The organism is Streptomyces sp. NPDC002209 (genome assembly GCF_042890265.1).
In the GTDB taxonomy this organism is placed as follows: Bacteria; Actinomycetota; Actinomycetes; order Streptomycetales; family Streptomycetaceae; genus Streptomyces.
Genome location: NZ_JBIARX010000032.1, coordinates 1 through 45,998 on the forward strand (window position 1 = coordinate 1; position 45,998 = coordinate 45,998).

General features: G+C 70.7%; 42 protein-coding genes and 1 pseudogene. 26 read left to right on the top strand and 17 right to left on the bottom strand.

Going from position 1 to position 45,998, the window contains the following annotated elements; all coding sequences use genetic code 11:
* Positions 1-497: 497 nt before the first annotated feature.
* The 11 genes from ACFYXK_RS33070 to ACFYXK_RS33120 form a co-directional block, all read right to left on the bottom strand.
* On the bottom strand, positions 498-1,397 hold the full coding sequence (locus ACFYXK_RS33070) for a GNAT family N-acetyltransferase (protein ID WP_389414510.1): 900 nt from the start codon (positions 1,395-1,397) through the stop codon (positions 498-500).
* A 69-nt stretch (positions 1,398-1,466) separates the two neighbouring features.
* Positions 1,467-2,621, bottom strand: coding sequence for an asparagine synthase-related protein (locus ACFYXK_RS33075; RefSeq protein WP_389414511.1), 1,155 nt, complete (start codon positions 2,619-2,621; stop codon positions 1,467-1,469).
* 179 nt (positions 2,622-2,800) lie between these two features.
* Entirely contained in the window at positions 2,801-2,953 is a 153-nt protein-coding gene (locus ACFYXK_RS33080; protein WP_389414512.1) for a hypothetical protein, read from the bottom strand.
* Between the two features lie 515 nt (positions 2,954-3,468).
* Entirely contained in the window at positions 3,469-4,131 is a 663-nt protein-coding gene (locus ACFYXK_RS33085; protein ID WP_389414513.1) for a hypothetical protein, read from the bottom strand.
* Positions 4,132-4,719: 588 nt separating this feature from the next.
* Positions 4,720-5,574: a hypothetical protein gene (locus tag ACFYXK_RS33090; protein ID WP_389414514.1), complete on the bottom strand. Its 855-nt coding sequence runs from the start codon at positions 5,572-5,574 to the stop codon at positions 4,720-4,722.
* Positions 5,561-5,914, bottom strand: a complete 354-nt coding sequence (locus ACFYXK_RS33095) for a hypothetical protein (protein ID WP_389414515.1) — start codon at positions 5,912-5,914, stop codon at positions 5,561-5,563. Before ACFYXK_RS33095 ends, ACFYXK_RS33090 begins: the two co-directional genes overlap by 14 nt.
* 70 nt (positions 5,915-5,984) lie before the next feature.
* Positions 5,985-6,992 carry an NAD(P)H-dependent glycerol-3-phosphate dehydrogenase gene (locus ACFYXK_RS33100; RefSeq protein ID WP_389414516.1) on the bottom strand — a complete coding sequence of 336 codons (1,008 nt, stop codon included), beginning with the start codon at positions 6,990-6,992 and terminating at the stop codon, positions 5,985-5,987.
* Positions 6,989-7,879, bottom strand: a complete 891-nt coding sequence (locus tag ACFYXK_RS33105) for a class I SAM-dependent methyltransferase (protein ID WP_389414517.1) — start codon at positions 7,877-7,879, stop codon at positions 6,989-6,991. Before ACFYXK_RS33105 ends, ACFYXK_RS33100 begins: the two co-directional genes overlap by 4 nt.
* A complete protein-coding gene (locus ACFYXK_RS33110; protein ID WP_389414518.1) occupies positions 7,876-9,018 on the bottom strand; it encodes a YcaO-like family protein in 1,143 nt (380 codons plus the stop codon). The genes ACFYXK_RS33105 and ACFYXK_RS33110 overlap by 4 nt, the downstream gene beginning before the upstream one ends.
* A complete protein-coding gene (locus tag ACFYXK_RS33115; protein WP_389414519.1) occupies positions 9,008-10,258 on the bottom strand; it encodes a TfuA-like protein in 1,251 nt (416 codons plus the stop codon). Before ACFYXK_RS33115 ends, ACFYXK_RS33110 begins: the two co-directional genes overlap by 11 nt.
* A 354-nt stretch (positions 10,259-10,612) precedes the next feature.
* Positions 10,613-10,846, bottom strand: coding sequence for a hypothetical protein (locus ACFYXK_RS33120; RefSeq protein WP_389414520.1), 234 nt, complete (start codon positions 10,844-10,846; stop codon positions 10,613-10,615).
* Positions 10,847-11,253: 407 nt separating this feature from the next.
* Here ACFYXK_RS33120 and ACFYXK_RS33125 point away from each other — a divergent pair, with 407 nt between their 5' ends.
* The 3 genes from ACFYXK_RS33125 (at position 11,254) to ACFYXK_RS33135 (ending at position 14,318) form a co-directional block, all read left to right on the top strand.
* Entirely contained in the window at positions 11,254-12,504 is a 1,251-nt protein-coding gene (locus tag ACFYXK_RS33125; protein ID WP_389414521.1) for a helix-turn-helix domain-containing protein, read from the top strand.
* Positions 12,505-12,529: 25 nt separating this feature from the next.
* Entirely contained in the window at positions 12,530-13,003 is a 474-nt protein-coding gene (locus tag ACFYXK_RS33130) for a hypothetical protein (protein ID WP_389414522.1), read from the top strand.
* 793 nt (positions 13,004-13,796) lie between these two features.
* Positions 13,797-14,318: a hypothetical protein gene (locus tag ACFYXK_RS33135; protein WP_389414523.1), complete on the top strand. Its 522-nt coding sequence runs from the start codon at positions 13,797-13,799 to the stop codon at positions 14,316-14,318.
* An 8-nt stretch (positions 14,319-14,326) separates the two neighbouring features.
* Here the strand turns inward: ACFYXK_RS33135 and ACFYXK_RS33140 are convergent, their stop codons facing one another.
* Positions 14,327-15,022 (bottom strand): hypothetical protein, encoded by a 696-nt coding sequence (locus ACFYXK_RS33140; RefSeq protein ID WP_389414524.1) that lies wholly within the window; start codon positions 15,020-15,022, stop codon positions 14,327-14,329.
* A gap of 13 nt (positions 15,023-15,035) precedes the next feature.
* Entirely contained in the window at positions 15,036-16,853 is a 1,818-nt protein-coding gene (locus ACFYXK_RS33145) for an Hsp70 family protein (protein WP_389414525.1), read from the bottom strand.
* Positions 16,854-17,441: 588 nt separating this feature from the next.
* Between ACFYXK_RS33145 and ACFYXK_RS33150 the strand changes: the two genes are divergently transcribed.
* The 21 genes from ACFYXK_RS33150 to ACFYXK_RS33250 all read left to right on the top strand — a co-directional run bounded on the left by ACFYXK_RS33150 (position 17,442) and on the right by ACFYXK_RS33250 (position 38,935).
* Complete coding sequence (locus ACFYXK_RS33150; RefSeq protein WP_389414526.1) at positions 17,442-17,909, top strand: hypothetical protein; 468 nt, start codon at positions 17,442-17,444, stop codon at positions 17,907-17,909.
* Positions 17,910-18,312: 403 nt separating this feature from the next.
* The gene (locus ACFYXK_RS33155) at positions 18,313-19,365 is read left to right on the top strand and encodes a conjugal transfer protein (protein WP_389414527.1); all 1,053 of its coding nucleotides are present in this window, start codon (positions 18,313-18,315) and stop codon (positions 19,363-19,365) included.
* Positions 19,362-19,676, top strand: a complete 315-nt coding sequence (locus ACFYXK_RS33160; protein WP_389414528.1) for a hypothetical protein — start codon at positions 19,362-19,364, stop codon at positions 19,674-19,676. Before ACFYXK_RS33155 ends, ACFYXK_RS33160 begins: the two co-directional genes overlap by 4 nt.
* On the top strand, positions 19,676-20,215 hold the full coding sequence (locus ACFYXK_RS33165) for a hypothetical protein (protein ID WP_389414529.1): 540 nt from the start codon (positions 19,676-19,678) through the stop codon (positions 20,213-20,215). Before ACFYXK_RS33160 ends, ACFYXK_RS33165 begins: the two co-directional genes overlap by 1 nt.
* Positions 20,215-22,803 (top strand): ATP-binding protein, encoded by a 2,589-nt coding sequence (locus ACFYXK_RS33170; protein WP_389414549.1) that lies wholly within the window; start codon positions 20,215-20,217, stop codon positions 22,801-22,803. The genes ACFYXK_RS33165 and ACFYXK_RS33170 overlap by 1 nt, the downstream gene beginning before the upstream one ends.
* Positions 22,800-23,141 carry a hypothetical protein gene (locus ACFYXK_RS33175; protein ID WP_389414530.1) on the top strand — a complete coding sequence of 114 codons (342 nt, stop codon included), beginning with the start codon at positions 22,800-22,802 and terminating at the stop codon, positions 23,139-23,141. Before ACFYXK_RS33170 ends, ACFYXK_RS33175 begins: the two co-directional genes overlap by 4 nt.
* Complete coding sequence (locus ACFYXK_RS33180; RefSeq protein WP_389414531.1) at positions 23,138-25,561, top strand: hypothetical protein; 2,424 nt, start codon at positions 23,138-23,140, stop codon at positions 25,559-25,561. Before ACFYXK_RS33175 ends, ACFYXK_RS33180 begins: the two co-directional genes overlap by 4 nt.
* A 113-nt stretch (positions 25,562-25,674) precedes the next feature.
* Positions 25,675-26,658, top strand: a complete 984-nt coding sequence (locus ACFYXK_RS33185) for an NlpC/P60 family protein (protein ID WP_389414532.1) — start codon at positions 25,675-25,677, stop codon at positions 26,656-26,658.
* A gap of 413 nt (positions 26,659-27,071) precedes the next feature.
* A complete protein-coding gene (locus ACFYXK_RS33190) occupies positions 27,072-27,278 on the top strand; it encodes a hypothetical protein (RefSeq protein ID WP_389414533.1) in 207 nt (68 codons plus the stop codon).
* A complete protein-coding gene (locus tag ACFYXK_RS33195; protein WP_389414534.1) occupies positions 27,263-29,836 on the top strand; it encodes an ATP/GTP-binding protein in 2,574 nt (857 codons plus the stop codon). The genes ACFYXK_RS33190 and ACFYXK_RS33195 overlap by 16 nt, the downstream gene beginning before the upstream one ends.
* The gene (locus ACFYXK_RS33200) at positions 29,833-30,762 is read left to right on the top strand and encodes a replication-relaxation family protein (RefSeq protein WP_389414535.1); all 930 of its coding nucleotides are present in this window, start codon (positions 29,833-29,835) and stop codon (positions 30,760-30,762) included. Before ACFYXK_RS33195 ends, ACFYXK_RS33200 begins: the two co-directional genes overlap by 4 nt.
* Positions 30,763-31,255: 493 nt before the next feature.
* Positions 31,256-31,855: a hypothetical protein gene (locus ACFYXK_RS33205; RefSeq protein ID WP_389414536.1), complete on the top strand. Its 600-nt coding sequence runs from the start codon at positions 31,256-31,258 to the stop codon at positions 31,853-31,855.
* 572 nt (positions 31,856-32,427) lie between these two features.
* Positions 32,428-32,730, top strand: a complete 303-nt coding sequence (locus tag ACFYXK_RS33210) for a hypothetical protein (protein ID WP_389414537.1) — start codon at positions 32,428-32,430, stop codon at positions 32,728-32,730.
* 64 nt (positions 32,731-32,794) lie between these two features.
* Complete coding sequence (locus tag ACFYXK_RS33215) at positions 32,795-33,520, top strand: SAF domain-containing protein (protein ID WP_389414538.1); 726 nt, start codon at positions 32,795-32,797, stop codon at positions 33,518-33,520.
* The gene (locus tag ACFYXK_RS33220) at positions 33,520-34,338 is read left to right on the top strand and encodes a hypothetical protein (RefSeq protein ID WP_389414539.1); all 819 of its coding nucleotides are present in this window, start codon (positions 33,520-33,522) and stop codon (positions 34,336-34,338) included. Before ACFYXK_RS33215 ends, ACFYXK_RS33220 begins: the two co-directional genes overlap by 1 nt.
* 22 nt (positions 34,339-34,360) lie before the next feature.
* Positions 34,361-35,896 carry a CpaF family protein gene (locus ACFYXK_RS33225; protein WP_389414550.1) on the top strand — a complete coding sequence of 512 codons (1,536 nt, stop codon included), beginning with the start codon at positions 34,361-34,363 and terminating at the stop codon, positions 35,894-35,896.
* Entirely contained in the window at positions 35,893-36,825 is a 933-nt protein-coding gene (locus ACFYXK_RS33230; protein ID WP_389414540.1) for a type II secretion system F family protein, read from the top strand. Before ACFYXK_RS33225 ends, ACFYXK_RS33230 begins: the two co-directional genes overlap by 4 nt.
* Entirely contained in the window at positions 36,822-37,715 is an 894-nt protein-coding gene (locus ACFYXK_RS33235; protein ID WP_389414541.1) for a type II secretion system F family protein, read from the top strand. The genes ACFYXK_RS33230 and ACFYXK_RS33235 overlap by 4 nt, the downstream gene beginning before the upstream one ends.
* 21 nt (positions 37,716-37,736) lie before the next feature.
* Complete coding sequence (locus ACFYXK_RS33240; protein WP_389414542.1) at positions 37,737-37,934, top strand: hypothetical protein; 198 nt, start codon at positions 37,737-37,739, stop codon at positions 37,932-37,934.
* Positions 37,935-38,018: 84 nt separating this feature from the next.
* A complete protein-coding gene (locus ACFYXK_RS33245; RefSeq protein ID WP_389414551.1) occupies positions 38,019-38,417 on the top strand; it encodes a TadE/TadG family type IV pilus assembly protein in 399 nt (132 codons plus the stop codon).
* Positions 38,414-38,935 (top strand): TadE/TadG family type IV pilus assembly protein, encoded by a 522-nt coding sequence (locus ACFYXK_RS33250; protein WP_389414543.1) that lies wholly within the window; start codon positions 38,414-38,416, stop codon positions 38,933-38,935. Before ACFYXK_RS33245 ends, ACFYXK_RS33250 begins: the two co-directional genes overlap by 4 nt.
* Before the next feature lie 20 nt (positions 38,936-38,955).
* On the opposite strand, the gene ACFYXK_RS33255 is transcribed toward ACFYXK_RS33250, so the two are convergent.
* Together ACFYXK_RS33255 and ACFYXK_RS33260 are read right to left on the bottom strand one after the other, a co-directional pair.
* Positions 38,956-39,291 (bottom strand): hypothetical protein, encoded by a 336-nt coding sequence (locus tag ACFYXK_RS33255; protein ID WP_389414544.1) that lies wholly within the window; start codon positions 39,289-39,291, stop codon positions 38,956-38,958.
* A gap of 36 nt (positions 39,292-39,327) precedes the next feature.
* Positions 39,328-39,861 carry a DUF4262 domain-containing protein gene (locus tag ACFYXK_RS33260; protein ID WP_389414545.1) on the bottom strand — a complete coding sequence of 178 codons (534 nt, stop codon included), beginning with the start codon at positions 39,859-39,861 and terminating at the stop codon, positions 39,328-39,330.
* 244 nt (positions 39,862-40,105) lie between these two features.
* Between ACFYXK_RS33260 and ACFYXK_RS33265 the strand changes: the two genes are divergently transcribed.
* Complete coding sequence (locus ACFYXK_RS33265) at positions 40,106-40,552, top strand: pilus assembly protein TadG-related protein (RefSeq protein ID WP_389414546.1); 447 nt, start codon at positions 40,106-40,108, stop codon at positions 40,550-40,552.
* A gap of 30 nt (positions 40,553-40,582) precedes the next feature.
* Positions 40,583-43,816 carry a LysM peptidoglycan-binding domain-containing protein gene (locus ACFYXK_RS33270; protein WP_389414547.1) on the top strand — a complete coding sequence of 1,078 codons (3,234 nt, stop codon included), beginning with the start codon at positions 40,583-40,585 and terminating at the stop codon, positions 43,814-43,816.
* 79 nt (positions 43,817-43,895) lie between these two features.
* On the opposite strand, the gene ACFYXK_RS33275 is transcribed toward ACFYXK_RS33270, so the two are convergent.
* Positions 43,896-44,330, bottom strand: coding sequence for a hypothetical protein (locus tag ACFYXK_RS33275; protein WP_389414548.1), 435 nt, complete (start codon positions 44,328-44,330; stop codon positions 43,896-43,898).
* Between the two features lie 622 nt (positions 44,331-44,952).
* Positions 44,953-45,998, bottom strand: a pseudogene (locus ACFYXK_RS33280) (hypothetical protein); the annotation flags it as partial.

The window sequence follows — 45,998 nt, forward strand, 5'->3', positions numbered from 1 at the left end:
CCCGCGGAGCGGGTACCTGAGCGCTGCGCGCTCAGGAGAGAACCGCCTCGCTGCGCTCGGCGCACGGGCCGAAGGCCCGTGCGCCTCCGCTGCGCTCCGGCGAGAGGCCCCGCTGCGCGGGGCCTGGCCGTTCGCTGCGCTCACGGCCCCGGGGGTGGTCCGCTGCGCGCCCCCCCCCGGGGGCCGGGCACGCTTCGCGTGCCCGGAAAACGGCCGCTGCGCGGCCGTTAGGGCCCGGTCGCTGCGCTCCCCGGCCTGATGCCCGCTTCGCGGGCGGCTGGCTACGGAGAGGGTCGGGGCCTGGGTCGGTTTTCTGGCTGCGGGTCAGCTGAAACGTGGTCACATGTGCCGGGGTCTGGCCTCCTGAATGAGGGAGGGATGATTCATTAGCAGGGAGCGGATAGATTCTGGGATCCGTCTCATGTAGGAATAGCGGGTCCGCAGGACGCGCGTGGAGCGCTGCCCCCTCGCGGTACGTTCCAGGGGGAGAGGGGCTTCTACGTCTTAGGGTTCGTGTGAGTGGCTGCCAGGGTGTAGGAGTAAAGGCGGTCCACCTCGATGAAACCGGCGGTTTCGTAAAGGGTGTTGGCTGCGGTGCGGTCTCGGGGGTCTCCTTGGGGTGCGTCATCGTCCACGTAGAGGATCGCTTCTCGGGCGCCGAGCTCGGCCAGTCGAGCGAGGGACGATCCGAGCATGCGCCGCCCGAACCCCCTTCCTCTCTGGTTCGGCAGCACTTCGATCCACCACAGGACACCGATCCCGTGTACGGAGACTTGTACTTCGGCTTCCGCAATGGTGTGCCAAAGGCGCCGGGCTTCCAGCCTGCGGGCGCCTGTGTGTTCACTGGAGGCTGTTTCACGCATGTGGCGCAGCGTGGGGAGGTCAGGTGCCGGAAGATCGGTGCGCATGTACCGCCACAGCCGTTCTGCTGTGAAGCCTGCCTTGCGCAGTGCTGCATCCGTGGCCGGCCGGTGGGCAATGGGAAGGGCTTCCAGCCCGAGGGAGAGGGCTGATGCGAACTGGAACGCCTCGATGGGGCGAGGTGCAAAGGCGTTGATCGCGTGGCTGATCAGGGTCTCGGTCACGGCGGCGTCTTCACCGCTGTGGAGCCACAGGAGTTGGCCCGTGTCGTCTTTCGGTCGGCGGGCGTAGGAAATGACGCCGACAAGCCGGTCGGTGCCGCTGACGGCTACCCATGTCGCAGGGAGCTCCAGTGCTGCCCACCATTGAGCGTCCACCACCGATCGGCCTTCGATGGCCTCAGTGAGCATCTCGGCAGTAGCAGCGGGCTGGCCGGGGAGGTGGTCAGCGTTGACCAGGGCCAGCACGGCCGCGGCGTCGGCTGGGGTGTAGGGGCGCAGGGTGATCACGCCGGGTGCTGTCACAGTGAAGACCATGGCGGACACCTTTCGTCGTGTCCAGCGGTCGGGGGCGGCGTGGTGGGCCGCGCCGCCCCCGACCTGGGTTCAGCCGATCCGGGCTCCGATGCGTTCGGCTCCAATGAGCCACTGCTCTACGGCGGAGAGTGCCATGAGAAACGCAGTGTCTTTCTCGCGGGCCAGTTCGGCTCTGCTGATCAGCCCGCATTCGACCGCGAGCAGCGGAGCGCTGGCGTCCAGCGTGCTCGCCTCACTCTTCAGAGCTGCGGTGAAGTAGGCCTTGTGGCGGGGCAGTGCAGGTACTGCATGCCGGGGCATGAGTGAGAGCACCAGGGACTTGCACCTCCAATAGGCGGTCGGGGCGGCCGGTTGGTAGCGGGCTGCGATGGGCACCGCGAATGCGGCGGAGAGGAACCCTTCCGTCAGGAACGGGGAGGCTTCCTTCACCGGGCCCGCCGGGCCGATCACTTCGTGCGGCCAGAACGCATCCAGCGCATCGGCATGGGCCCAGGTCCGGCGCTTTGCTGTGTGGGCGCTGATCCTCCTCTCTACCCACGTCCTTCCCCAGTCCGTGGCGTGCTGCCGGTACGGCTCGGCGAGTGCGGGGCTTGCTGTGGGGGTCGTCCATTCCGGCCAGTTTGTCGCCCAGTAGGCGCGTGCGCTGGCATGGGCGGGCATGAGCCGGGCCAGGATGGCGGCGGCTTCTCCGGTGGCTCCGGCGCCTGAGCGGCCTACGTCACTCAGGTAGCGCCAGGCGGCCCGGGGGCCGTGGTGCTGGGCGATCTGTGCTGTGGCGTAGCGGGGGATTCCCAGTAACTCATCCGAGCCCACACCGGACAGGAGCACGCTCACGCCGAGGTAGTCGGCCATGTCGGAAAGCGCGGCGTTGACCTCGGGCAGAGCGTCCAGTCTGGGCCCTGTGGGGGACCATGTCGGTTCCATCCGGTGGCGCTGGGGGTCGATGACCACCAGCTGAACCCGGTCGGCGAGGCCGAGGTCTCTGAGAAGCCGCTCAACCACCGGAACGCAGGACTGGCCCTGGTCGTCCCTGTGGTCGCCGGTAAAGGCGATGACACGGCGGGGGCCTGCCGTCTCGCAGACGTGCAGGAGCGTGGCCAGGGAGTCGAGTCCTCCTGAGAACGCGACACCGATGGTCTCGGCCTCTGCTGTCAGTGACCGCACCGATTCCGCGAACGCGGCGCGCAGGCCTGCGGGGTGGGGAGCGGGGGTCAGGGGGCGCATGGGGAGCCGTTCGACTCCGCGCCACAGGCTGCGGGGGTAGAACTCCCCCGTCAGCGCGGGTGGGGCCAGTAACAGCCCCACCGCGTGCAGGTCGACCCCCGGGACGGGGCCGGACAGGTCCAGCGGGTTCGCCGCTGTCCGTCCGTCCCCGCCCCGGAAGCCCCTTACCAGGGGTGAGATCACTGCTGGCGGAGCGCCAGCAGGCTGCGGAACGTCAGGTTGCGGTAGATGCCGCGGGCGACGTCCGTCAGGCCGCGCCGGGGCTCCGCGAACAGTGCGCCCTTCGCGCCCTTGGCGTACTGGCCGTCACCCGGGTGGGACTTGGTAGACATGTAGACCACTCCTTCGCTTCTTTGATGTCGTGTGACTTGGCTTTGTCGACCGGCTGGCACTGCCGACCAACAAGACAAAGATATCGCAGTTTCAGCACGACGTCCAGAGAAAACGGCCGGGCAGAAAAGGAATCTCCGCAGGTCAGAACGGGTTTAGGGCCCCGGAGGCTGGGCACCGTGGGCCGGGTGCTGCGCCCGCAGGCGCGGAGCGCCGGAGGGCAGGAGGCCGCGGGGGACGGCAAGCGCAGCGCGCCGGCCCCCGCGGCCTCCCCTGCGGGCAGGCCGGGCAAGCGAAGCGCCGCCCGGGTTCGCCTGCCCGCAGGGCGCGTGAGAGCGCGCAGCGCTCGTCCGGGCCGCAGCGAAGCGGAGGCCCGGCACGCGCGGTGGGGTGGGCAGCGCGAAGCGAGGCCCCGGCAAGCGAAGCGCGCCGGGGCCGCCTGCCCACCCCACCGCAGCACCCGGACCACGGCGCCCAGCCCCCGGGGCAAGGGGCTCTGACCCTCCGCCAAGTCGGCCTACTGCCCGCCCTGCTCAGCCTCCGCGCCTCCCGCCCTCCGCGCCGCCTCCGCGACAGCTCCCCGCCGCACCGCCGGCGGGTAGCCGAGCGCGGCCGCGGCCTCTTCGGCCCGCAGGCCGGGATCGGCCTGGAGCAGGGCCGCGATCCGCTCACCCCGCAGCCGCGCCAGCGCCTTCTGCGCCGTCGAGTAGGCCACCCCCAGCATTTCCATCACCCGGGCAGTCGAGACCGCCGGATCGCCGTCGAGGAGGCCCCCCACCCGCACCATCAAGTCAGCACGCGGCACCGCATCCGCGCTTCCCACCGGCCTGCCGGTCGCGGCCTGCCGGCCAGGCCTGGACTCCTTAAAGGCCAGCACCACCCTGCGCGGCCAGTGCTCCACACCCGCGATCAGCACCCCCTCCGCAGCAACCCCAGGATCCGCCCGCCGGTAGGTGTCCCAGCTCTTGGGCGACACCCCGAGCTCGGCCGCCGCCTCGTTGCGGTCCAGCAGGTCCTCCCCGTCGCCTTCGTCCGGAAGCGCAGGAACGGGCCGGCCTTCGCGGAAGGCAGCCACCTGCTCCCCGTCCCACAACAGCACGCGCGCGCCCGGCGAGCTGACCGGCGCCGGATGCCCCTCGACCGCATACAGCTTGCGGTTGCGGAACGTCCCGAGACTCATCCCCAGCTCATGGGCAAGGTCCTCCCGCGTACGCACCAGACCCCGCCGGCCAGCCCGGATCATCACAGCCCCAATTCCCCGACAAAAAAGTCACAGCAATAGCAGCAACGACAGTACACTCAGCATGTAAGCCACCCTCGGGCTTCCCGAGTGTGACTACGGCAGGCCGGCGCCCTTGGCACCCGCTCTCAGCGGAAGTGGGCGTCGGCCACATTCATTTCCACCACCAGCACCCTCCCCCTCCGCTCCCTCATCCCTTCCCTCCGCCCACCCCCTCCCCCGTTTCCACTCCCCTCCTTTCGATCTCCCCTCTCCTCCGTTCCCTTCCCCACCCTTCCTCCGCCCTTGCCCCAGCCCTCACATCTCCTGCAACCCGCTCCCTCCCTCTCCCCCCTATAACTAAGTCTGACCAGGCACCAGCACTGAGGCCCGCACTGACCAGCAAAAATGCAAGACCACCGGGGCACCGGTTTCCCCCTCAGACTCCCCCTCAGATTCCCCGTCATACACCCCCCTCAGATTCCCCCTCACTGTCCCCCTCAGTCGCCCGGCTCTTCTCTCCGCGCACGTCGCCATCAAGCGGGAGGATCAGACGCCGAAAGCCACGTACGTGCCGAGGGTGAGGCCGGAAAAGGTGATGAGCTGGCGGGGTTTGAGGCAGGTGAAGGCGGCGTGCATAGCGATGCCGACGACTACCGCGTACGGCATCGTCTGCTCGATGAGCAGCGCGGGCGGCAGTGCGATCTCCGCCGTGATGACGGTGACGGCGGCCACGTGCCAGAGGTGGACGTCTCTGGCGGTGAGGTTGCCTGCGTAGCGGCGGACGAGGCCCGGGACGGCGTACTGGCGCCGGTAGGGGAGCTGACTGCGGACCTGGGTGTAGGTGTGGACCCATTGTGCGAGGTAGAGGCCGCTGCGGAACTGGGGGGAGCGGATTTTGTGCCAGGCGGAGTTCCAGTAGATGTCCGTGGTGATCAGCACCAGTAGGCACTGTGCCCAGGTGTTGGCTGTGCTCAGGCCGTGCTCGATGTGCAGGCCGTGGCCTGGGTTTCCCGCGAGCAGGAGGCAGGTGCCGGTCAGGAGGGTGTAGCGGACGGCGTTGGGGCTCTTGAGGTACAGGAGTTCCATGGCGGCGCCGGCCAGGGCCACCAGCAGTGACAGGCGGGGTACGGGCCCGACTGCGAGGGCGAGGGCGGCAATCGTGCGGAGGACCAGCGCGGGCCGGTAAATGCTGGCGAGGAGCCGGGCCCGGCGGGGTCCGAAGCGCTGTTCGGCGAGGTGGAGGCTGAGCGAGGCGGGGGCGAAGCGGTCCCAGCCGCCCTGGCCGAGGGAAAGGGCGAACCGCGCGGTGAGGACGGTGGCGAACAGGATGCGGAACCACTGAAGCCGGCCGGGGTCGGTGGGGTGCTGGAAGCCGGAGGCGAGGGCGTCAAAGAACCACACGGCTGCTCCTCACCTCCACCGGCTGCTCACCGCGCGCGGACAGGATGCGGCCGTGTCCGTCGATCCGGTCGTATCGTCCGCTGCCGGTGAGGTAATCGAGGATCGCCTGGAGCTGGGGCGGGCCGAGGATGAAGGAGCCGGGCGAGAGGTGGTCGTAGACGTTCACCGGTTCGCTGTGGCCGTCCTTGGTGCCGGTGAGCGAGACGATCGTGAACGTGGCTCGGCAGAACATCTTCCAGCGCAGCCAGCGGCCGGGCAGGCGGGTGAAGCCGGTGATCATCCACGCTACGAGGGCAAGGGCGACGGCGATCTGGACAGCAGGCAGCACGCTTCCGTGCATGGGTGAGACCTCCGTGTCGGGAGGGTGAAGGTGGTGGCGGTGGGCCCACGCGGCGGGGCTCCCGCAGGGGTCAGCGCTCGGGCTTGGGGGGCCGCTGCATCAGCGCAGCCGCGGCCTGGTCGAGGGTGACCTTCTCGTGCAGCAGGGAGGAGATGACTTCCGTGATCGGCATCTCGACGTCGTGAGCGCGGGCCAGGGCGAGGACCGCCTCTGCGCTTTTGACGCCCTCGGTGGTCTGGCGGGTGGCAGCGGTGGCCTCTTCGATGCTCAGGCCCCGGCCGAGGTGGGTGCCAAAGGTGCGGTTGCGGGACAGCGGCGAGGAGCAGGTCGCCGCCAGGTCACCCAGGCCGGCGAGCCCGGCGAGGGTGGCCGGGTGGGCTCCCATGGCGGTCGCGAGCCGGGTGGTCTCCGCCAGGCCGCGGGTGATGAGCATGGCCTGCGCGTTGTGGCCCAGGCCCATGCCGGAGGCGATGCCGACGGCGAGGGCGATGACGTTCTTCACCGCGCCGCCCAGCTCGCAGCCGGTCACGTCGGTGCTGGTATAAGGCCGGAAGTACGGGGTGTGGCAGGCCTGCTGGACGCGGTGTGCGGCGGCTTCGTCGGGGCAGGCGATGGTGGCGGCGGCGGGCTGGCCGTTCATGATCTCGCGGGCCAGGTTCGGGCCGGACAGCACGGCGACCCGGTCGGCATTGATACCGGTCACCTCGGTGATGACTTGGCTCGCCCGCAGCCCGCTGCCGATCTCGATGCCTTTCATCAGCGACACGATCACGGTGTCCGCACCGATGTGCGGGGCCCAGGCGGCAAGGCTTGCCCGCAGGGACTGCGCGGGGATGGACAGCACGAGGAAGTCCGCGCCGTCCAGCGCGGCGGCCGGATCCGTGGTGGCCACGAGCGAGCCGGGCAGCTCGATGTCGGGGAAGTACCCGGGGTTCACATGCTTGGTGTTGATCGCGTCGGCGATCTCACGGCGCCGGGCGTGCATGATCACGCTGGTGCCGGCGTCCGCCATGATCTTGCCTACGGCGGTGCCCCAGGAACCGGCCGAGAACACCGCTGCACGGACTTGCTGGTTCACTGCGGGGTCCTCTCGGCGGGCATGGGCTCGTCGCCGCTGGGGCGGCCAGGCCCGGAGATCCTATCGGCCACTGCTGGTGCGGCAGGGGCGTCCGGGAGGCTCCGCAGCGTCAGAAGGACGGCCCGCCGGCCAGAGAGGGTGGGGAGCATCTGATGTGCCTCGCGGAGCATGTTCGCTGCTGGGTCCTCGCCCAGCTCGCGCCGCAGCTGATCGGCATGGGCGATCCACAGCCGGTAGAGCCGCTCCCACATCGCTGGCTCACGGGGCCGCTCGTCCACGTGCTCCTGCGTCAGTGCGGCGGCGGCGATCTCCTTGTGCCACGCCGGGTCCGCACCGCGCCGGAGCGCGCGGGTCATCACCAGGCAGCCGCCGGGGGCCAGGATGCGGCTGAGCTCGCGCAGCGCGTTCCCGCGGTCGGCGGCACGCCCGAGGGCGTCCACGCACACGATGCCGTGGGCGTACCCGGACGGCAGGCCGGTGTTCTCCAGCTCGGCGGTGCGGAAGACGGCGCGGTCGGCGGCGTGCTCGAGGAAGTGGGCGCGGCGGGCGGTTGCCTGGGCGGTGGCGACGGGCGAGAGGTCGAAGGCGTTCAGGCGGACGGCGAGGGCGCGGGCCAGCCACAGGCCGATGCCGCCGGCGCCGCATCCGGCATCCACGAGGAGCTCGCCGGGACGCATCCGCAGCCGCGCGACCAGGAGCCCTAGTAAGGACCAGTCGCAGGAGCTGGAGGCGGCGACCTCGGCCGGGTAGTCCTCGCCCATTGCCTCGGCATACAGGCGGGTGATCAGATCCGTGCGGGCGCGGGCGGCGTGGAAGGCGTCGTACTGGGCGGAGCGCTGTCCGCCGGGCGCGGGCGGCACCATGGACGGGGTGTTCGTGGGGTTCATCGGGGCATCGACCTTCTGATCCGTGATCGGGTGCCAGGGCAGACGACCTGCACGGCGTGGACGGGACCGGCCGGGTCGGACAGGTCCAGGGCCGCCGGCTCGTGCCCGGTGACGCATTGGATGCGTCGTGCCACGGCCTGGGCCTGGTCGGCGAAGCCGCCGCCGGCCGGGGTGAAGCCGGCCGTGGCGTCCGGCCACGGCGCGAGCCCGGCGGTCTGTGGCGGGCGGAAGAGGGCGATATCGAAGCTGCCTGGGTCGCTCGGCAGGTCGTCCCGGGTTCCGGCGATGGCGGCGAGCCGGGACTGCGCGGCCTCGGTCAGCGCCCGGGTCAGTGCGATCCCCGGGACGCTGTGGCAGCCGGCGCCGGCGAAGACGACCGGATAGTCCTCCGACCACAGATAGGCCACACACACCGGCAACCCGTATGGGCCGTCCACCAGCGCGACCTCCAACGCCATGCCCGCGGCCGTCAGGCGGGCGATCACCTCTTGGCCGTGCGCGTCGTTGACCGTCGCGGGGTCGATCAGCGTGCGAAGCTGCCCGGCTGCCTGCCCGTCGCGGTAGAGCACGTCGCGCTCCACCACCTCGAACAGGCCGTGCAGCAGCGCCTCCTCCCGGCTGTTCCCGCACGCGAGACCGGTGCTGGTCGCGCGCAGCACATCCGGGGTCCACGCTGGCCGCTGCGCGCGGCGGCGGACCAGGTCGACCGGCAACAGCGTTTTCGCCCCGCTCACCAGGCTGGTGCCCGGCGCCCACTCCCACACCACCCGGGCCAGGGCGCTTGCGGGGTACCGGGCGATCAGCGGCAGCGCAGCCACAGGGCAGTGCGGGGCGACTTCGGCGGCCGGGCCGTGCGCGACGACGGGCAACGGCTGCTCGACATGCCACAGCTCGATCGCCTCCATCACGGCCGACAGCTTCGCCAGGAGAGATGTGGCGCCCTTGCCCTGCGATGTGCTCAGCGTCAGCGAGGCGGGCCGGATCGCCGTGAAGACCGGAAGCCCGATGCAGTCCAGGCCGGTCAGGTCCGCGACCCGGGTGATGCCGAACTCCTCGAGGCGCCCGGCAAGCGCCTCCCACGTCTGCTCCGGCGTACGGGCGCGCACCGTGCCCGGCAGCGCCACCAGTTCACCCGACACGGGTCGTCTCCGTCCTCTCGGTCTGTTCCAGGAACCCGGGCACGAGCCGCTTGGCTGCTTGGGCCGCGCGCTCCTGGCAGACCAGCCCCCGCGCGGACGCCTCCGTGTCGAACTCCCGCTCATGGCATTGCCACACGCGCAGTAGGAGCTCGCGGGCCACCTCGTCGCGCACTGCCGCGGTCGAGAAGCCGGGCCGGCTGCGGCGAGCCCAGGCGAGAGCATCGGCGTACTGGGCGACCGCCCGCCGGTCGGCTGCGGTCTCGCTGGCCAGCAGCAGTGCCACGGCTTGCTCGTCGCGCAGGTCTATGAGCGGGTGGAACATGCGGTCGGCGGGCAGGTCCCCGGCGCTCACCTGGGTCATTCGCTGCGCCAGTGGCATCCCCGGCCCACCGTCGGCCTGCTGCCGGGAGAGGTGTTCGAGGTAGGCCGCCCACCTGTCGCGGAACGCGGGGTCGAATACCTGCTGGTAGACAAGGCGGTCCTCGGTGGACAGCACCAGCCCGTCCACGCGCGCGCGGGCGGCGGCGTTGGACCAGCGACGGAAGTAGGGCGACTCCCGTACCAGTGGTGCCTCGGCCACCTGCTCCGCGTGTGCGGCGCCGCCGAGCGCGGCACGTACGGCGGCGAGCGCGTCGGTGCGCTTGAGGTCACCGAAGTACCGGTCCTGCTCACGCTGCCCGGACAGCCACTCGGCGAACCACCCCTCGCCCTGGCGGCGGCACACGGCCCGAACCGCGGCCCAGGTGCGCTGCGGGTAGTAGACCGCCCGCAGGGCCTTCAGGAGTCCGGCGGCCCGATCGGCGTTGAGGATCCCGGCCGTCCGGGCGAGGTCAAGGGCGTGCCGAAGGTTGACCAGTGGCCAGGTCAGCGCGTCCCAGGCGCCGTCCGGGGCCTGCCCGACTGCGACCTCGTCGTCGCCGTCGATGTCCCCGCGCATGTAGGCGGTGTAGATGCTGCCGACACCGACCATCCCGTGCGGTGCGAGCTCGGCCGCCCGCAGCGCGCCGATGCTCGCCGCTCCCATCACCGTGACGCCCCGGCCCATCGCGGCCAGGATCTCCTTGTGTCGCAGCGCAGGCGCCTGGTGATAGACCCCGTCGATGATCACTGCGGTATCGGCGTCGCGGATCTCGTCGGTGAACAGGTCACCGTGCCGTACCGGTGGCCACACCCGTACAGCGGGGTTGGCGAGCAGCGGCTCGCAAGGGGCCAGCGTCGGCCCGACGAACACGTGAATCACTGCAACCTCCAGACAGTAGAGAGGTGTGTCCCTCCCCGGGCCGCGCGGGCTCGGGGAGGGACAGTTGGGTCGGATTGCTGAGTTACTCCTCGTCCTCCACGTCGACGGCGATTACTACGTCCTGGCCGAGTGCGGCGGTCGGCTTCTCCGTGTTCGGGGCAACGGCGGCAATGGCGATGTCGGACTTGGACAGTTCCATCTCTTGTTCTCCTTCTCTCGTAGCCGCCGGGCCTGGCGGCCTGGCGGTTCCTGCTGCCGATCGCCTCATCCCGGGCCCAGTCGGCTCGAAGTAAGGCGTCGGGGTCTGTGCGCCGTGGCCCGGGACCGCTGGAATCCCGCTCCGTGCCGGGTGGGTTACGGGGCCTTCTGGCAGTCCCTTATGAGGGCTTGGACCTCTCGCCCGTTATCGAGGCGGGCCCACAGGAAGGCGCGGTCGGCGTCGATGCCCGCCCAGCCGGATCCGATCTGGACCACCGTGCCGGTGAACTCCTGCGGAGCCTCGCGAGTGCGGTCGGCGGTGGGGTCCACATACGTGATTCCTGTGACCGCGTCGCCGACCGTGTACGGGCAGCGGCGGGCACGGGCCACCGCTATCACCGCTCCCCCGCCGCGGGGGCGTCAGCAGCGCGGTCATGCTCCGGGTCCGGGTCTGGGTCCTCCAACCGGGCCATGAACCGGGCGAAGCCGTCCCTGGCCCGGTCGGCGAGGTCAGCACTCGGGAGACCGGGCGTGGTGGGAAGCGGGGGCTTGGGGGTTTCATCGGCGCGGCTCACCGGCTGCTTCCTTCCGGGTCGGCTTGGTTGGGAGTGCCGTCCGGGAGGCGGAGAGGCCGGTACGCTCCGGCTGCCCTGCGTCGCTGGCGGCTGACAGACAGTCAACGCTTGCGCTCCGGGTGGGACCATGCTTCATGCGCAGCCTGCATACAGATATGCGGGAAGCGGGTAAGGGCACCCGCAGACGCGCATCCAAACCCGTAGCGTGGGGGGAGTAAGCCGGTGGACTGGAAGGCTCCGGAGGTGCGGGCAGCATCCCGCGGCGGGGACTTTGGCCGGGTAATCGAGCTGGTCAGGAAGGCCGGGCAGCTCACTCAAAGGCAACTCGGCGAGGCCTGCGGCCTGTCACAGTCGGCGGTGTCCCGCCTTGAGAAGCACGGGGCGGGGGCATACCGAACCGACGTTCTCGCACGGGTGGCGGCGCATCTTCAGATCCCGCCCGCCCTCGTCGGTCTCGCCGACCAGCACCAGCAGTACGCGTTACAGGACGGGTCACACGTGGAACGCCGCGAATTCTTCGGTTTCAGTGCCGGCGTCGCCGCCGCGGTGGCGACACCGCTCCTTGCCCCTGTGGCTGCCGCCGACACCGACGGCGGGCAGACGGCCGCCCTTCGCCTGACCACGACCGCGCTGCGCCGGCTGGACGGCTCCACCCCGTCCCGCGAGCTCTCCAACAGCGTCCACGCTCACATCCAGCTCATCCAGTCCGTGACCCGTGACGCCCGGTCGGACGCCAGGCGGGCGCGGCTGGCTGCGGTGGGAAGCGAGACGGCGAGCCTGGCCGGGTGGCTGGCGTGGGACATGGGAGACCACGGCTCCGCGCGCACCTGGTACGGATCAGCGGTCCGCGCGGCCCGGTCGGCGGGCGATCCGCTGCTCACGGCGTACCAGGCGGGCAGCCTCGCTCAGTTCGAGGCGCACGCCGGGAACGGGGCGCAGGCGCTGAGCCTCGCGGGCCGGGCCCGGAAGGTGCTCGGTCCGGAGCGCCCGGCCGTCGCGGACGCGTGGCTGTCGTCGGTCGAAGCCCTCGCGTACGCCGCGGGCGGCGACCAGCGAGGCGCGGATCGGGCGCTGACCCGCAGCAGGGCGGCCGCCGAAGCGCTGCCGGACACCCCGCCCCCGTGGCCGTGGGTGTTCGCGTTCGGGCCGGCGAAAGTGGCGGCCGTACGGGTCGCCTGTGGCGCCAAACTGGGGTTGGCAGACTGGGCTCTGTCCGCCGACACCGAAGCACTCGGCGGCGGGCACGACAAGCAACGCGCCCTGACCGTGCTCGACCTCGCCGCCGGCCATCTCGCCGCCGGACGGGTCGAAGCCGCGTTCGCGCTCGCCGGGCGCGCGGTGGAGACGGGACTCAAGTACCGGTCGGGACGGATCGTGGACCGGGCGCGGGCGATCCGCCGTACCCTCGCGCTCACCTCTCCGCCCAAGGTGGTGCGGGAGTTCGATGCCCGATTGCACGACGTGTACCTGTGAAGCAGAGAAAGTGGAGGGGTTGAGCATGCGGGTTGGGATCACCGGCCACCGGGGACTGAGCACCGAAGTGGAGCAGCGGGTACGGGCGATACTCACCGAGGCCGTCCTTGAGTACGAAGCGGGTGAGCTGGTCGCGGTGTCGTGCATCGCGGACGGCCCCGATGCGTGGTGGGCGGAAACCGTCCTCGCCCACGGTGGCCGCGTCGAAGTCGTCGTGCCCGCCGAGGAGTACCGGGAGAGCCTGCCCGAATCCCACTGGCCGGTCTACGACCGGCTCTACGGGTCGGCAGCCGAAGTCCACCACACCGGCATGATCGCGTCGGACTCGGCGGCGCACATGGCCGGAAGCGAGATCCTGATCGGGCTGTCGGACGTCCTGCTCGCCGTGTGGGACGGAAAACCAGCCTGGGGGTACGGCGGCACCGCCGACGTCGTCGCCTACGCCCAGCGCACCGGTGTCCCGGTGCACGTGGTGTGGCCGGACGGCGCATCACGCTAACGGCGCGCGGGCTGTCACGGAGCCAAGCCCATCTGTCTCAGTGGCACGCACCGACCGCAGGTAGGACGGTCACATACCTCCAGCGGGCGGCCCTGTCGGCCCCACGCCGTCCGCCCGCGCCAGCGTGTCTCGTAGCAGTACTGGTCGGGGGTCGACTGAGGAACGACGCGTAGGGCTCGGCGAAGGGCCGCCCGCGCCTTCGTCAGCGCGCCGGGAGTCGCAGGATCCTCCATCAGTCGCAGCGCCAGCAGCGCTTCCAGTCGACCTTGCGCCAGCCCGGGCAGATCTTCCACCGAGATGACGCCCACCCGCTGGCCGTCTGCCTCGTCCGCAGCGTCCCGCCACTCCGTCGCGCCGGGTTCCTCATGCCAGAGCCGCATTACTCGCTCCATTGATTCGATCGAGTTCTACTCCCTCCTTATAGCCCTCCGGCCCTGCGCCACCACGAAACGCGCCGACTGGACGAGATCACCTCGGAGCGGGCCACGCTTGCCATCCGCCCCGAGAATCGGCTGGCGGGGCGGGAGCCGGGGGTGCCTGGTGTCATGCGCGCCGCGAGTGCGGCGGTGAACTCCCGTCGGTCCAGCCGCAGGACCGGTGACTTTCCCGCGATCAGGGCTGTGACCTGCGGTGGGGAGGTTCCACTACGGCGTCGGTGAGTCACCGGTGAGTTCACCAGTCGAAGCGTTGCCGTCCCGTGACCGCGCAGGGCTGGTAACGGTGAGCCGGGCGGTGAGGCAGCGGCCGTTCCGTGGAGTGCATGCACAACCAGCACCCCACGGAAGGCACGCCAATGGCCCCTGCCCCCCGCCGCCGCGTACGGCCGACTCCCCATTCGGCGGCCGCGCAGCCGCTGCGCCGCTCGCGTCCCGAGACCATTCCGGTCCGCGGCTCCCTCTCGCGCGGCCCGCGTCTGGCCCGGATCGGAGCGTGGGCCGCGCTTGCTGCCGGTCCTCTCGCCCTGGCCGCCGCCCTCGTTGTTCCCCGCGGCACCACCGCCCAGGCCGCACCCGTCACCCAGGCCACCAGCGCGCCGCGTCCGGTGGCCGATGCGGCCGGTACGGCAGCGGTGTTCGTGGACCTGTGGCTGCGCGCTGACGCCGCCGCACCCGACAGCCCCGTGACCGCGGCGGTGCGCGCCATGGCCCCGGCTGCGGACCTGCCCAAGCGCTCCCGCACCGAGGCGGCAGCACCCAGTTCGATACAAGATTCGGGCCCCGGCCCTGGGGCCGCCATCGTGGGCGCAGGCACCTGCTTGCAGAGTGCTCTGGCACACGGTGGCGGCAAGCGCCTCGTCGGGAGCGCCGGGAGCTGACAGGAAACTCAGCCGGTATAGACAATCTGGCGTCCGTAGACACGTCCGTCGACGACGTACGCCGGTGCCATGACAAACTGGACAGGATGCACGGGATCGCAGGTGGGCCAAGTCTCCTGCCGGGCCGGGTCGAGAGGCCCGCCTGGGGTGAAGTCGAAGTCCCAGGTGTGCTGCAGGCCGGCACGGCGGATGTCGTCGCCCAGCTCGGAGCACTGGCTACGCAAGCCGGTTAGGCGTGCCTCGATGTGACCTCCGTCGTCCGCGAGCTGCAGGCTGCGCTGCATCTCGGTGGCGGTGGAGGGAGATTCTGCGAGCAGCAGCCTGGTCAGCCGACCCACGAGGTGGGGAGCGCGTTCACGGTGAGGGTGGCGAAGGAAGATGCCACACCGTGCGGCGTAGCGGCGCGCGAAGGAGTGGATGCTCTGCTCAACGAGTCTCCTTGTGCGCAGCGCCAGGTTTTGGTGCTCGCAGTGCTGCGTGCCCGCGAGGTCGGTACGGCTCTCTGTGTGGGCCGCGAGTAGCACGCCCAGTTGCCGTTCAAGGCGGTCGATCCGTTGTCGCATCTCTGTGTGCTCGCGTTGGCCCATTGCCATTGCCTTCTCTAGCTGGTCGATCCGTTCATAGACATGGATGAGCGGGATGGTGCGACGCGGCTCTGGGTCCGGCTGCGAGGGTCGCGGGTGTGGTTGGCGGAAGAGCTCCACCGTGTGCTCCCGGTCAGTAGTTGGAGTGGAAGCGGACCTGTGCGGCCACGGGCTGCCCGCCTTGGATGAGTTCGGCGCGTACCTTGATCTCCGTCTCGCCGAACTTCATGTAGACCCGCACGCCTCGCTCTTGGCGTGCGAAGCGCATCACGGGGGTCAGGTCCACCCTGATATGGGCCAGCCTGTCGCAGCCAGCGTCCGAGACGTACCGGGGGTCAGGGTCGCGGGTAGCGTAGATGGGGACACTGAGATACGTAACGTCATTGGTGAGCGGGATGTACTCGTGGACGACCTCAGCGTTTGTGGAAACGGATTCACCCGCGCGGACGAAGATGGAGAAGCGGTCCATGCAGAGAACGTCACCCTCGGGTGTCACCCAGCGCTTGGCCTGGGGATCGACGTCTTCCTTGAACGCCGTGTGAAAGTCGACGCCGTAAGTAAACCGGCTGCGGCGCGCCCGCGTCTGGGGGTCGTAGCAGAAGTGCACCGCGCCGTGGAGGACGGCGATGTCCGGGTTGGGGGGCACCAGGACCGTTGCCCGGTCTCCGAAGCGTTCCTTGACCGCCTGCTGCAGGTACGGAGAGCTGCCGAAGCCTCCGACCAGCAGGATGGTGTCGGGGCCTTGGCCGTCAGCGCGGGCGGCGTCCATCTCCTTCAGCTGGGCTTCGATTAGGTCGAGGGTGCCAGGGACGACAGTGTCGAAGAGGGCGTGGAGCTGTACGGGGGTCAGAATGATGGAGTCGTCGACCTTGTTCTGTCGTCGGGCCAGACGCTTGCGCACTGCCGGACCCATGATGCGGTCGATGGCGGCGGGAATCTGGAGTTCGACGCTGTCTTCCTGGTCCAGCGTTACTCCTACCTTGGCTCGCTCCCACTGGTCGATGATGTTCAGCAGTGCGTCCGGGCACTGTTCGCGGATGACCGCCAGAGCGTCTGCGTCCCCAAGACACTCCTGGAGGTAGTCGTTCTCCAGCTTTCGGTTGAGGAAGTCCGAGCCGAGCCGATCGCCGAGCGAGCGGCCGATCTCGGTCATTTTGCCGTCGTCGTCGTTCTGGTAGGCGGTGATGTCGACCGTGCCGCCACCGCAGTCCACCACCATGAAGCGAGCGCCCGGCTGCATGAGCGCACCTCCGCTGTTCCGCTTCGCTCCCTTGGGGGCCGCTGTGGTCAGACGGGCGTAGTGCGCGGCGGCTTCAGGTTCGAGGCTGAGCAGCACGCGCCCGTCTTCCGCGGGTAGTCCCGCGTTTTTGAGGATGTCCCTGACGATCGCCTTCTGGTAGTCCGTCCAGCACGCGGGCACGGTGATCGTCCAGCGGATGTCGTCCTCGTCGTACCCGCTGGCCTTGATCTGCTGGAGAGCCTTGTCGACGACCTGCCGCAGGAGGATGGTGAGAAGGTCTGCGGCGCGCCGGTCGGTGTGTGACCTTCCTGCCTGGGGCGGGCGGTGGGGGCCGTCGAGGAGTTCGCCGTCGCCCGTTGCGGGGTCGTCGAGGGCGGCCGACGCGACGACCGACATCGACGTGGTGTGCGCGCTGGCGCCGAGGTCCATTTTAAAGCCGTGGTGATACCGCGCTCCGGCCTGGCGCAGGGTGCGGCCCTGGGTGAGCCAGAGTCGGCGGGCCTCGTATCCCCAGGCGATCAGCTGATCGTCGGAGTCCAGGAGGAGGGCCGACAGGTTTTTGGCCGCGGGATCGGGCTGTGAGTCCCACTGGTTGAAATGGTGGATCTTCCGGGCGAGGGGGTCATCGTTGGCCGGGGAGACGGGGGCGATAGCGAAGCCGATGCCGTGAGTACCGACATCGATCGCTACACACATACGAGGGTCGGACATGACTGCCCTTCGGACCAGGAGGGAGGAGCCGGCACGCCGAAGCCGTTAGGGCCACGGCGCGCGGCTGGTCAGGCTGACCAGTGCAGGTGTCCCAGACCGGCCCGGTCAACTTCAAGCCGGAGAGCTCCACAAGGGGCTGGTTCACCCGACAGCAGCAACACCGATGTGCAAGATTGCACACCGCCCCGTTGCCCCTGTGCAGAGCTGCACACCGCCAGGCTCCATGGCTGCGTGATGATCCTGGCCTACCGCCAGGAGAAGTCACACGGCCCTCTAGCCTTCGCACATGGACATTGCCGGCTCTCGCCTACCACGGTGGGACGTACCCCTGGGGGTCATCCCGACAGCCCCAGCCGAACCCCTGAATCCGGATGCTGGGCTGGTCAGGGAGAGACTCAAGGAATATCGGAGAGTCTGCGCCACCAGAGACCACTTGATCATCAAGGCCAGGGAAGCAGGGCTGACGGAAGTCGAGATCGCCGAACTCTCCGGGCACTCCCGCAACACGGTCCGCAGCGTCTTGAAGCAGCGTCACGACGTCTGAACCGATATCAACACCTTGCGCACCCGGCCTACGCCGAGCCGTCCGTGGACGACGTGATCGCCCTGCAGGAAGCAGTGGCTGAGGCCGCCGACGCGATGGCATGGCCGATCACCGAGCGCGCCCGCGCCCACCGCGCCGCCGGGCAGGAGGCCCCCGACCGTGTGGTGCTGTCCGGGGACTACCAGCTGACGCTGCTCTACGCCCTCCGCCAGGTGCAGGCCGCTGTCGAGGAGCAGGCCGCCTGCGCCTGCGTCAACGCACCAGGAGCCGTAGGATCGTCCATCGGTCGCAACGCCAGCAGCGCCTCCCCTCGACCCTGCGCCAGCCCGGGCAGATCTTCCGCCGAGATGACGCCCACCCGTTTGCTGTCTGCTGCGTCCGCGGCGTCCCGCCACTCCGTCGCGCCAGGTTCCTCATGCCAGCGGCGCATCGCTCGCTCCATTGATTCGATCGCCTTCCACTCCACCCTTATAGACCTCCGAGCCCGGGCCACCACGAAACGCGCCGACTAGACGAGATCCCTTCGGAGCGGACCACGCTTGCCGGCCGCCCTGAAGCCCCGGCTGCCGCCTGGTACGAGCGGCTCGGGGACGGGTTTGTGCGATACACCCGGCTAGCGATCGACGAGTGAGGTTTTGAGAGCACTTGGTGTGGCTGGCCAGGGCAAACGTGCATGCCCTGGTCCGCAGCCGGTGAGTGCGTTCGGGACTCACCGCTGATGTCACCGGCGGGCGGTGAGAAACCAGTGCGCAGGGCTGTGACCTGCGATGGGGAGGTTCCGCGAACTCACCGGTGAGTCACCGGTTGCGGCGTTGTCCACCCGTGATGCGGCAGGGTCGCCGCGGTGAGCCGACCGGTGAGGGCGTCGCCGTTTCGTGGGGCAGAGCGAAACCTCTCCCACGGAAGGCGTTCCTGATGACCACCACTCCCCCACCCGGCCAGCGCCGCGTGTCCCGGCCCCCGGCGGCAGCGCCGGTATCGAAGCCCCTGCGCAGCGCCCGGCCCGAAACGGCGCCCGTGAGCCGGGCCGTATCCCGCGGCCCCCGGTTGGCCCGGTACGGGATCTGGACCGCGCTCGCGGCCGGTCCCCTCGCCCTGGCTGTCGCACTCGCCGTGCCGCGGACCACCATCGCCCAGGCCGCTCCCGCCCCGCGCACCACCGACACCGCCCGCACCCCGGCCGACCCGCAAGGCGTCGCCGAGATGTTCATGGATCTGTGGCTGCGCGCCGACGCCACCGCCCCCGAAGGCAACGGCATCACGGCCGCCGTTCGTGCCCTGGCCCCTGAGGTCGATCTCCCCAAGCGGCCCCGCAATGACAGCACCGCCCCGGCGGCCGCCAAGGCCGTGGCGGTGCGCACCGCGTACGGGCTTGAAGGCGCGTGGACGGTAGTGGTCGCGGCGATCAGCGACCGGGCGGACACGGGTGCAGCCGCTGTGCCGCTGGTGCGGTACTTCGCTGTGTCCGGCACCAGTGGCAAGGACGGCGGCCAGTTCACGGTCACTGGAGCACCGGCGGAGGTTGCCGCCCCTGACGCGGCTGCGGTGCCGCCCTCGCCGTTCACCTACCCGGCCCCTTCCACCGGAGTGCTGGCGACGACGCTGGGCGAATTCGTCCGCGCCTACCTCGGCGGGGGCCAGGGAACCGGGGTCGAGCGCTACCTCTCGCCCGGGCTGCGGGTCTCGGCACCGCGGGCTGCTTCGTATGCGCGGGTGGACGTCGAGGACGTCGCCGCGGACTCCGAGGCCGCCCTGGGCACCACTGTGCCGGCGGACGGTACGAAGGCGCGGGTGCGCGTCCGGGTGAGCGGTGAAGACCGGGGCGGGGTGCGCTGGCCGCTGGTCTACCGGCTGGAGGTGACCGCGCGGGCCGGCCGGTGGGAAGTCAGCGCCTTGGAGGCCGGAACGACCTCGCCGCCCGCGGCCGCGCCCTCCGCCGCTGCGCCGGTCTCGGGCGGTGCCCGATGAACGAGGCTTATCTGGCAGGGAAGTTCGCGGAAATGGGCGACTCCTTCATCGGAACACTCGCCCGCTGGGGCGACGGCGGCCTGAAAGCGATCCTGATCGCCGTCGTGGTCGTCACGGTCGCCCGGCAGTTCTCCATGAAAGCCGGTATCGGAGCGTTGCTGGCTCTGGTCATCGCGCTGGGTATCTACAACTCTCGCGATTCTCTGGCCGCGATGTTCTCCGATGAGATCAACAACCCGTCCAAGGGCGCGGGTGCCGTCACCGTCGTCGTCACCCCCGGCCCCGCAGCCGGTCAGAACGGTGTCCTCTGATGAGCGCGGCCGCGCAGCCTCTCATCGCCAGGGCTTACACCAGTGCGCGCCGGCATCCGTGGGTGCTGGGCAAGCTCGGCGACTGGACTGTGCCGTTCGGCCCGTACACGCCGGCGCAGCTGGTCGTGCTCGGCGGAGGAGCCTTCGCGCTGATCAAGACGTTCGCGTGGTGGTCGTGGGCCGGTCCGGTTCCGGTCGCATTGTGGCTGTGCGCGGTGTGGGCTGTGCGTGGGGCGCAGATCGCGGGCCAGAACCCGTTCACCGCGTTGTTCGGCGTGCTGGTCGTGCTGCTGCGGCACCCGGCGGGGCGGATCGGTGGGAGGGTCGCCCGTGACAGGCAGCCGACCCAGCTGCGGGGGCAGTTCGTCATCGAGGCTGCTCCCGCCCCCGCTGCCCATGCCCGGATTCTGACCCCGGCGGATGCAAGGCCGGTCTCGCCGGTGGCGGTGGGGGCGCCGACTGCGGCGAGCGCGGCGGCCGGCTCCGGCCTGGCCCGCCTCCTGGCGGATGCGGCCGAGGCCGGGCGGAGGGCGGCGTGATGCTTACTCCTTTCCGGCATATCGCAGGTCATCTGCTGTGGTCGGCGTCCGGCACCGTTTGGGCGGTGTGGCGGGTGACGCCCCTGACCGGCGGCTATCTACCGGCCCGCGTTCGGCAGGAACTCCTGGGGAAGATCACCTCGCTGGTCCGGTCGATGCCCGCCATGGAGCCACGGCTGTTCGTCCTCGCCGCGCGCGCCGATCCGGGCGAGGTCGCCGAGCGGATGGTGGAGGGCCTCAACTGGCAGCGGCTGCCGGCGTGGGCGCAGACCTGCGCGGCCACCGTGGATTTGCTGACCGGCCAGGAGATGCACGAGCGCACCCTGTGGCTCGCCGTTCCTCTGCCCGGCAAGGGCGGTACGACCGCCGCGTCCCTCGGGGCGCTGTACGCGGAGATTTCGGGGGCGCTGGGCATCGCCCCGGTGCCGGTGCCCCAGGCAGAGGTGCGGGCTGCTCAGGCGGAGGCGAGCCGTGTCCAGAGCTCGCTGGGCGGCGGATTGGGCCTGCGGCCGGCGTCGCCTGCCGAGATCGTGTGGATGCTCCAGCACGCCCTGCACCGGGGACTGGAGGAGCCGCTCCTGTCCGACGCCGAGCACAGCCCGCTCTTCGGCAGCCGCATCCACGGCGGGCAGCTGCACTCCCCCTCCTACGCAGACCTGGGCCAGGTCCGCCTCGCCGAAGGCGGCCAGGACAAGCAGTCCACCGCTGACGATGAGGGCCGCAAGGCTGGTGGTGGTGCGCGTTCGTGGTGGCGTTCGATCGCGACGGCCTCGCCGGTGGGCCGCAAGTGGCTGCAGGTCGAAACCGAGGCAGCCGGGACCGGCTACCAGGCACACCTGGTGCTGGCGGAGATTCCGCCGGCGGTGTCGGTGGAGAGCGCGGATGTCCTGGCCCAGCTGGAGGGCCTGCCGTTCCCGGTGGACGTCACCGCGGATCTGCGGGTGGTGCCGGCGAAGAAGGCCCGCGCGCAGGTTCAGCGCAAGAAGCGCGAACTTTTGGACCAGGCCGAGCAGTACGGGGCGCAGCCCACCGGGATGCCGCATTCGCTGCCCGATGCGGCCGGGGATCTGGCCGAACAGGATGCGCGGATGGCACGGACCTCAGTCGAGGTCGAAGTCCAGTCCGTAACCGTCCTATCGGTATGGGGCCCGGATGCGGCGACGTGCGACGCCCGGGCGCGGGAGCTGTCCGCGGCCCTGTCGGGGGCCGACTACCGGGCTGTGCGGCCGATCGGCATGCAGGAGGACCTCTTCGCCCTGGGGCTGCCCGGTGCGGTGCGGGCGGCGAAGCTGGGCCAGTTCACCCAGCACCAGCTGTCGGAGGACTGGGCCGCCTGCGGGGCGCTGACCCTCTCGAAGGTCGGTGACCCGGCCGGGGTGATGATCGGCCATGACCTCGACAGCGGCACGATCCGCCCCGTCCTGCTGAACCCGGCCGATGCCCCCCAGGTCAACGCCTCGGCGTCCAGCGCCGCGGTCGGTGAGCTGGGCGGCGGCAAGAGCGTGCTGCAGAAGCTGGTCACCGCGGGGGTGGTGGACCGGGGTGGGCGGGCGATCGTCATCGACCGCACCCCGATCCGGGAATGGGCCAGCTTCGCGCAGTCCGCGATGGGTGAGCGGTGCCAGGTCATCGACGCCGCCCGCGCCCAGCTGTCCATCGACCCCCTGCGGGTGTTCGGTGGGCCGGTCGGAGCGCACTACGCCCTGTCGTACCTGACCTTGCAGCTGGGGGTCGGGGCGATGAGCGCCGCCGGCGCCGTGCTCCACCACGCCGTCGAGGAAGTATCCGGCGGTCCCGAGCCGTCCATGGCGAAGGTTCTGGGCGTCCTCGCCGCGCTGGCCGAGGGCTCGGGCACGACACGCGCCGACGCCGCGGCCACCATGGCCGACCTCCTGCGGATCGTGCGCGCAAATCCCCTCGCCGCGATGGTGTTCGATGCGGACCTGCCGCCGGTCACGCTGGAGGGGGATCTGGGCGCGGACATGGTGGTGGTCACCACCGCCGGGCTGACGCTGCCGCCGAAGGAGGCGTTCGCGGACGTCGAGGTACTGCGCCAGCAGCCCCTCGAGGCACTGATCGGCCGGGCCGTCCTCTACCTGATCGCCGCGATCGCCCGCCAGGCGGCGTTCACCGAGCCGGGACGATTCTGCCTGGTCGCGCTGGATGAGTGCTACTGGCTCACCTCCTCCTCCGAGGGCTCGGCGCTGGTCCACGAGATCCTCCATGACGGCCGCAAGCACGGCGCCGGCGTCTTCCTCGGCGCCCACGACGTGGACGAGCTCGGCAAGGACGCCGGGCTGATCGCCTACCGGTTCCTGACCCGCACCACCGACCAGGCCCGCGCGGCTAAGGGGTTGCGCTTTCTCGGCCTGGACGGCGACGACGAAGACCTGATCAGGCTCGTCACCACCGGCCTCTCCCCCGTCGGCCAGGCCGGCCGCGAGGGCGAGATGCTGCTGCGCGATCCCCGCATGCAGGCCGGCCGGATCAAGGTCGTCGTCCCGCCCGTCACCCGCCTGAATACATCGATCTTCACCACACCTGGCCGCACGCCCGCCGCAGCGGCCCACGGGGGGACCTCTTCATGAACGCTCACTTGCGGCTGCTGCTCGCCACCGCCCTCGCCCTGCTCCTCCTCACCTGCACCGTCGCCGCATGGGCCAACCCCCAGAGCCGGCCATCGGGGGCAGCCTCAGCACCCGCCGCCGCGGCCGCGGACAGCGACCCGTGCAGCCTCGTCGTCGGCGCTGCCCACGACTACTGCACCCGCGGCCCCGACACAACCAACGCCGTGGGCCGGTACCCGATGGTGGCCACCGTGGTCCCCGCCGGGTTGGGCGGGCCTGCCGGGCTGCTGCTGTTTGCCACCGCCGCGATCGGCGCAGCCGTAGGGCTTGTCCTGACCGTCGAGCGGCGGGCCCGATGAGACGTATCCACGTCGACCGCGGCACGCTGCGCGCAGCCGGATTCGTCACCCTGCTCACCGTCGTCTTCCTCGTGACGAACACCGCTGTCGCTGCCGCAGCCGACGGGAACGCGACCAACGGCGGCGGGCTGCTGGCCCCCCTCAACGTCACCAGTTCCGAAGGCGCGCCGCTGGACGGCTACCAGCTGGAGGCCGACGGAGGGTCGCTCCTTAACGTGGCCGCACAGACCCAGGTGTTACTGCTGGGCGGGCTGTTCACCATCGCGCGGCTGCTGGTGGGCCTGTGCTGCTGGCTGATCGGCTTCGTATTCGACTTCCCGTTCCTGCGGCTGCTCACCGGCCCAGCGCAAAACCTCGCCGACGCGTACCACACCCACGTCGTCGACGCCCTCGGCCTCAAAGGACTGCTCCTGGCCTGGGCGTTCGCCTTCGGCCTGATCCTGTTCGTCCGCGGCAAAGTCGGGGCCGGGCTGGGCGAGATCGCCCTCACGCTGGTGATCGCCGCCCTCGCAGCCAGCGCGTTCATCCGCCCCGACTACCTGCTGGGCCGCGACGGTCCCCTGGACCAGGCTCACCAGGCGGCCATCGAGGTCGCCCAGATCACCACCAGCAGCTACTTCGGCAAGGCCACTCCTGCAGGGGATCCATGCGATCTGGTCGTGGGCCCCGCACACGATGCGTGCAGCAGTTCCGACGCCAAGGCTGCCTCCGTGGCCAGACCGATCCAGGACGCGCTCACCGACGCGCTGGTCGTCAAGCCCTACATGCTGCTGCAGTACGGACGCGTCCTCGACCCGAAGAACCCCGCCGACAAAGCCGCCTACGACGCCCACCTCAAGTGGATCAAGCACGCCACCATCGCCAAGCGGCCCGAGGACCCCAACGACCCCTGCAGGAAACTGCCCGGGCCCGCAAAGAAGTACTGCGAGCGAGGTGATCCCGACTCCGGCGAACAAGACGAACTGGCCCCCTCGAACCCGTCAGACATCCTCAACCCCAAGTCATCCACTGACCCCGCCTTCCTGCAGCTCCTCCATAACCTGGACAAGTCCGGCGAGACCGGGAAGGCCGCCGCCGCCTACGCGAAGAAACCGGACTGGGACCGCGTCGGCGCGGCCGTGCTGCTGCTGGTCGCGGTCTGCATCGTGACGCTGATGGTGGTGTCCATGGCCGTGGTCATGCTCGGAGCGCAGGGCGCGGATGCGGCCGCGGCCGCCGCCGGTCCCATCGTGTGGGTCTGGGCGATGCTGCCCGGCCCGCCCCGCACGGTGCTGTGGCGCTGGGTGGGGGTGTTCGTCACCTCTGCGCTGGTCACGTTCACCACCGCCATGGCCCTGCCGCTGTTCGGGATCGCCGTCGCCGCCCTGCTCTCAGACCGCGGACCGGACTTGATGGTGGAGCGGCTACTCCTGCTGGACGCGCTCGCCATCACCTTCAAGGTTCTGCACCGCCGGATCGCAGCCGCCGCCTCCACCCTGGGCCAGCGCATGTCCATGCGCCTGCAGTACGCCAAGATCGGTGGAAGCCACGCCCCGAGCGGCGCTCTCGCCGCCAGCGCCTACGCAGGCAGTCTGGGCCTGCGCGGCGGCAGGCCGCTCGCACTGGGCCGCGCCGTCGGCGAAGCCCGCATGGCCGCCCGGTACGCGCTGGCGCCCGTCGCCCTGGCGATGCGCGGCGCCCACGCCGCCCTGATCGGGCCCAAGCCGGCAGGCCGGCACCCGGCAGCCGAGGCGCTCGCCGCTGTCCGCGCCCATCCGCGCCCCAAGGGCGAGATGCAGGTGGACAGCCGTTCCGGGGAAGTCCTGCACGACCCCGACACCGACCGCCCCCTGCTCGGCGCCCGTCTGCACGACCGTGCCTCGCGGCTGCGCGGCTACCGCATCGCGCACCGGGTGGGCCGCGCCGCATACGGAGCCACCGTCGGCCTGCCGCGGACCGTGTACAACGCCCGTCAGAAGACGAGCGAGTTCACCCAGGACGCGCGTACCCAGCTGAGGGTGACGGCCAACCGGGTCCGCGAGGACGCGGCCGGCTGGCAGCCGGTCGGACAGGCCGTACACAAGGGCGCGGTACACACCGGCCGAGCGGTCCGTGACACTGCGATCGGCGCAGCCATCTACGCAGCGCCCTCCGCCGGTACCCGTGCGCCGGGCCCGCGCGCCGCGGTCACCCGCATGGACGAAAGCGTGCCCGCGGCCAGTCCGCGATCGGCGACGAATCCGGCCCCGGTCACACGGACTGTCGCGGCCACCACCCGCAGCCGCAGCCGCAGCTCAGGTACGGCTCACCCGACGGCGGGTGCGCCGGGCGGAGGCGACGGCGGAGCTGCGGCCGGCGCGGATCAGGCTGCAGCGGACCGGGCACGGCTGCTCGCGCTGCTGAACGCACGCCGTTCCCGGGGCCAGGGGGGTTACCGGTGAGGAAGGGGAAGCTGGGGTGTCTCTTCTTGGTGCTCTTGGCTCTGGCGGCATGCTGTACCGCTCCGGTGCTGATGTCAGCCGCAGCCGGCCGGCCGGGCGGCCAGGGTGCACCGGTGGATGCCGAGGCAGCCGGCATCCCGGAGCGGATGCTCGCCGCCTACCTCACCGGCGCCGCGCAGCCCGGTAACTGCCCGGGAATGCGCTGGCAGATCCTTGCCGGGATCGCCCGCGTGGAATCCGACCACGCCGCCGGACACCAGATCAGCGCTGGCGGGGACATCAGCCCGCCGATCACCGGCCCCCGCTTGGACGGGTCCGGAGCCGGCGGCAACACCACGGCCATCACTGATACCGACGGCGGTGCCTGGGACGGCGACGCCCAGTTCGAACGGGCCGTGGGACCCTTCCAGTTCCTGCCCGAAACCTTCCGCTCGTACGGAAGGGACGGCAACAGCGACGGCACGGTCTCCCCGCACAACGCGGACGACGCCGCAGCCTCGGCCGCCGCCTACCTCTGCGGCAACGGCCGCGACCTCTCCGATCGCCAGCAGCTCCGCGCAGCGATCTACGTCTACAACCACTCGCAGGCCTACGTAGACGACGTGCTGTCCGGCATCGACCGCTACGACGCGCTGGGCAGCAAACCGGCCACCCCGGCGGGCAACGCCGGCGTCGTCATCGAGGCCGCGCTCGCCCAGCAGGGCATCCCCTACTCGTGGGGCGGCGGCGGCCCCGGCGGCCCCAGCACCGGGATCTGCTGCTCCCCCGGCGGCCAGGACGGCCGCACCGTGAGCGGATTCGATTGCTCGGGCCTGACCCAGTACGCCTACGCGAAAGCCGGAATCAACCTGCCGCGCACCGCAGCGGAACAGGCCGGCGCCGGGCAGCGGATCCCCGCCTCGGCCGGATACGGCGCGCTCCAGCCGGGCGACCTGATCTTCTACGGCTACAACCCGGCCTCCGACTCCACCATCCACCACGTCGGGATCTACCTCGGCGACGGACAGATGATCAACGCGCCCCGGCCGGGCAGGGTCGTACGGATCGATCCCGTAAACGCGATGCCCGACTACGCGGGCGGAACGAGGCTGCTGTGAGCACCCCACCCAGCGCAGGCCGCCTGATCGCCGCCGCCGTCGTCCTGGCAACAGCTGGCACCATGCTGCTGTATGCGGGAGTCCGTACCGGTTCGCCCCGGCCCGCCACGGGCGCCTCGGCACCGCGGCCGGCAGCGGCGGCCCAAGCCATCAGCCCGCAGCCGGCCATGACGTCTGCGTCACCGCAGGCTTCGGTCACCCCCGTACTCCCGGCCGCGCCGACGGCCTCGCCGAGCAGGTCTGGGCCGGACAGGCTCGCAGCCCGGACCAGCAACACACCGGGGGAGCTCCCGCCTCCCGGATCCGGTCCAGAAGCCGATCCGCTCATCCAGCGGGCCCTGGACCGGGCCAGCCGCCCGGACCTCCCGCCCGACGATGAGCGCGCACTGCTCGAGGCAGGGCGTGCCGCATGGATGACGGAGACCGCCGGATACACGCAGGTGCGGATCCAGGCCGCCATCGCCCGCCGCGACACCAGCCTCGAGGCAACCGGGAGCCAAGTGCGCGCGGTGGTGCGGCTGGTGTGGGCCGGAGGCGACCCGGCCGGGACCCACCTCGACGGACGCCCCGCCATTCTCCTCTACACACAGGACGGAAACGGATCATGGAAGCGCACATGACGGCCGCCGGCATCGTCCACGCCGCCGCCTCGCTGCTTGAGGCCCTGGGAGCGGTGGCTCACTGGGCCGTGGCCAATTCCTGGTGGCTGGCCCTGCTCGGTGCGGCCGCCTGGGCTGGCTGGGAGTACCTGCAGCGGCGGCTGGCCGCCGAGGCGCTGTCACGCCGCACGCACCTGGAGCTGGTCCCGACGGCGGCGTTCGAGGCGGACAGTGAGCAGATCTGGCGGCAGGGGATGCAGCTGGTGCAGGCGGCCGGGTCGGGGCCGTGGTGGACACCGCGCCGGGCCCGGTCGGTGCGGGTGCGGCTGCGCGCCGACGGCGTGCGTGCTCTGGCCTACCGGATCGAGGCCCCCGCCAGCGCGCACGCACTGCTGGCCCGGACCCCGTACGGGCCGCGGGTCGAGGTCCAGGAGGTCGCTCCGGTCGCGGACAAGCACCGGCCCCACGTCGTGCGGGCGGTGCTGACCCTGCACGGCGAGCCGGGATCGCGCCTGCGGGAGGTCCCCCTGGACCCCGACCCTCTGCAGCCGCTGCTGGACGCCGTGGGTGATCTGCGGGCGGAGTACGGCGACCTCGCCGAGGTGTGCGTCGACCTCTCCCCCGCACCGCGCTGGCACCTCGCCGTACGCCGTGCGCAGGCCATGCAGCGCGACCGCGCGCAGGCCCGCCGTGAAGCGCAGCGCGATGCACGGTGGTTGACCCGTGAGAGCGACGACAGCTTTCCGGCCGTCGTGGGCCGGCTGCTGGACCCGTCAGAGTGGCAGGGCCGGCCGCGGAGGCGGATGGTGATGTCGCCGCAGCCGCGCCGCAGGGGCCGGGAGAAGGTCCTGGGCAAACTCGCCCACAGTCCCGGGCTGGTGCGGGTGCAGATCCTGGTGCGGTGCGCGTCGAACGAGGCCGGGCGCGCACAGGCCCGGCTGGCCCGCATCAGCGCCGCGATGGACGTCTACGCCGGGCCCTCGCGCCTGACGTCGCTGGGCTGGTCGCTGGGACCACTGCACCTCGGCCCGGACCGGCGGCCCTGGCGCGGCCGGTTCGACGAGCAGTGGACGCGCGCAGTGCTGCGGCCCGCCCGCGGCGGATGGGCGCACATCCAGGAACTCGCTGGATTCCTCAAGCCGGTGACGGCCGCGGCGAGGGTGGCGCTGATGGAGAGCGACATGCCGACGTACGAGATGGGGGCGGATCTGCTGCCTCAGGGCTGGTACCGGGGACCGGACGGGCGGGAGCGGCTGCTGGCCACGCACGAGGACGACACGTTGTTCGAGGTCCAGTCGGGCAAGGCGGGATGGGGCAAGACCACCCGTGCCCAGGTCCACGCCATCGCCAGCGCCCATAACGGCCGTGGGCTGGCGTTCGTGGACCCGCACGGCGACAGCTTCGCCGACGTCTCCGTCTACCTCGCCCACGAGGACCTCATCGACCGCGTCGCGCTCTTCGATCTGACCGTCCGCAAGGACACCGACATGCTCGGCTGCTGGAACCTGCTGGACATGAGCCAGCACCGCCCGCCGCACGAGGTGTGCGCGGCGGTCGTCGAGGCGTTCGCGGGAGCCCTGGGGTGGGGGGATGTCACAGCGCCGCGTGCTCTGACCATCCTGACCAAAGCCGTCGAAGCCCTGGTGGCCGTCAACGCCCGCGCCGTCGCCGCAAAGAAGCCTGCGCAGCAGGCCACCATCTTCCAGATCAGCGCGCTTCTCACCGACACCCTGTTCCGGCAGGCCGCTGTGGCAGCCCTGGACAACGAGGCACGCAGGTGGTGGACGGACAGCTTCCCCGACCTTCCCCGCGAGAGTCTGCTTACCGTCCTCAACCCCCTGGAGCGGCTTGGGGCCTCCCCGGTCGTCCGAGGCTTCCTGGGATGCCCCGTCAGCGGATACGACATCCGCCAGGCAATGGACGACGCCATGGTTCTGTGGATCTGCCCGCCCGGCACCGGACCCACCGACCGGCTGCTCATCTCCCTGATCGTCCACGACTTCCTGCGGGCCGGCCTCTCCCGCCGCGACCTTCCAGAGAAGGCACGGTGGCCGTTCCGTTTCTACCTGGACGAACTGATCAGCCTGGACCACGGATCATCCACGGTGCTGGCGGAGATCACCGAGCAGCTGCGCAAATTCGCGTGCCGTCTGCACGGGATGACCCAGCTGCTGCACCGGCTCAGCCCCGCTACCCGCGCCGCCCTCATGCAGAACGCGTCCTGCCTGTCCACCACGGCCGGATCGGTCGAGGCCATTGCCCAGATCACCGAGCAGTGGCCTGGCACCGTCACCCCCGCCGACATCGCCGCGCTGCCCCGCTGGCAGCACTACGCATCCTTCACCGTGGCCGGCAAACGGATCGGCCCCCTCCCCGTCCGAGGCCCCGCGCTGGCCGAGGTCTTCGACGGACTTGCCCGGCCCGGCCAAGTCAAAGCCCTGCACAAGGCCGCGCACACCCACACCGGCGCCCGGCCCCTGGCCGAACGGACCACGACCGCGCTCGCCCAGGAAGCGCAGGTCCTGGCCTTCCTCGCCCCCGTCACTGCCCACGGCAAGACAGGAGAGCAGTACGCATGACCACCACCGTCAACGACGCAGCAGCCCCGGGAAGCGTGGGCTTCCAGCCCGCGAGCGGTGACAGCCAGGCCCACCAGGTGCTCGCGCTGATCGCCCAGCACCGGCTGCTGACCACCACCCAGCTCCACCGGATGGTCGCCCCGCACCTGCCGCCCCGCAAGATCCACAAAGTCCTGGTGCCACTGCGCGAGGACGGGCTGATCACCCACACCACGCTCCCCGGCCGCCTGCAGGCCCACTTCCTCACCCCCGCCGGGCACCAGACCGTCGCCGAATGGCCAGAGCTCCGCGGACGCACCCCCACCCCCATCCACTCCCCAGCCGCAGCCCTGCTGCGCGCCGGCCACATCCTGACCGGGGCCCGAGCCCACATCGCCTTCCTCACCGACGCCCGCACCCGAGACGACGAATACCAGGCGCTGGACTGGGTCCCCGAGATCACCCACCGCCTCCCCGACACCGCAGGCGAGGACCGGCTCATCGCAGACGCCGTCTTCCACTACACCGCAACCAGCCCCCGCCGGCTCCAGTACCGGGCGTTCGTGGAAATCGACCGGGCCACGATGAGCAGCGAGCGCCTGGCCCGCAAACTCATCACCTACGCCCGCTTCCACGACTACACCCCCCAGCCCACTGGCCGCCGCGGCACCATCGGAGACCAGGCCGCCCTGCTCGCGTGGCAGCGTGTCTATCCCCGCTTCCCCCGGATCCTGTTCATCCTCACCGGCGCCCCCCGCACCACCCTGACCAACCGGATCGCCGACCTGCGCAGCATGGCCGCCGATCACGAGCTCGTCGCCCGCATGGGCGCCCGCGTCCCCCTCGGCGCCGCCGTTCTCGAGGACCTCGAAGCTTCCGGGCCCCAGGCCGCGGTATGGACACCCCTCACCGGCGGCAGCGATCCCCGCGGCTGGACCGAACTGTGACCCACTACCGCCGCCCGCCAGCCTCTCTCCCGCCGGGCACCGACGAGCTGTCGTTCCGATCTCCGCAGTGCCGCCCGAACGGGTGAGGCCGGAGCCGGTGGGCTCCTCACCCGCCCCGACCGTGACCCTGAAAGCCGGATCCGGTGAGAAAAGCGGTGAGTAGCGGCCGGAAGCATTATCACCAGCAAAGAATCAGCCAGAAGGAAGAGTTCCGGCCACGCCGGGGCATCGACCCGCCAACCACCCATCCCCGCCAACCTCAGAAGCGATTCCCGCACCTCACAGCCCTGCGGTCATATGCCGAAACGGCAATCCAGGGCAAAAGTGGCGTTCGCTCAACTGCACCCCAAGAACCCCATAGAACCTGGGGCGTTGACATCGTAGGGTGCCCTGTACCAACGCCGGACCACAGCACCCTAAGACGTTGCACCAGCGATTTCGCCGCCCTGGAGAACGACACCACCCACCCATCCGACGAGCCGGGGGTACCTCTGTGACTACGACACGACACCACCACACCCGAACCACCCGGCTGCGCGCAGCCGCCGCCGTCACCGCGGCCGTCGCCACCCTTACCACCGGGTGCGCCACCGACGCCAAGGACGACAAGGCCGCGGCCCCGAGTCCCAGCGCTTCCGCCAGCCCGTCGGCATCGTCCACCCCTTCCGCCGACCCACTGGAAGCCGACAAGACGGACGTCCGTACCGCCTATGACCGGTACTGGGGTGTACTCACCGAGGCCTACGCAAAAGCAGACTCGTCGGGGACGGCCTTGAAGGATGTGGCTTCAGGTTCCGCATACGCGCAGAACGAAAGCGATCTTGCAAGCCTACGCAAGGCGGACCAGATCATCACCGGAAGGGCACAGCACTCGAACACCGTTGTGGAGCTCAAGGACGGGCAGAAGCTGAAGACCGCTTCCATCACTGACTGTGTCGATGTCACGCAGTGGAAGCCGGTGGACAAGACGACCGGCAAAGAGGTCGCGCTGCCTCCACAGCGGCTCCTGCGGTACCTCACCACACTGACTGCCGAGAAGTGGCCAAGTGGCTGGGTCGTGATCGAGGAGAAGATCCAGGACCAGGCATGCTGAGACGCCAAGCCGCTGCTGTCTTGGGCAGCCTGGCCCTGGTTACTGCCATCGCTTCGCCGTCGTATGCCGATGGAGGCACCGGTGCGAGTCGCTGCGCCAGCATGCGCGTCTGCGTCGAGGTGAAGATCCGCCCGAAGCCGGGGACCGACGGTTCGACGCCTGACAGGCCCGGAGGTGGCGGTAGCGGCACCAGCGAGCCGGTGGTCGACGGAGTCTCCTGCGGTATCCGTCTTCTTGAGCCTCAGCCCCCCGTCGGCAGCGCGCTGTGGGAAGGGCACTCACCTGGTGACGGTGCCGTCTACGTCAATCCGTGCGTCTGGCAGGGCCCTGGAACATCCAACATCGACACTCTGGGCAGGGCCTTCTGGTCGAAGGACGTTCCCGCACCGGCCGTTGATCCGGCCGTCCTGGCTCAGCGGGCGGTGGACAGCATGCTCCTCGCCGGCCCGGCGATCGCGAGTCCACGGCCGGACGGGCGGTACACCGTCGGGGTGCCGATGTGGCTGTGGGTAAGCCAGAGCCCCACCACGTGGGGGCCAAACACGGCCTCGGCGTCGGCGGGCGGGATCACGGTGACTGCGACAGCGAGGGTGTCGTCCGTCGTGTGGGCGATGGGCGACGGGTCCAGCGTGACCTGCAAGAGCCCCGGTACCCCGTACACGGCGGCCCGCGGGATGTCGCCGTCGCCGGACTGCGGGCATCTGTACCGGACGACTTCGGCCGGGCAGCCGGGCGGCGTCTACAAGGGCACGGCGACGTCTACGTGGAGCGTGGACTGGGCGGTGACCGGTGGCGGCCGCACGGGCCAGCTGACCGAGGTCCGCCAGTCGCCGTTCACCGTGTCGGTGGGCGAGGTCCAGGTAGTCGGCCAGTAGCGGCCCGCACTCTGCCCCCATTGCTTCTCTCCTCATCTGTTCTTCTCTTCTGGAGGCACAGCACGTGAGCACGTCCACCCAGCCTTCGACACCCCGCGCGGTGCTGCCCGGGCCCGCCGGCCCGCAGAACGGCTCGGCCGCTGCTCCCCGCGTCGTGCGCCAGAGGCGGCGCCGCCCCGGTCTGATCGCCCTGTCTATCGCGCTGATCGCGGCCGGGGGCCTGTCAGGCGCACTGCTATTCACGGCATCGGGGCAACGGTCCAGTGTGCTCGTGGTGGCCCGGGACGTACCGGTGGGGAATGCGATCACTGAGGCCGATCTCGCTCCAGCCTCGCTCGCCCTGGACCCTGCGGTCACGGCGGTCCCTGCGGCGAAGAAGGCCGGCATGGTCGGCCAGCGTGCAGCCGTGGCCCTGAAGTCCGGCTCGCTCCTCTCCCCCGGACAGGTCACCTCCACTTCCCTGGTCAAAGCAGGCGAACAGCTGGTCGGTGTCGCGCTCAAGCCATCGCAGCTTCCGGCGTCGCGGCTGTCGCCGGGGCAGAAGGTTTTGATCGTCTCGACGCCGGATCCGGCTCAGGCCAGTGCGGCAGCGGGGGCCGGCAAGGCAGCCGATACGGCGGCGCCGGCGACGCTCGCGGCGACGGTGGTTGCGGTGGGTGTGGCTGCGCCTGCGACGGGGGTCGTGGTGGTGGACGTGGCGGTGCCCGCGGCCAGCGGGCCGACGCTGGCCGCGCGCGTGGCGACCGGCGCCGTTGCGCTGATCGTGGCCGCGCAGGACGGGGGCAGCTGATGACCGTCATTGCACTGGCCGGCGGGCTGGGTGCCCCAGGGGTGACCACGGCGGCGATGGCGCTGCTGATGACGTGGCCGATGCCGCCCGAGCACCGGGTTGTGCTGGCCGAGGCCGACCCGGACGGCGGGGCGATCCTGCCCGGCGCGCTGCAGGGAACGCTCGACAACTCTCACGGGCTGCGGAACCTTGCGGTGGCGGCGAGGCAGGGGCAGTTGGGTGAGGCGTTCTGGCGGCAACTGGTGGACGTCACCGACGCCGGGACCCGTGACCGGCTGGTCCTGCCCGGGCTGTACGACCCGGCGCACGCCTCAGCGATGGAACCGGTGTGGCGGCCGCTCGCCAAGTTGTTCACGGGGATCGAAGCCCACGGGCACGACGTGATCGTGGACCTCGGGCGCCGTGGGGCGTTCGGTCCTTCCGCGGTGCTGGCGCAGAGCGCGGACGTGGTCCTGGTGGTGGCACGCAGCACGCTGCGGTCGCTGCAGAGTGCCCAGGTGCGCCTGGAGGCGCTGCGCGAGGTGCTCGGCGGGACCACCGAGCTGGGCATGCTGCTGGTGGATGAGGGCCCGTTCTCGAAGGAAGAGGTCCGCAAGCACCTGGGGGTCGAGGTCACGGCGGTGCTGCCGTGGCGGCCCAAGGAGGCCGCGGTGCTCTCGGACGGCGCCGAGCAGCCCCGCCGTTTCGAGTCCGGGGAGCTGATGCGCTCAGCCCGGTCGGCCGCCGTGCGGATCCAGGAGCTTGTGGCTGTGCGCCGTACACGCCTGGCCCCGCCCGCCGGGCCGGGTGCCGCACGGGTGGTGACCGGTGCGCGCTAACCCCCTGCACAACAACCCCCAGATGCCCCCGGGTTCGCTCCAGGCCCGCCTGGCCGGCTCCCGCACCAGCCCCGCGTCTCCCGTACCCAGCGGGCACCTTGGCGCCCAGCCGGTGAATCCGTGGGTACCGCTGCCTGCCACATCCCTGCCCGTCGCTCCCCCACCAGCTCAGGATCAGGCGGCGGTCCTCGATTACGGGGCGGTCCGTCTGATCAAGAAGGAGGTCGGGGAACGGCTGACCGAGCTGCTGCGGGCCCGGCCGGGCATGAGTGCCGCGGCGCAAGAGCAGCACGGCCGGCACCTGATCAATACGCAGGTGGCGGTGTGGTCCGATGCCGAAGCCGTCAAACGCGGCGTTGCAACGTCTGCGGCAGAAGACGCGGCAATCGCCCAGGCCGTATTCGACCTGCAGTTCCGGGCCGGGCGTCTGCAGCAGCACCTGGACAACACTGGGGTGGAGAACATCTTCATCAACGGGTTCGCGGATGTGTGGCTGGACTTCACCGACGGGCGCCGTGTGCGGGTGGCACCGGTCGCGGACTCCGACGAGGAGCTGCGCGAGCTGCTGCGGGATCTGGCTAGGCGCACCACCGGCCAGGCCGAGCGCAGTCTCTCGACCGCGGATCCGTTTCTGGCGCTGCGGCTGGCGGACGGGTCGCGTCTGCAGGCGGTCATCGACGTCACGCCTGGCACGTATGTGACGATCCGCCGGCACAGCATGCGCCATGCGGACCTGCCCGAGCTGGTCGGCCGCGGCATGCTCGACACCACGCTGGAGCAGTTCCTGCGGGCGTGTGTGAGCGCGGAGAAGAACGTGATGATCGTGGGCGGGCAGGCGGCGGGCAAGACGACGCTGCTGCGGGCTCTGCTCAAGGAGATCGATGCGGACGAGCGGTTCGCGACGCTGGAGACGGAGTACGAGCTCTTCGCCCACGAGAACGGGCACCACCGGCAGGTGGTGCCGATGGAGGCCCGTGAGTCCAACGGCGAAGTGGTCGCCGGGCAGGCCGCAGGTGAGATCACGCTCATGGACCTGATGTACCGGGCGCTGCGCATGACGCTGACGCGGATCGTGGTCGGTGAGGTCCGCGGCCCGGAGATCGTGGCCATGCTTCAGGCGATGACCAACGGTGCGGGCGGCAACCTGTGCACCCTGCACGCCATCCACCCGAGTGTGGTCTTCGACCGGATCGCCGAGCTCTACCTCCTCGCCCAGGCCAACATGTCGGAGTCGCTCGCCTACCGGCAGGCCGCCAACGGGCTCCACTTCATCGTGTTCGTCTCCTCCGTGGACGAGACGAAGATCGGCGGCCACCGCCACCGGTTCATCTCACACGTCCTGGAAGTCACCGGCATCGGCGAAGGCGGACGCCCCGAGACGAACACCATCTTCGGCCCGCGCCCCGAATGGGGCGAGCACCGCGCCGTCCCGCTCATGCACCCCCGCTGCATTCCCGACCTGCGCCGCGCCGGATTCGACGCCGCCCTGCTGAACGACCCATCCGGGGCTTGGGGCGCGCCCCTGCCGCTGCTGGTTACCGAGGGGGCGGCGCTGTGAGCGTGCTGCTGTGGGTGCTGGCCGGCCTCGCCGTCGCGGGCGGGCTGGTCGGCCTGGTCGCCGGGATCGCCGGAACAACCGCGCCCAAGGGGCCCGGTGTCGCAGCCCGGCTTCGGGCCGGGCGGCATCTGGCCACCCGGGATGAGCAGATGGCCCGCCGTACCCGCCTGACCGGCGGAGCCCTGGCCGGGGTTTTGTTGTGGCTGATCAGCGGGGTGTTCATCGCCGGGGTGATGTTCTTCCTCGCGGTCATCGGGGTGCCGTGGCTGCTGTCGCCGACGAAGTCGGCCACCGCCCGGATCGCCAAACTGGAAGCCCTCGGCGACTGGACCCAGCGCCTGGCCAACGTCCTGCGGCTGGGCCGCGGTCTGGACGAGGCCCTGCAGGTCTCCCGCAGGGGCTGCCCCGAGGACATCACGGGCGAGGTGGCCGACCTGGTCGACCGGCTGCAGGTCGGATGGCGGCCGGTGGACGCGCTGCGGGAGTTCGGCGACGCACTGGGCGACGTGACCGCGGACAAGGTGGTGGCCGCCCTCGTGCTGTCGGCCGCCGACCGCGGGCCTGGTCTGGCGCAGGCGCTGGAGGACCTCGCGGAGTCCGTCCACGAGGAAGTCGCCCGGCGCCGGGCCATCGAGGCCGACCGTGCCAAGCCGCGCACCACGATGCGGTGGATGACGATCATCACCCTCGGCGTGATCGGATGCGGGTTCCTCATCCCCTCCTACACCGCCCCCTACGGCACCCTGCTCGGGCAGCTCGTCCTGGCCGTCCTGCTGGCCGGGTTCGTCGGAGTCCTCGCGCTGATGCGGCAGATCGCCGACATCAAGCCCGTGCCCCGCTTCCTGATCGCCGACCCCCGCAGCGCCGTCACCCCCGCCCCCGCCGCCGGTGACAACGCCGAGGAGCCCACGGTGGAGGTGAGTGCATGATGCCCGTCGCAGCGATCCTGTCCGGCGCGGCTATCGGAGCCGGCGGCGCCCTGCTCATCCGGGAAATCCTGCGGCCAGCACCCGCCCTCGGACCGGCGCTGCGCCGCCTCAACCAGCCCGCACCCGCCCCCGCCGCCACCCCGTCCGGCGAGGCGGGCACCGACCGGGACGAGCGGTGGGGGCAGTGGCTGCTGGAGCGCCTCGGCGACATCCCCGGCGTCCGGATCCCCTATAAGGACCTCGCTCTGACCGGGTCCACGCCCGCACGCTTCGTCCTGACCAAGGTGGCGCTAGCCGGTGCCGGACTGCTGCTGCCGCCCCTGTCCACGGTGCCGCTGCTGCTCCTCGGCCTGCCGCTGTACCTCCCGGCGATCGTCGGGCTGCTCGCCGCCGTCGTGCTGTGGTTCGCCCCCGACCTCGCGCTGCGGGACAAGGCCAAGCGGGCGCGGGCGGAGTTCGCGCACGCCATGGCCGCCTACCTCGACCTGGTCGCCCTGCGCCGAGCCGGGAACGTCTCGGCCGAACAGGCCATGGAACAGGCCGCGACGGTGGGGCAGGGGTGGGCGTTCCGGCGGATCCAGGCGGCGCTGGCGCAGTCGAGGGTCGACAAGGTAGCGCACTGGGAGTCCCTGGCCCGCCTGACCGCCGAGCTGGACCTGCCAGTCATGGACGACCTCGCCGCCATCATGCGGCAGTCCGCCGACGACGGCGCCTCCGTCTACACCACCCTGCGCTCACGCGCCCGCAACCTGCGCACCGAACTCCTCGCCCAGCAGGCCGCGGACGCCAACAGCGACAGCGAGAAGATGACCGCCCCCGGAGCACTGCTCGCCGTCCTGGTCATGCTCCTGATCGCCTTCCCGGCCATCATCCGCATGCTCACCACCTGAACCGAACAAAGGAGTTCCGTCATGAAGACGCTCGTCCGCCTGAACGTCGCCCTGCGCACCCACTGGGAGAAAGTCCAGGCGCATGCCTCCGAGGACCGGGGCGACATCTCCATCACGACCATCATCATCTGGGTCGCCGCCGTCGCCGGAGCCCTCGCCATCGCCGGGACCATCGGCATCGTCGTCACCAAGTACAACGGCAAGCTGTCCGGCATCTAGCAGCAGCGCAAGGGGGGAGAGGGGGACGCAGTGACGCCTACGGCGCGGGGACGGCCGGTCCGCAGCGGGCGGTCCGGAAGCCGGCTGACGCCACTCCGGCGGCGGCTGGCCGGGGACCGGGGGGAGGCGTCGATCCAGATGGCGATCATCTTCCCGTTCGTCATCCTGGTCACCGTCGCGGTGGTCCAGGCCGCACTGTGGGTCCACGCCCGCAGCATCGCGCTGACCGCTGCCCGCGAAGGCGTCGCCGCCGCCCGCGTCTACCAAGCCCCCGACGGCGCAGGCGCAGCCCGCGCCCAGGAGACCCTCGGACGGATCGCGGGCGACAGCCTCACCGCAACCGCCGTCACCACCTCCGGGAGCTCCGCAACCAACGTACGGGTCACGGTCACCGGCAGCGCCCCATCCCTCATCCCCGGAGTGGGCGGACTGTCCGTGTCGCAGTCAGCCGGCGCGCCACGCGAAAGGTGGACTACACCATGAAATCCACCCGGATCATGACGTGGCTACGGCGGCGCACCGCGGGGGGTGACCGGGGCAGCGAGACGATCGCGGCCGCGATCGTCACCCCACTGCTGCTCATGCTGCTGTGCCTGGCCATCGCGGGCGGGCGGATCGTCACTGCCGGCGCGAAAATCGACGCGGCCGCCGAGGACGCGGCCCGCGCCGCGTCCATCTCCCGCACCTACAGCAGCGCGCAGGCCGAAGCCTCAGCCGCCGCCGCCCGCTCCCTGAACGACCAGGGCATCCACTGCGCCTCAACCAGCACCAGCGTGGACGCCTCCGGGCTCGCCGTACCGGTCGGGCAGGTCGGCACCGTCACCGTGACCATCTCCTGCACCGTCACCATGAGCGACCTGCTGCTGCCCGGCGCTCCGGGATCCAAGACCATGACCAGCCGCTTCACTTCCATCGTGGACGCCTACCGCACCAGAGCTCTTGGGTTCGCTAATTCTGAAGGGTCCTGGAAGGCGAACCGCAGTATGGGGGCCGTGCAGTGAGCGTCCAAATGTACTTGGGTTCACGCTCCGTCCGTCGCGCGATTCCGAGCTCCTGCTTGGCAGGCTGTTCGTGCTGCGAGCCAGACGGTTTGGAACTGTTCGAGGGAGAGGGCGTGCGGATCATGTCCGTCCCACTCCTGGACGGGCACCTCAGCTGTGGCGCCGAATACCTTCTCGTAGTCCGCCAGTGTTCCGGCCGCCTGAGCGGATTGCCATTCGGTCAGGGAGGCTGCGGCGACCGGTTTCTCAAGGGGGCCTTGGAGTTCAATCTGGCGGGTGACCCAGCCGTCGGCGTCGACCTCGAAGTAGAACCAGGTGTCTTCCTCGGTCCAGTAACTGCGGAACCAGTGCCTCATGCCGTCATTGTCCGCGACGACACCGTCGTCGCACGCTCAAAGGTCCTGCGTCCATACTCCGGCGGGGTGTTCGTCGGGGTGCAGGTCCAGTCGGGGTTGGTGGCGCAGGAGGTCTTCCCCGCCGGCCTGCCAGGGGAAGACTCCGTCGCGGTTGGGCCAGACGACCTGGAGGACTGGGAACGGCGGCTTGCGGTAGTAGGCGATCGCGGTTCCGAAGAACGCCTTGTACCAGCGGTAGTCGACGGCTCTGAGGGCGACGGGGACACTTGCGACGTCGTGCCGTTCCTGGCCTGTTTCCAAGGGCTGGCCTTCAACAGCTTGCTGGGCGAGGTCGTTGAGGATCGTCTGCATCAGGCGGACGTCCAGGCCGAACATCGCAACCTCGGGCCTCCGGTGGCTGTGCCACAGGCCGATGGTGTACGCCCAACCAGGTCCGTGATCATCGGCGGGAATCATCGTGACCTGCCAGCCGTGCTGCTCAATGACGTTGACGGTGGACTGGGTACGGGGATCCAGTTCGTTGACGTCCTGGCAGACGACGCAGTGGCAGGGGGCGTGACTGGCTGGCATAGCCGTGAGGCTAAGGGAGCGGTTCGGCCTCGAGCTCGGCGGGATCGGTCAGACGGAGGGGTCGGTGTCGGTGAAGCCGGGGTGGTCGACGACGCCGCTCTAGCGGAGGCTGGCATTGATGGACAGGCCGAACAGGTTGTGCAGGCGTTTGGCGTCATCGTGGTGGCTTTGCGGGGCTTGTGCCTCGGCGGCCGGGGACGACCGTTGGCCATGACGTCTCTTTTCCGACACGGGAGGGCTGAACATGCGACACCTGCGTACCTGGTGGCACAGCCGACTGCACGAGGACCGGGGCGGGATCGCCATCTACACGGCGATCGTCACCGTGGCCCTGCTGGCGATCATCGGGCTGGCCATCGACGGCGGCGGCAAGCTCCGCGCCACCGAGCGCGCCGACGCCGTGGCGATGGAGGCGGCCAGGGCCGCCGGGCAGGCCATCGACCCCGCGGCTGCCGTCACCGGGGCCACGGTCCGTGTCGATCCCGCAGCCGCCCAGGCGGCCGCGCAGGCCTACCTCGCCCGAGCCGGTACCCAGGGCAGCGCCGCCCTCTCCGCCGACGGCACCCAGCTGACCGTCACCGTCCACGACACCTACCCGACCAAGTTCCTGGCCATCATCGGCCTCGGATCGATGAACGTCACCGGGCACGGCTCCGCCCACCTGCTCTACGGCACCACCCAGCCCCAATAGCCCACCGCTCGACGCGAGAAGGACCGGCCGATGCCGAAGCCCACCCCCGCCCCCACCACGCCGCGGCGGCGCGCCGGCGCTCAGACCGCGGCCGCAATGCTGCGCGGCCTGCTGGCCCTGACCGTGCTGGCTGCGCTGCTGGCCGGTCTGCCGGCCCTGCTGTGGTGGGCCACCGCCCGCGTCGGGCCACCCGGACTCGCCGCCCTGACCAGCCTGCTGTCCACCGAGGACTCCGGCCAGGTCTTCCTCCTCGTCCTCGCCGCCGCCGGGTGGGCGGGATGGGCGTGCTTCGCCTGCGCGGTCCTGCTCGAGATCCCCGCCCAGCTCCGCGGCCGCACCGCACCCCAGATCCGCGGACTGCTCGGGCAGCGAGCCGCCGCCGCACTCGTCAGCGCCGTCATGCTCGCCCTGCCCGCCGGCACCGCCCTCGCCGCCCCCGCCACCGCAGCACCCGCCAGCACCCCGAACATCAGCGCGAGCGCCGCCGCCGTACCGGGCACCCAAACCAGCGCAACAAGCGGAGCAGAAACCTCCGAACCAGCGGCCAGCACGGCCGGCACCCACACCGTCCGCGACATCCGCCCCGCTGAAAGCCTGTGGTCCATCGCCGCCGAACGCCTCGGCGACGGCGAGCGGTGGGGCGACATCGCCGCCCTCAACGAAGGCCACACCATGGTCGACGGCACCGCCTTCCATGCCGACCAGCCCATCCAGCCAGGATGGATCCTGCAGCTTCCCGCCGACGCCCGCCCGGCGGCGACAGGTGGAGAAACCCCGCAGCACACCGGAGCGGCCCCTGCGACGTACACCGTCAAGGAGGGCGACAGCCTGTCTGGCATCGCCGCGACCATCCTGGGCAGTGCCGACCGATACCAGGAGATCTTCGACCTGAACAAGGGCCAGGCCCTGCCCGACGGCAGCGTGTTCACGGACCCCGACCTGATCTACCCCGGCCAGCGGCTCACTCTCCCCCAGGCCGCCACCGCAACACCCACCCCGCCGCAGACCCCGCCTCCCACTCCGGCGCCCGCTGCACCCCCGGCAACGGCAACACCGTCGTCGGCCGCCCCCGCACCATCGGCATCCTCACCCGCGACACCCGAACCCGCGCCGTCAACCGCGGCTCCCTCGGCCGGCGGCCCGCAGCAGACCACCCCCACACCTGCCACCCCGTCCCCCAGTGACACCACCACCCCAAGCACCCACAGCCCCGCGACCATCAACTGGGCGCTGGTCGCAGGGATCGGCACCCTGCTGGCCGCCTCCCTGGCCGGCGCCCTCGGAGTCCGCCGGATCCTCCAACAGCGCCAGCGCCGCGCCGGGCAGACCATCGCCCAGGACCCGGACCCCACCACCGTGGAGCAGGTCCTGGGCGCGGCCAGCGAGCCGGACGCAGTCGGGCTCCTCGACCATGTCCTGCGCACCCTCGCCCACCACGCAGCCGAGGCAGAACGCGAACTACCCACGCTGCGGGGTGCCCGCATCGATACCGCCGACATCACCCTGCTGCTCGACGAACCTGCCGAGCTGCTCACCCCCTTCAACATGGGCGGTGACCCTCGATCATGGACCCTGGACGCCCAGGCTGTGCTGCTGCCCGCCGACCAGGCGGGCGACGTCCAAGCCCCGTACCCGGGGCTGGTCACCCTCGGCGCGACCGAGACCGGTCTGCTCCTGGCCGACCTCATGACATGCCGAGTACTACTCCTGGACGGCAAAGCCGACGAGGTCCTCGAAGTCGCCCGCGCCCTCGCCCTCGAGCTCGGCACCTGCGCCTGGACCGACTACAGCGAAATCCTCACCACCGGGCTCGGATCCCGCCTGGCCGGGCTCCTGCCCCAGGGCCGGATCCGCACCATGCCCCATCTACCCGCCGTCGCCGCCGACCTCGGCGAGCTCCTCCTCGAAGCCCACCAGAGCGGCGAGCAGGTCCTGCCCTGGCTGCTCATCGGCGCCGGCGACAGCGACGAGGAACACGTCACCCAGCTCGCTGACGCCCTCGCCGCTGCCCGTACTCTGCACACCGCCGTCGTCCTGCCCGCCACCGACACCACCCGGCGCGCGTTCCCCCACGCCGAAATCCTCGACACCACGCGCGATCAAGACGTCCGCCTCGCACTGCTGGACGAGCCGGTGACCTTGCAGCGGATCACCGACGAGCAGTACCTGCAATACGTCCACGCCCTGCAGGTATCCGCCCAGGAACCCGCGACCGCGACCGGGGCGTGGGAGTTCGCCGAGGACCACGACCAGCCAGCTGCCAGCGCGCCTTTGGCCGTGCGGGTGACCAGTGAGGGCGCTCACGACCCGGGCAACCCCTTCCCCGCCCTCCTTGCGGCCACCGCCCCAGGCGACCCCGCGGCCGCTGAAACCGAAGCCGCGCACACCGCCGCAGCCGCCGACACCAAGGGCCAACCCTCCGCCGGTACGCCGGGCGAACACGCCCGCCCGGGCCAGCCCAGCGAACTCATCCCTGCGGCCCGGACCACAGCCGAACAAGGCGACGAGGACACGGTCTGTATCGAGATGCTGGGCCCCCTGCGCATCACCGGCGGCCTCGGATCCGCCCACAGCCCCCGCACCAACGCCATCGCGGCTTTGATCCACCTGCGCCCCGGGCGCAGCGCCGAGTACCTGTGCCAGGCCATGGACCCCGTCAACCCCTGGTCCACCCGCACCCTGCACTCACGCCTGTCCGAGCTGCGTAATCAGATTGGTCTGAACGACGACGGGTATCCGCTGCTGCCGCGGCCCAAGAGCGGCAGCGGGTACCTCTTCCACCCGGCAGTGACTTCGGACTGGGACCGCTTCCAGCAGCTGGCCTCGCGCGGGCTGGCCGCCGGGCCCGAGGGCGGCATCGCGGATCTGGAAACGGCGATGGGGCTGGTGCGGGGCAAGCCGTTCGACGGCCGGACCCTGCCCTGGGCCGACCCTGTCATCCAGGACATGCTGTCCCGGATCACCGACACAGCCCATACCCTCGCCCGCTGGCACACCGACGGGACCACCCCCGACCTCGACGCAGCCCGCCACACGATCCAGCAAGCCCTCGACGTCGAAGAGACCTCCGAAGTCCTCTACCGCGACCTCCTCCACATCGAATGGGCCGCCGGCAACCAGGCCGCCATCCGCAAGACAATCGCCCGCCTGCAGCAAATGGCCCGCACCTACGACATCACCCTCGACAGCCTCACCGAGGACACCATCAGCCTCGTCCTGTCCGGCCGGCCCTCCCCCACGACCGCCGGGACCACGGCGACCTGATACCCAGCACGGCATAGACGGGTGTGGGCACCTGGAGCTGCAGTTGCCCACACCCAATTCAGGGCTGGCGGTCCAGCGGTCACGCGAGCGCCGCTACCCGGTGACGGGCCGCGGCGAGGAGTTCGGCACGAGCCTGCCACTCACCGGCAGGCTGCCGCGTCACCCACTCCTCCCGTACTTCCGCCACCGCCGCGCATACCGCCTGTACTTCCTCAGCCATCGCTTCGTCCAAGGCATCCAGCTGCGGCCCCGTGACAACCACCGGCCCATAGAAGCCGTACGGGATCTCCATCCCCCGCCACACGGACGCCAGCACCCACACCGACAGATTCATCGGCAACCGCTCAGACTGCCCATTCCCATGCACATGGAGCTGCGTCCTTCGGTGATAGACCGCCGCATCCGCCGGACCGCCCACAGCAGTACGCACCACCTGCCACCGACCCGCATCCTCACCCGGCCAGGGCAGCACAACGACCGCGCCATCCACATCGATCCGTAAGACCGTGCCCACGTCACCCTCCTCATCACCAAGCCAGCCATCAGCCTAGAAGCGATCAGCTGGCATTGACCGACGAACGGGGAGCAACCAAGCCCCCGAATAGCTCACCAGCCCTGGCGCAGCCACGCCTCGCTGCCGTCGACCGGTGAGCACGCTGCCAGGCACCGGGCACGCAGCGGTGCAAGGGGGCTGCTGACTTTGGGAGACCGGTCATGGCCGATGACCGATGGAGGTCGGATCGGTCACCGGTCACCGGTCATCCTGACCATCGGTCATCGGTCAAACCGCAGGTCAAAGGAGGTGCGGGCTGTTGGACCGGTCACGACGAAAACAGCCGAGCACAACCACGTGCCGGGCGTCGCCCACGCCCGCTCGCTTCGAATGGGGCCTCAGACTCGGCGTGCTGGTGACCTCGCATCGGTGAGGTGATAGTCGGTCACTCACCGATTCAGTCACCGGATTGGTCACCGAATCAGTCACCGGTCACGCCGTCACCACGGTCAGGCCATGACCGGTCACCGGTCACGTCACGAGCTCACCATTCATCGGTCACCGGTCACGGAGGCGTCGGTCACCGGTCACCGGCCACCGGCCACCGGCCACGGAGGAATCGGTCACGCAGGGGCGGTCAGCTTCAGACCGAGCGGAGGTGAGCGCGCCCCTGTCCGCGCTGCTCGGTGAGGTGCTTGCCGGCGTCGATCACGCGGCGCTGACCTGTCTTGGGGGATACCCCCAGGCGGCGGGCCACTTCTGCTCCGGAGAGTTTTACGCCGGTCTCCTCGGCTTCGGTGAGCCAGGCGGCGACGGTGAGGATCTGCTGCTGGACCAGATCCAGGACAGGCTCGTCGGTCTGCTGCTCGGGCAGCCGGGCAGCGGCCGCACCGGTGTCGGTGACCGTCGCCTCCCAGCGCTCGGTCTCCCCAGCAGGCGCCGGGACCGGATCGGTCAGCACGTCAGGGGACATCTGCTCACGTCGTGCGGCCGGCAGCCGGTCACCGGCCGACGACAATGGCGCCGCCGGTACCTGACCGGACACCGAGGCCTGCAAGGCGGGCGCATGAACGTCGCCTCGGGCCGAGAAGGGTGCAAAGAAGGCGTGGGGTTCGCCACGGTGACCGGTCACGGAACCCGCATCGGTCAGAGCCGTCCGGCGTCCGGGGAACCGGGTCAGTAGCTCCTCTACCTCTGTCGCGGGCAGCGGCCCACCGGTCACCGGGTCCACCACCCCGTACGCCTCGGCCAGGTGCACCACGAAAGCGGCGGCATCAGGGGCCGCGCCGGTGCGCGCCGCGTACGAGCGGCATGCCTCCCAGAGCTCCGCCTCCGTCATACGAGCCTGCTCGGCGGCCACCGGAACGGCCGGCTGTGCCGGAGGCAGCGCTCCGGGGAATTCGGGACCGTAGGGATGATCCTGACCGTACTCGCCGTGTGCGGGGCCGATGTCCGACTGCAGCCCGTGGGCAAGGCTCTCATCCATATCCGCGGACCTCTCCAAGGCCTGCTCCCCCAATACAGCTGGTGCCCCGAGCCGAACGCCCTGCGGTGCATCAGCCCGCTCTACCGCCAGGTACTCGGCGGTCGCCGGCGCCGGGGGCAGCAGCACCGGGTCGATGCCCGCCGCCGCCAGGCCCTCCGGGGCCGTCTGGGAGAGGGGGACGCCGATCCGGGCCAGCCGGAGCG

What these genes read in the sequence shown, in the direction of transcription:
- ACFYXK_RS33070 (WP_389414510.1), bottom strand. Translation starts at nt 1,397, where the DNA reads ATGGTCTTCACTGTGACAGCACCCGGCGTGATCACCCTGCGCCCCTAC.
- ACFYXK_RS33075 (WP_389414511.1), bottom strand. Translation starts at nt 2,621, where the DNA reads ATGCGCCCCCTGACCCCCGCTCCCCACCCCGCAGGCCTGCGCGCCGCG.
- ACFYXK_RS33080 (WP_389414512.1), bottom strand. Translation starts at nt 2,953, where the DNA reads ATGTCTACCAAGTCCCACCCGGGTGACGGCCAGTACGCCAAGGGCGCG.
- ACFYXK_RS33085 (WP_389414513.1), bottom strand. Translation starts at nt 4,131, where the DNA reads ATGAGTCTCGGGACGTTCCGCAACCGCAAGCTGTATGCGGTCGAGGGG.
- ACFYXK_RS33095 (WP_389414515.1), bottom strand. Translation starts at nt 5,914, where the DNA reads ATGCACGGAAGCGTGCTGCCTGCTGTCCAGATCGCCGTCGCCCTTGCC.
- ACFYXK_RS33105 (WP_389414517.1), bottom strand. Translation starts at nt 7,879, where the DNA reads ATGAACCCCACGAACACCCCGTCCATGGTGCCGCCCGCGCCCGGCGGA.
- ACFYXK_RS33130 (WP_389414522.1), top strand. Translation starts at nt 12,530, where the DNA reads ATGCGGGTTGGGATCACCGGCCACCGGGGACTGAGCACCGAAGTGGAG.
- ACFYXK_RS33135 (WP_389414523.1), top strand. Translation starts at nt 13,797, where the DNA reads ATGGCCCCTGCCCCCCGCCGCCGCGTACGGCCGACTCCCCATTCGGCG.
- ACFYXK_RS33145 (WP_389414525.1), bottom strand. Translation starts at nt 16,853, where the DNA reads ATGTCCGACCCTCGTATGTGTGTAGCGATCGATGTCGGTACTCACGGC.
- ACFYXK_RS33155 (WP_389414527.1), top strand. Translation starts at nt 18,313, where the DNA reads ATGACCACCACTCCCCCACCCGGCCAGCGCCGCGTGTCCCGGCCCCCG.
- ACFYXK_RS33160 (WP_389414528.1), top strand. Translation starts at nt 19,362, where the DNA reads ATGAACGAGGCTTATCTGGCAGGGAAGTTCGCGGAAATGGGCGACTCC.
- ACFYXK_RS33165 (WP_389414529.1), top strand. Translation starts at nt 19,676, where the DNA reads ATGAGCGCGGCCGCGCAGCCTCTCATCGCCAGGGCTTACACCAGTGCG.
- ACFYXK_RS33170 (WP_389414549.1), top strand. Translation starts at nt 20,215, where the DNA reads ATGCTTACTCCTTTCCGGCATATCGCAGGTCATCTGCTGTGGTCGGCG.
- ACFYXK_RS33175 (WP_389414530.1), top strand. Translation starts at nt 22,800, where the DNA reads ATGAACGCTCACTTGCGGCTGCTGCTCGCCACCGCCCTCGCCCTGCTC.
- ACFYXK_RS33180 (WP_389414531.1), top strand. Translation starts at nt 23,138, where the DNA reads ATGAGACGTATCCACGTCGACCGCGGCACGCTGCGCGCAGCCGGATTC.
- ACFYXK_RS33190 (WP_389414533.1), top strand. Translation starts at nt 27,072, where the DNA reads ATGACGGAGACCGCCGGATACACGCAGGTGCGGATCCAGGCCGCCATC.
- ACFYXK_RS33195 (WP_389414534.1), top strand. Translation starts at nt 27,263, where the DNA reads ATGGAAGCGCACATGACGGCCGCCGGCATCGTCCACGCCGCCGCCTCG.
- ACFYXK_RS33200 (WP_389414535.1), top strand. Translation starts at nt 29,833, where the DNA reads ATGACCACCACCGTCAACGACGCAGCAGCCCCGGGAAGCGTGGGCTTC.
- ACFYXK_RS33220 (WP_389414539.1), top strand. Translation starts at nt 33,520, where the DNA reads ATGACCGTCATTGCACTGGCCGGCGGGCTGGGTGCCCCAGGGGTGACC.
- ACFYXK_RS33225 (WP_389414550.1), top strand. Translation starts at nt 34,361, where the DNA reads ATGCCCCCGGGTTCGCTCCAGGCCCGCCTGGCCGGCTCCCGCACCAGC.
- ACFYXK_RS33235 (WP_389414541.1), top strand. Translation starts at nt 36,822, where the DNA reads ATGATGCCCGTCGCAGCGATCCTGTCCGGCGCGGCTATCGGAGCCGGC.
- ACFYXK_RS33240 (WP_389414542.1), top strand. Translation starts at nt 37,737, where the DNA reads ATGAAGACGCTCGTCCGCCTGAACGTCGCCCTGCGCACCCACTGGGAG.
- ACFYXK_RS33250 (WP_389414543.1), top strand. Translation starts at nt 38,414, where the DNA reads ATGAAATCCACCCGGATCATGACGTGGCTACGGCGGCGCACCGCGGGG.
- ACFYXK_RS33255 (WP_389414544.1), bottom strand. Translation starts at nt 39,291, where the DNA reads ATGAGGCACTGGTTCCGCAGTTACTGGACCGAGGAAGACACCTGGTTC.
- ACFYXK_RS33260 (WP_389414545.1), bottom strand. Translation starts at nt 39,861, where the DNA reads ATGCCAGCCAGTCACGCCCCCTGCCACTGCGTCGTCTGCCAGGACGTC.
- ACFYXK_RS33265 (WP_389414546.1), top strand. Translation starts at nt 40,106, where the DNA reads ATGCGACACCTGCGTACCTGGTGGCACAGCCGACTGCACGAGGACCGG.
- ACFYXK_RS33270 (WP_389414547.1), top strand. Translation starts at nt 40,583, where the DNA reads ATGCCGAAGCCCACCCCCGCCCCCACCACGCCGCGGCGGCGCGCCGGC.